Genomic DNA, 57,671 nt, shown 5'->3' with positions numbered 1-57,671 from the left:
TGTTTTATTGGATAAAGGAATTTTCAAAATCAGCGGAACATTATACATCAGAAAATCTGGAGTTGTTTTAAGAGGAAGTGGTAATACCGAAAAGGGAACTGTACTTTTAGGAACAGGATTAGAAAGAGAAGCTTTAATTAGAATTTTAGGTGAAAATGATAAAACCTATAAAGATTCATTTGAATTTGCGAATGCTTATACGCCACTTGGAACTCAGAAAATTCAATTAAAAAACACAGCAAAATTAAAAGTCGGAGACGAAATCGAAATCAGCAAACCTTTAACGGATAATTTCATTAAAGAAGTAAATATGCAGGATTTCGGTGGAGAAACTTCATGGATTGGCTGGAAAAAAGGAGATTGGACGACGACTTGGAATAGAGTTGTAACCAAAATAAACGGAAATGAAGTAACCGTAAACGCACCAATTACAATGTCTTTGGATGATGCTTTCGGAACTTCAAAAGTAACGGTTTATTCATGGGCAGGAAGAATTGAGCATATAGGAATTGAAAATATCTTAATAAAATCAACTTACAATCCTTCAAACTTAAAAGACGAAGAACACCGTTGGCAGGCAATCAGTATTGAAAACACCAGAAATGCTTGGGTAAAACAAGTTAATTTCAAACATTTTGCAGGCGGAGCTGTTACAGTTCTAAAAACAAGTCAGCAAGTTACGGTTGAAGACTGTATCGCTACAGAGCCGATTTCAGAAATTGCTTCATTCAGAAGACATACATTTTACACAGAAGGTCAGCAGAGTTTATTCCAACGCTGTTATTCAGAATTTGGATATCATGATTTCGCTGTGGGCGGATTTGGAACTACAGGTCCAAATGCGTTTGTTCAGTGCGAATCGCATATGCCATTCGAAAATAGTGGAGCAATCGGAAGCTGGGCAACCGGAGTTTTGTTTGACATTGCCAATATTGATGGAAAACCTTTAAGTTATAACAACAGAGAACAAGGTGGAAGAGGCGCAGGATGGACAGCAGCGAATTCTGTATTTTGGGAATCATCAGCTTCAAAAGTAGAATGTTATAGTCCGCCAACAGCACAAAACTGGGCTTTTGGAGTTTGGGGACAATTTGGAGGAAACGGACATTGGAAAAACGTAAACGAACATATCAGTCCAAGAAGTTTATTTTACACACAGTTAGAAGCCAGATTAGGAAAACTTCCGGTTCAGCCATTTATTTACGATTTAGGTTCAGAAGCTTCTTCAAGTCCGAGTGTAGAAGTGGCTGCGGAATTGACTAAAAACTCAGCAACGACAGCAAAAAGTTTACAAGAATTGATTGCAGAAGCTTCAAAAGCAAATCCAATTAATACAGATAGTAAAGGTTTAAAAAATGCAAACGATTTAAAAGTTGTTGCAAATAAAACAGAAAAACCGACTTCAAAAGTAATCGCAGAAAATGGTTGGTTAACTTTTGAAGGAAAAGTAATTGCAGGAAAACAAACCAACGTAGCTTGGTGGAGAGGCGATTTAAGTGATGATTTCGTAAATAAATCTACACCGCACATCACCCGTTTTGTGCCTGGAAGAACAGGAAACGGATTGACAGATAAAGTACAAGAAACGGTAGATTATTTAACTAAAAACAATATTATTGCTTTAGAACACAATTACGGTTTATGGTACGACAGACGAATGGACGATCACGAACGCGTTCGAAGAATCGATGACGATGTTTGGCCTCCGTTTTACGAACAGCCTTTTGCCAGAAGCGGACAAGATTTTGCTTGGGATCATTTGAGCAAATATGATTTAACAAAATTCAACGATTGGTACTGGAGCCGTTTAGCACAGTTTGCAACATTAGCAGAACCAAACGGACAATTGTTAATCAATCAGCAATATTTTCAGCATAATATTTTAGAAGCTGGAGCGCACTGGGCAAGTTCGCCTTGGCGTTCTGCAAACAATATTAACAGCACAGGTTTTCCGGAACCACCGCCTTATGCAGGAGACAAACGTATTTTCATGGCGGAGCAGTTTTACGATATTACGAATGCTCAAAGAAGAAAATTACACGAAGGTTTCATCAGAAAATCATTTGAAAACTTTCAGGAAAACAGCAACGTAATTCAGCTGACAAGTGCCGAATATACAGGTCCATTACATTTTATGGAGTTTTGGATTGATCAGGCACAAAAATGGAAAGATGAAACTGGAAAAAAAGGTTTGATTGGTTTAAGTGCTACCAAAGACGTTCAGGATGCTATTTTGAATGATACCAAAAGAGTAAAAACAGTTGATGTAATCGACATTCGTTATTGGTATTATAAAGAAGACGGCTCAGCGTACGCACCGCAAGGCGGAGTTAATTTGGCGCCAAGACAGCACGCCAGAAAACTAAAAACCGGAAAAGAAACCGACAATCAAGTTTATCGTGCCGTACGTGAATACAGAGAAAAATATCCTGAAAAAGTCATTTTATATTCAACAGACGGTTCTTCAAGATTCGGATGGTCAGCTTTAATGGCGGGGGCTTCATTGCCAAACATTCCGAAAATTGAACTTCCACAGTTTTATTCCGCTTTAAGCGAAATGAAATTAGTTGACGGAAATACGTTTTCAGACAATCTTTGGAAATTGGAAAATAAAGGGAAAAGTTATCTTTTTTACTTGAAAAACGACCAAGATGTCACAATCGATTTAGCAAACGAAAAAGGAACATTTGAAGTGTTTGCAATCAATGCTTCAACAGGAAATATAACTAAAAAAGCAAACATCAGCGGAGGAAAACAAGTGACAATTCCACAAGCGGAAATAAAAGAAAAAGTGCTTTTTGTAGTGAAGAAATAAAAGAAAGGTTTAGCCACGAATTACACGAATTTGCACGAATTTAATTTTAAATTAAATCTGCTCAATCTGCAAAATCTGCGAGATTAAATTTTTCACGCAGATTTTAAAAAGATTAAAGCAGATTCAACAGATTTTTAAATTTTGATCTGCGCAAATCTGCTTAAATCAGCTGAATCTGCGTGAAATAAAAAACACAAGCAGAATAAAAATTAGTGAAAATTAGTGTAATTCGTGGCTAACAAACCCAAAAAACATAAATTCAAAAACAACCAAAATGAATCTGAAAATTAAATCTTTATACGCTCTTTGTATAAGCTTTATGTTGACAGCACAAAGCGGATTTTCGCAATCTGCCAAAACAAAAGCATCTCTACCTGAAATCAAAGTATCTAAAAATCAGCATTATTTTGTTACCGAAAACGAAAAACCATTTTTCTGGCTAGGCGACACAGGCTGGCTGGCATTCGGAAAATTGGACAGGGCAGGAATTGAGAAATATTTCAAAGACAGAAAAGACAAAGGATTTAATGTAGTTCAGGTTATGGTTTTGCATAATATCAATGCGGTTAATGTTTATGGAGATGCAGCTTTAATCAACGAAGACGTTTCAAAACCTTTGATCACCGCAGGAAATGATTTCAAAGATGCAAAACAATATGATTATTGGGATCACGTAGATTACACTTTAGACGTAGCTCAGAAAAATGGAATTTACGTTGCAATGGTTCCAGTTTGGGGAACCAACGTTTCAAAAGGAAATAAAGTAAGCAAAGAACAGGCAACAGTTTACGCTAAATTCTTAGCTGACCGCTATAAAAACAGAACCAACGTAATCTGGTTAAACGGTGGAGACACACATGGAAATGAATTTCAGGATATCTGGAATGCTATCGGAAATACTTTAAAAAGCAATAATCCAAACCAGTTAGTGACTTTCCACCCGTTTGGAAGAACCGATTCTTCAGAGAATTTCCACAACGAAAAATGGTTAGATTTCAACATGTTCCAATCTGGGCACAGAAGATATGATCAGGATTCATCAAAAACGAATTTCAAAGAAGATAATTACAAATTTGTTCTAAGAGATTTCGAATTAAAACCAACAAAACCTACACTTGACGGAGAACCATCGTACGAAGGAATTCCACACGGTTTGCACGATACACTTCAGCCAAAATGGACAGCAAATGATGTTCGCCGTTACGGATATTGGTCGGTTTTATCAGGCGGTGCAGGTTATACATACGGACACAATGCTGTAATGCAAATGTTTAGAAAAGGCGATAAGCCAGCATACGGAAACAAAGAATTATGGACATCAGCCATCAATGCGCCAGGAGCAAAACAAATGGTTTATATTAAGAAATTAATGGAAGAAGTGCCATTTTTAGAAGGAGTTCCAGATGTTTCTTTAGTAGTAAATCAAGGCGAAAAATACGATTATATTCCAGCGATAAGAGGAGCAAAATACGCTTTATTATATACTTACAACGGAAGAATAATTGAAGCAAAACTAGGAAAAATTGCTGGAGATAAATTCGAAGCAACTTGGTACAATCCAAGAGATGGAAAGAAAATTAAAATCGGAACATTTGATAATAAAGGAACTCAGAATTTTCAACCTGCTGGTAAAAAAGAAGATGGCAATGACTGGGTTCTGATTTTGAAGTCTACTAAGTGATTAGTGAAAAGTAATAAGTAATTAGTGAAATGCTTTGATTCACAAAAATGAGAATAAAATATTTCACGCAGATTTAAAATGATTTAAGCAGATTCTGCAGATATTTTTAAAATATAAATCAGCGTTAATCTGCTAAAATCTGCCAGATCTGCGTGAAAGAAAAAACACTACTATGAAAAACATACTAATAATACTCTGCTTCATAACCGGATTAAACACCGCTTTCGCACAAGACGGCTGGCTAAACATCCTAAAAGAAGGCGGAAACAACAAAGGAATAAAATGCACACAAGCCATTCAGAATGCTATCGAAAAAGCATCTAAAAACGGCGGTGGAACCATCTTTTTTCCTGCGGGAGAATATTTAACTGGAGCTTTAACATTAAAAAGCAATATCACGATTCACTTAGATTCTGGAGCACTTTTAAAGTTTTCAGAGAACTTCGATGATTTTCTTCCTTATGTAGAAATGCGTTACGAAGGAATTGTAATGAAAAGTTTCCAACCTTTATTTTACGCCAAAGATGTAGAAAACATCACCATCACAGGAAGAGGCGTAATTGACGGACAAGGAAAAGCGTGGTGGAACGAAGTCTATCGAATTGAAACGGCAAAAGAACCACTTCCTCCAACTAAATACCAAACGATGTGGGAAGAGCAAAACAAAGGTCTTTATACAGAACCGTATTACAAAAGAACGGTTGACAAGAAATTCTTCAGACCATCTTTCTTTCAGGCTTATAACTGTAAAAACATTTTGATTGAAGGCGTTACGTTCAAAAATTCGCCTTTCTGGACTATTAATCCAGAATTTTGCGATAATGTGACCGTTACCGGAATCTCAATTTTCAATCCGCATTCACCAAATACAGACGGAATTAATCCTTCTTCTTGTACTAATGTTCATATTTCAAACTGCCATATCAGCGTTGGAGACGATTGCATCACGATTAAATCAGGAAGAGACGGTGACGGACGTAAATACGGAAAAGCAACAGAAAATGTAACCATCACAAACTGTACGATGTTAAGCGGTCACGGCGGAGTGGTTATCGGTAGCGAAATGTCGGGTGGAATCAAAAAAATCACGATTTCAAACTGTGTTTTCGACGGAACAGATCGCGGAATCCGTATCAAATCGGCTCGCGGAAGAGGTGGTGTTGTAGAAGATATTCGTGTCGATAATATTGTCATGAAAAACATCAAAGAAGAAGCCATCGTTTTGAGCCTTTTCTACGATAAAGGAACTACCGTTGAACCTGTTACAGAGAAAACGCCAATTTTCAGGAACATTCATATGAGCAATATTACGGCTTCAAACGTAAACAAAGCTGGGCAAATTCTGGGAATTACCGAAATGCCGATTCAAAACATCACTTTCTCCAACATCAATATGGATGGAAAAGAAGGTTTTACAGTAAACACGGCTACAGACGTAGAATTTCACGATGTAAAAGTGAATGCAACTGCAGGTTCGTCTTTCAAAATCTCAGATTCAAAAAATGTGATTTTAGACAATGTTGGATCTTCAACGGCCATAAAAGGAGTTCCGGTTATCAAATTAGATAATGTTTCAAATACGTTGATCAACAATAATTTTCCATTCAATCCAACCGATATTTTTATCGAAGCCAATGGAAAAGACACTAAAAATATTTTCCTAAAAAACAATGTGTTCAACAATGTAACAACAGCGGTAAAAAAGGGAAAAGATTTAGATAAAAAAGCAATTACAGAATAGTTTATTCCTGCAAGGTTTTCAAAACCTTGTAGGTATTTAATAATTATATTTAGAAGCAGAAACAATAGACATTTTTGGAAACATCGTCCCGCTTTCCGTTACAATCTTTTGTATCTCGTTAAAGAAACGAGATACAAAAGGATTTTCACTGCAATCGGGGCTAAAGAGAAAGATTAGGCTTTTTTGCAATCAGTAGGATTCTGAATTAAACATAAAATATACCTACAAGGTTTTGAAAACCTTGCAGGAGAAAAAAGAAGAAATGAAAAAAATATTCATCATACTAACCCTTTCGCTTTTTGCTGTGAGTTATTCGCAGAAAAAGAAAGATTTATATCTTTTTACGTCGTTTAGAGAACCTGCAACAGAAGGTTTATATTTGGCGTACAGCGAAGACGGTTACAATTGGAAAGGATTAGAAGGATCATTTTTAAAACCAGAAATTGGAGCCAGTAAAATTATGCGTGATCCGTCAATCACAAAAGGAGCAGACGGAACCTATCACATGGTTTGGACAACCGACTGGAAAGGCGGAAACGGTTTTGGCTACGCAAGTTCAAAAGATTTGATTCATTGGTCAGAACAGCAATACATTCCCGTAATGAAAAACGAACCAGAAGTCGTAAACGTTTGGGCACCGGAGATTTTTTATGATGATGTAAAAAAGGAATACATAATTATTTGGGCATCGACCATCCCGTTCCGATTTGAAAAAGGAGTTGAAGAAGAGAAAAACAACCACAGAATGTATTACGTAACGACAAAAGATTTCAAGACGTTTTCGGATACAAAATTATATTACGATCCAGGTTTCAGCGTAATTGATTGTGTGATTGTCAAAAAAGGAAAGAAAGATTATGTTTTGGTTTTAAAAGACAACACAAGACCCATGCGAAACATAAAAGTAGCTTTCGGAAAATCGCCTTTAGGGCCGTTTCAAAAAAGTTCAGCGCCTTTAACAGAATATTTATCTGAAGGTCCAACGGTAGTAAAAGTCGGTAAAAACTGGCTGTTATATTATGACAATTACGGTTCAAAAAATTATAAAGCGTTAAGCACAACAGATTTTGTTCATTTTGAAGATGTATCTTCCAAAATAAGCCTTCCCGAAGGACACAAACACGGAACGATTACAACAATCTCTGCCGACGTTTTAAAAGGATTAATTGAAAAGAAATAGTTAAAAAAATTTCACGCAGATTTAAAAATGATTTAAGCAGATCAAGCAGATTTTTTAATCTGCATAAATCAAAAAGATTAAAATTAAATCTGCATAAATCAGCTAAAATCTGCAGAATCTGCGTGAAACAAAAAAAATATAAAATGATTGCTTTCCAAAACATAAAAATCAACATCATCACAGCCACAATTATTTTGGCTTGTACCGCTGTAAATGCACAAAACGACACGGTGCGTTATGTTGGCAAAACACTTTCAAACATCGATTACCATCACGGACAGTTAAGTCCAGCGGTTGGAGTTCACGCTACGCAAATCATGCGTGCAAGCCGTGAACATCCTGAAAAAGCAGATGGTTTTGGATGGACGTACAATCACCAGCCGATGATGGCGTATTGGAATAATACTTTTTATCTGCATTATTTAAGCGATCCTTCGGGAGAACATATTCCGCCAAGTCAGACTTTATTAATGACTTCTAAAGACGGTGTAACGTGGACAAAACCAGAAGTGATTTTTCCAATTTACCGTATTCCAGACGGATGGAAAAAAGAAGGAGTTGAAGGCGTTGCCAAAAATCTCGATGCGATTATGCACCAGAGAATGGGCTTTTATACTTCAAAAGACAACCGACTTTTTGCTTTAGCGTATTATGGAATCGCAATGGATGAAAAAGATGATCCAAATGACGGAAAAGGAATTGGACGTGTGATTCGTGAAATAAAGAAAGACGGAAGTTTTGGCGAAATCTATTTCATCAGATACAATAAAACTTGGGATAAATCGAAATCGAAATTCCCATTTTATACCGCATCAAAAGACAAAGGTTTGAAAAAAGCCTGCGAAGAAATTTTATCAGAGCCGTTAGTTTTACAGCAATGGGTGGAAGAAGCGGATCGTGACGATGAATTGATTCCGTTGCAGAAACCATACAAAGCGTTTAGTTATTACCATTTGCCAAACGGAAATGTTGTTGGTTTATGGAAACATGCTTTAACATCTATTAGTAGAGATGGAGGAAAATCTTGGGATTATATGCCATTACGCGCGCCAGGATTTGTAAACAGCAATGCTAAAATCTGGGGACAAAAAACATCAGACAATCGTTATGCAACACTTTACAATCCGTCAGAATATCGTTGGCCTTTGGCAATTTCAACAAGCGACGACGGACTTAATTATAAAGATTTATTATTGGTTCACGGAGAAGTAAGTCCGATGCGATATGGCGGAAACTACAAATCTGCCGGTCCGCAGTACGTTCGTGGAATTACAGAAAAAAACGGAACTCCACCAGACGGAAAAATCTGGGTAGGTTACAGCATGAATAAAGAAGATATTTGGGTGGCGTCGATTCCGGTTCCAGTAACTTCGGTTGTGACAGAAAATGTAAATGACGTTTTCAATACTCTTCCAGACGGACAAGAATTGAAATTATGGAATACCTACAATCTTTCTTGGGCATCAACCAAAATCGAAAAGAAAGCCGATGGTAAAAAATGGTTAACGTTGAGAGATCAGGATTATTTTGATTATTCCCGTGCTGAAAGAGTGATTCCTTTCGCATCAAAAATGGAAGCGGTTTTCACCGTAAAACCAGAACAAAATAATCATGGGTTATTGCAAATTGAGTTTCAAAATAAACAAGGTTTACCTTCTGTAAGATTGATTTTTGATTCGGATGGAGAATTAAAGGTAAAAAATGGTGCGCGTTTGAGTTCGGTTACAAAATACGAAGCAAACAAAGCCTATACAATCACAGTTAAATTAGATGCTAAAAACCGTCAGTACACTATAAAAGTAAACGATGGAAAAGAATCAACAAAAATATTTTATGCGCCAACAGATGGTTTTGAGCGAATCATGTTCCGCACAGGAGAACAGAGACATTCGCCAGACCCGGACACAGCGCCAGACACAGACGATTACGACGACCTGCCTCAAACCGGAAAATTAATCCCAGAAGCGGTATTTAATATCGAATCGTTGATTACTAAAAAGTTGTAAAGAAAAATAGCCACGAATTCACGAATTATTTTTATAATCGATACGTAGTTTTTGTCATAAATTAATCGAATTATAATTTCGGTATAAATTAGAGAAATAAAACGCAAAGAATAATTAGAGAAAATTCGTGAATTCGTGGCGAAAAAAAATATACAAAGTGAAGTTTTTTAAAAGCATATTATTAGCCGTTTCCCTTCTAGTTACTTTAGTTTCTAAAGGACAAGTTCTCCCTGTACGCCTAACAACAGAAATGGCAGAAAATCCATTAGCAGTTGTGGAGAATCAGCCGAGATTGGGTTGGCAGTTGATTTCAAAAGAATCCGATGCCTCTCAGGTTGCCTATCTTATTTTAGTTGCTTCATCAGAGGAAAAACTAAATAATGACGATGGAGATGTTTGGAATTCAGGAAGAGTCAATTCAGATAAAAACCTGCATATTGTTTATAGCGGAAAACCATTAAAAAGCGAAACCAAATATTTCTGGAAAGTTAAAGTTTGGAATCAATCAGGAAAAGTTTCAAAATGGAGTAAAAATGCTTCGTTCAGAACGGCGCCGTTAGAATCCGATTTAAATCCAACTTGGATTGGTGCGATTACCAAAGCCGACAGTCATTTACCAGAAGGAAGAACGTATCATACAGCGACTTTCAACAGAGAAAAAAAGATGTCCTTTATCAATGCTTCCGATTCTTTGGCACGAAGAAGTATTATGCTTCGCAAACCTTTCGAAATTGAAAAAGTAGTTAAAGAAGCTGTAGTTTATATTTCAGGTTTAGGACATTATGAATTGACTATCAACGGTAAAAAAGTGGGTAACAGCCAATATGCTCCTTTATGGACCGATTACGATAAAACGGTTAACTACAATGTTTACGAATTAAGCGCAAAAGAATTTCAAAAAGGCGATAACGTAATTGGCGTTCTATTAGGAAACGGAATGTACAATACGCTTGCCGAGAGATATACCAAATTCTTCGTGAGTTTTGGTCCGCCGACATTATTCTTTAAAATGAAAATCAAGTATAATGACGGTTCAGAAGAAATTGTAAAATCTGATGGAAGCTGGAAATACAGTAAAAGTCCGATTACGTACAACAGCATTTTTGGAGGAGAAGATTACAATGCCAACTTAGAACAAAAAGACTGGAATCGTAAAGGATTCAAAGATAGAGAATGGAAAAAAGTAATCATTCAGGAAGCGCCAAAAGGAGTTTTAAGACCACAGACTGCACCGCCAGTTACGATTCAGAAACAATATGAAGTGAAAACCGTAAAAGAACTGAAACCAAATTTCTATGTTTTTGATATGGGACAAAATCTTTCGGGATTTCCAACCATCAAAGTCAAAGGAAAAAGAGGACAATCGATTCGAGTTTGGGTTGCTGAAGGTTTGAATGAAGAAGGAACAATTGCGCAGGGAAGATCTGGAAAACCGTATTATTACGATTACACTCTAAAGGGCGATGGAGTGGAAGAGTGGACACCAAAATTTAGTTTCTACGGTTACCAATATGTTCAGATTGAAAACATTAATTATAAAGAAGATAAAAATAAAGAGTTTCCAACTTTGGTTGAGTTGAAATCGAATTTCATTTACAATTCGGCTGGAGAAGCAGGAAGTTTTGTTTGTTCGAATGAGATTTTCAACAAAACACACGAACTGATTAATAACTCGATAAAAAGTAATTTCCAAAGCGTTTTTACCGATTGTCCACAACGTGAAAAGTTAGGTTGGTTGGAAGAAATTCAGCTGAATGGGCCAGGATTGATGTTCAATTATAATCTTCAAACTTTCCTTCCTGCAACGATGCAGAACATTTCCGATTCACAACGTGACAACGGCTTGATTCCGACAATTGTTCCAGAATATGTAATCTTTGGAGGAGATTTTACCGATTCTCCAGAATGGGGAGTTACGGGCGTAATTCTGCCTTGGATGTATTACGAATATTACGGAGATGCTTCATTATTAGAGAAATATTACCCTGTAATGAAAAGGTATGTCGATTATTTAGGAACGAAAGCAACAAACAATATCGTTTCTCACGGTTTAGGCGATTGGTATGATTACGGAACACATCCTGCGGGATATTCTAAAAATAGTCCGATTGCGCTTTCTGCCACTTCTCACTATTATTATGGAGCATATTTGACGGCAAAAGCAGGGAAATTATTAGGTAAAACAGAAGATTTTGAAAAGTACAATACATTAGCTTCAGACATTAAAACAGCTTTCAACAAGGAATTTTTCAACGAAGAAACCAAACAATACGGAACCAATAGTCAATTTAGTAATGCTGTTCCGATTTTTATGGATATTGTAGAACCGCAATATAAAGAAGCGGTAATGCAGAATCTTTTAGCCGATATCAAAGAAAAAGGAGATCGCTTGACAACGGGTGATGTTGGAAATCGTTATTTATTCCAGACTTTGGCACAAAATGGCGAAAACGAAACCATGTACAGAATGCATAATCATTACGATGCACCGGGTTATGGTTTTCAGATTAAATTTGGTTTGACCACTTTAACAGAACAATGGGATCCGAGAAAAGGAAATTCGTGGAATCACTTTATGTTAGGGCAAATCGAAGAATGGTTTTACCAAAGTTTAGCGGGAATCAAATCGGATCCTGAAAAACCAGGTTTCAAACATTTCTTTATTCAGCCAGAAGTGATGGGCGACATGACTTTCGCGAAAGCGGATTATCAATCGGTTTACGGAAAAATAGCTTCTTCTTGGGAAAAGAAAGACGGCAAGTTTATTTTGACAGTTCAGATTCCGGTAAATACAACAGCAACAGTAAAATTGCCAGTTGCTAAAAATTCAGAAATAAAAATTGATAGTAAAAAAGTTAGAGCTGGTTTTGATGAAAAAGCGCAAAAGCCAGTTTTAGAATTAGGATCGGGAATTTATACAATAGAATGCACAATATAATGGAACGCGGATGAAACAGATTTACTTCGTAAAGACGCGGATAAAAGCGGATTTTTCTTTTTTAAATAAATAAAAAAATCCGTGTAAATTAGCGTTTTCGCGATAGCGAATCAGTTTCATCAGCGTGCCAACACACAACAATATCAAAATGAAAAAAATAAAATACATCTTCTTAGTTTCCATTTTTGCTTTGACATTTGCCAATGCGCAAAGTACTTCAGATACTAATTTTAGAAAACCGGTATCAGAAACACTTAAAAAAATCGAAACTACATTTAACGTAACCATCAACGACGACAGAGGATTACTAAAAGGAAAAGAACTGGACTATGCCGACTGGAGAATTGAACCCGGAAATCTGCCACTTTCGCTGACTAATATTTTGGCACCGTTTGAATTGATGTATTTTAAACAATCCGATGGAACCTATATCATTCGCAAATATGAAAACCATAAAGTTTCAGTTGATAAAGGAAAAGAACGCTTATTTTATTTAGAAAGCCTTTACTCGACTAAAGAGCAATGGGAGAAACGCAAAGCAGAGTTAAAAGCTTGTATGATTGAATCATTTGGATTAGAAAAGGCACCCCCAATGCCAAAATCGAAACCAATTTTAACAGCAAAGAGAATTTACAAAGATTACAGTGTAGAAAATATTGCATTAGAAATTCTTCCAGGAGTTTACGCAACAGGATCGATTTACAAACCGTATCCGTTCAATAAAAAGTCGGCTGTAATTATTACACCAGACGGTCATTTCGGCGATGGAAGATATAGAAAAGATGAGCAGTACCGTTGCGCTATGATGGCTAAAATGGGCGCAATTGTAGTGGGTTACGATTTATTTGCTTGGGGCGAATCTTTATTGCAATTTCCAGAAGAAACACACAGAAACAGTATTGCATCGACAGTACAATTATTGACAGGAATTCGTTTACTGGATTATTTGTCAACCGTAAAAAATGCCGATATGTCAAGAGTTGGTGTTACTGGTGGTTCTGGCGGAGGATCGCACACAATGTTTTTATCGGCGATAGATGATAGAGTAAAAGTTTCGGCTCCGGTTGTGATGGTTTCGTCTCATTTCTCAGGCGGTTGCCCTTGCGAAAGCGGACGTGGTATTCACTTATGTGGAAACGGAACTAATAACGCTGAAATCTCAGCAATGATGGCGCCAAAACCGCAATTGATTGTTTCTGACGGAAAAGACTGGACATTGGCGGTTCCTGAACTGGAATTTCCTTTTATCCAAAGAACATATGAATTGTACGGAAAGAAAGATTTAGTAGAAAATGCGCATTTTGCTAAAGAAGGGCATGATTTCGGAATCTCAAAACGTATGGCTTTGTATCCGTTTATGGCGAAATATTTAAATTTAGATATGAATAAAATAAAGAACGAAAAAGGCGAAATCGACGAATCGACTTGTGTGATTGAACCAAAAGAAAAGTTGCTGGTTTTTGGAGATAAAGGTGAAAAACTGCCGAAAAATGCTTTGAAAGACATCAACAAATTATATGAAATGTTCGGAGAAAAAAATCTGAAAGTTTACGAGGTTAAAAAATAGATTTATAGCCACGAATTCACGAATTATTTTTATAGACGAAACGTAATTTTTACCTGAAATTACTCGAATTAATTTTTTCGGTAAAAATTAGAGAAATAAAACACAAAGAATAATTAGAGAAAATTCGTGAATTCGTGGCGAAAAAAAAATATACTATGAAGTTAAAAATTAAAATAACGGCAATCTGTCTTGGGATTTTTTCCTTAACAGCAACAGCTCAAAGCGATCTAAAATTATGGTACGATAAACCTGCATCCATCTGGAACGAAGCCTTGCCTTTAGGAAACGGACGTTTAGGAGCAATGGTCTTTGGTGATCCAGCGGTAGAACGTTTGCAATTGAACGAAGAAACTATTTGGGCAGGATCTCCAAACAGCAATGCACATTCCAAATCAATAAAAGCATTGCCAATTGTTCGTCAGTTAATTTTTGACGGAAAATTTGATGAAGCACAAGATTTAGCAACGCAAGATATCATGTCACAAACCAATGACGGAATGCCGTATCAGACTTTCGGAAGCGTTTATATTTCATTCAACGGACATCAAAAATATACCGATTATTACCGTGATTTAGATATCAGTAATGCAACGGCGAAAGTAAAATACAAAGTAAACGGCATTGAATTTACGAGAGAAATTCTAACCGCATTTTCAGATCAGGTCATTGTAGTAAAACTTACTGCGAGTCAGCCTGGACAAATAACTTGTAACGTTTTCATGAACAGTCCGATTGATAAAACAGTCGCTTCGACAGAAGGAAACCAGATTATACTTTCGGGAGTTGGAACTAACTTTGAAGGCGTAAAAGGAAAGGTAAAATTTCAAGGCCGATTAACCGCTAAAAATAAAGGCGGACAAATCGATGCCAGCAATGGCGTATTAAGTATCAATAAAGCCGATGAAGTGATTTTATACATTTCGATTGCAACCAATTTCAAAAACTATCAGGATATTTCGGGAGATGAAATTGCGAAAAGCAAAGAGTATTTAACGAAAGCAGAAACAAAAGATTTTGAAACCATAAAGAAAGCCCACGTTGATTATTACCAAAAATTCTTCAACAGAGTTGCCTTGGATTTAGGTTCGAATGAATTGACTAAGAAACCAACAAACGAAAGAATCAGAGATTTCTCGAAACAGTTTGATCCGCAGTTGGCTTCGCTATATTTTCAATTTGGACGTTATCTTTTAATTTCTAGTTCACAGCCGGGAGGACAACCAGCCAATCTACAAGGAATTTGGAACGATATGGTAACACCGCCTTGGGACAGTAAATACACGACAAACATCAATGCCGAAATGAACTATTGGCCGGCACAAGTAACCAATTTGCAGGAAATGCACGAACCTTTTGTGCAAATGGCAAAAGAATTGGCCGTGACAGGTGCAGAAACTGCGAGAATGATGTACAATGCTAGCGGATGGGTTTTACACCACAATACCGATATCTGGCGTGTAACCGCTCCGGTAGATTCAGCTGCGTCAGGAATGTGGCCGACTGGTGGTGCTTGGGTTTGTCAGGATTTATGGGAAAGATATTTATATACAGGCGATAAAAAATATTTAGCAGAAATTTATCCAATCATGAAAGGCGCTGCCGATTTCTTTTTAGATTTCATGATTGTGGATCCAAATACAGGATATTTGGTGGTTGTTCCGTCAAGTTCTCCTGAAAACACACATGCAGGCGGAACTGGAAAAGCGACAATTGCATCAGGAACTACAATGGACAATCAGCTGGTTTTTGATTTGTTTACGCATGTTATGGAAGCTTCGGCTTTGGTTGCTCCAGATGCTGTTTACGCGAAAAAAGTAAGCGATGCTTTGGCAAAAATGCCTCCAATGAAAGTGGGAAGACACAATCAGTTGCAAGAATGGCAAGACGATTGGGACAATCCGAAAGACAATCACAGACACGTTTCACATTTGTACGGATTGTATCCAAGTAATCAGATTTCGCCAATAAAAACACCTGAATTGTTTGAAGCGGCTAAACAATCGCTAATTTACAGAACAGACGAATCTACAGGTTGGTCGATGGGATGGAAAGTAAATTTATGGGCGAGATTATTAGACGGGAATCATGCGTATAAACTGATTCAGGATCAATTGCATTTGGTTACGGCAGATCAAAGAAAAGGCGGAGGAACATATCCGAATATGTTGGATGCGCATCAGCCATTTCAAATTGATGGTAACTTTGGATGTACTGCCGGTTTTGCCGAAATGCTGATGCAGAGTCAGGAAGATGCGATTCAGTTATTACCTGCTTTACCAACAGTTTGGAAAGACGGAAGCATAAAAGGTCTAGTAGCAAGAGGAGGTTTTGTAATTGATATGACTTGGAAAAACAATAAGGTTTCAACGCTTAAAATCTATTCGAAAATTGGAGGAAACTGTCGATTGAAAGTAGAAAATACGCTGAAAGGTTCTTCAATCAAAAAAGCAAAAGGGAAAAATTCAAATCCTTTGTTTTATGATGTAGAAGTAAAGAAACCGATTATTTCCAATGAAGCAAAATTACCTAAAGTACAATTACCGAATTACAATATTTACGATGTGAATATGAAAGCAGGGCAGACTTATACTTTTACAGGGAATTAAAAATATTTTAAAACCATATAAGTGATATAAGAAAATATAAATTTCAGGACGTTCCTGCAAGGTTTTCAAAACCTTGTAGGTATAAATGATTAAAGTTTGTGAATAAATAAGACACCTACAAGGTTTTGTAAACCTTGCAGGAGTAGTAAACCTTGAAAGAGTAGGAAAACGTGAAGGTCTCTTGCGTGAGTGATGGAAGTGGAGCTCTCCCGATTTTTCATCGGGAAGCGGGAACGGACAGCACGACCCGGAGGGGCACGCCCAAAATATTAAAATTAATTAGATAGAATGTTGACAAATCTTAAACATAAAATAATAACACTTTCAATAGCAATTGCATGTATAAACAGCAGTTGTAAATCGGGTGCAGACTATTCTCAAAAAAGAAAATCGGTTATTTTAAAAGAAAAAAACTTCAAACATTATGTTGATTATTTTAACACGATGGAAGATGAAAATTTGAAGTTTGCAATTCCAAATGACAGTGCTTGGGCATGGATGGAAAAGAATATTCCGTTGTTTGAATGTCCGCAGCAGAATTTTGAGGAAATTTATTATTTCAGATGGTGGAGCGTTCGTAAACATATTAAGAATACTCCCCAGGGATTTGCAATTACCGAGTTCTTGGTAGATCGTTCTTATGCTGATAAATACAACATGATCAGCTGTGCTTTGGGGCATCATATCAACGAATTCAGGTGGGTTCATGATCCGAAATATATTGAGCAGGATGTGAAACTTTGGTACCGAGGAAATGAAGGAAAACCAATGAACAAATTGTATAAATTCAGCAGTTGGACGGCGGATGCTTTATATAATCGTTATTTGGTAAATAAGGATGAAAAATTCTTATTGGATTTGTATCCAGACATGGTTACTGATTATGCTGTTTGGGAAAAAGATCGCCAGCGCAAAGATGGTTTATTTTGGCAACATGATGTAAAAGACGGAATGGAAGAATCCTTAAGTGGCGGACGAAAAGTGCAAAATGCAAGACCTACAATTAACAGTTATATGTACGGAAACGCTGTAGCGATTTCTAAAATGGCCGAAATGAAAGGCGATAAAGAAGCAGAAGCAAAGTTCAAAGCAAAAGCGGATGTTCTGCAAAAGTTAGTAGAAACAAAATTATGGAATCAAAAAAGCGAATTTTTTGAGACCTTTACAGAAAAAGATACTTTAGCTCAGGTTCGAGAAGCCATCGGATTTATTCCGTGGTATTTTAACTTGCCGGAGCAAAATAAAGGTTTTGAAAAAGCCTGGGAACAAATTAAAGATGAAAAAGGATTTTCGGCTCCGTTTGGTTTAACAACCGCAGAAAGAAGAAGTCCACGTTTTAGAACGCACGGAACAGGAACCTGCGAATGGGACGGTGCCATCTGGCCATTTGCAAGTTCGCAGACTTTAACCGCTTTGGCTAATGTTCTGAATAATTACAATCAGAATTATGTGGGTAAACCTGATTATTTCAAGCAGATGGAATTGTATGTTCAGTCGCAATATTACAGAGGAAGACCTTATTTGGGAGAATATCTGGCTGAAACAACGGGATATTGGTTAATGGGCGATAGAGAACGAAGCCGTTATTACAACCATTCGACTTTCAATGATTTAGTGATTACAGGTTTGGTTGGTTTACGTCCAAGAGCTGATGAAAAGATTGAAGTAAATCCGTTGATTCCACAAGAAAGATGGGATTGGTTTTGTCTGGATAATGTTTTGTATCACGGTAATATTATTACGATTCTTTGGGATAAAACGGGAGAAAAATATCATAAAGGAAAAGGTTTTAGAATCTTTAAAAACGGAAAAGAAATTGCGGTTTCTGAGAGATTGGAGAAGTTAGTTTCTGAATAAATTGAGAATCATTGAGCGGAATTTTTTCACGCAGATTTTAAACAGATTTAAGCAGATTAAAATAGATTTTTATTTTTTTGATCTCTAATTTGTTTAAAAATTTGATAATAAAAATCTGTGAACATCAGCTTAAATCTGCCAAATCTGCGTGAAATAAAAAACATCACAAAGACAACAAAATAAAATCATGAAAAAGTTTTTTTTACATCTAACACTAATCATTTCACTTTTCACAATTTCGGCGAAAGCCCAAAACAAAATCAGTGTAAGTGATTTAAAATGCGAAATGCTGACCAATCCAGAAGGAATTGATGTTTTACAGCCAAGATTAAGCTGGAAAATAAAAGCAGATATAAATGATGTAAAACAAACAGCGTATCAAATCACAGCTTCTTCAAGTTTAGAGAAATTAAATGCAGGAAACGGCGATTTATGGGAAAGCGGAAAAGTGCAAAGTGACGCTTCTGTAAATGTGATTTATAATGGAAAAAAATTAAAAGACAGACAGGACATTTATTGGAAGGTAACGGTTTTTACCAATAAAGGAGAAGTTCAAGCAAAAGAAACGGCACATTTTAGCATTGGGATTTTGACTTATGCGGATTGGAAATCGACACGCTGGATTGGTTATGAAAAATTGTCGAAAGATGATAGCATTTCGCAGTATTCAAAATTGTCAGCGCGTTATTTGCGAAAAGAAATCAACCTGAAAAAACAAGTCAAAAGCGCCAAAGTTTACATTATGGGCATGGGCTTGTACGAGTTGTACATCAACGGAAATAAAATTGGCGATCAGGTTTTAGCTCCAGTTCCTACGGACTATACCAAAAATATAAAATACAATGTTTTTGATGTGACTTCTCAATTGAAAGAAGGTAAAAATATGCTGGGAACGATTTTAGGAAACGGACGTTTTTTTGCCATGCGTCAAGATTACAAACCCTATAAAATCAAGTCATTTGGTATGCCGAAAATGGCTCTCCAATTATTTGTAGAATATACCGATGGAAGTAAAGACGTTATCCGCACAGACGATACTTGGAAACTAACAACCGACGGTCCGATTTTGGCTAACAACGAATACGACGGCGAAGAATACGATGCCCGTAAGGAAATGAAAGACTGGAGCACGACCAATTTTGACGATAAAAATTGGATAAACGCCAGATACGTTCAGGAACCAGGCGGATTCTACGAAGGACAGATGTCGGCGAATATGAAAGTAAAACGTGAAGTAAAACCGATTTCGATCAAACAGACACCAAAAGGAACTTATATCTTAGATATGGGGCAAAATATGGTGGGTTGGTTGCAATTGAAAGTAAAAGGAAATGCGGGAGACAAAATCACGATGAAATTTGCAGAATCGTTACAGCCAGATGGTTCGTTGTACATTGCCAATCTTCGTGATGCGAAAACAACAGATATTTATACTTTAAAAGGCGAAGGTGAAGAAGTTTGGGAACCTCGTTTTATTTTTCACGGATTTAGATTTGTGGAGATTTCAGGATTTACTACCAAACCAACTTTAGAGAATTTTGTTGGAAAAGTGGTTTATGATGATATTCAGACCACAGGAACTTTCGATTCTTCTAATCCGATAATGAATCAGATTTTTAAGAATGCTTGGTGGGGAATCAGCGGAAATTATAAAGGAATGCCAATCGATTGTCCGCAGAGAAACGAGCGCCAGCCTTGGTTGGGAGACAGAACAACTGGAGCTTACGGAGAAAGTTTCTTATTCGATAATCAAACTTTATATGCAAAATGGTTAGATGATATTAAAAATTCACAAACCATTGATGGTGGAATTCCAGATGTAGCACCAGCTTTCTGGCGTTATTACGGCGATAATGTGACTTGGCCGGGAACTTACATTACGGTTGCAGATATGCTGTATCAGCAGTTTGGAGATGCAAAAGTGGTGGAAAAACAATATCCGTACATGAAAAAATGGATGGATTATATGGAAGAAAACTATTTGGTTGATGATATTATGACCAAAGACAAATATGGTGATTGGTGCGTTCCGCCTGAGTCATTGGAATTAATTCGTTCAAAAGATCCTTCTCGTTTAACAGATGGGGAATTGATTTCGAGTGCGTTTTATTATCAGCTTTTAAATATCATGAAAAAATTTGCTGTAATCGCGAATGCTCAAAATGATATTAAACATTACGACGAATTGGCTTCAAGAATCAAAAAAGCATTCAACTCTAAATATTTCAACAAAGACAAAAACAATTACGCCAATAATACCGTAACAGCTAATTTACTGCCATTAACTTTCGGAATGGTTCCAGAAGAATTCAAACAAAAAGTTTTCGAAAATCTGGTACATGAAGTTGAAGTAACTAAAAACGGTCATGTCAGTACTGGCGTTATCGGAACACAGTTTTTAATGCGAACATTAACCAACTTCGGTCGTGGGGATTTGGCTTTCAAATTGGCATCTAATAAAACCTATCCAAGTTGGGGTTATATGGTCGAAAATGGAGCAACAACAATCTGGGAACTTTGGAACGGAAATACTGCAGATCCTGCTATGAATTCGCAAAACCACGTCATGCTTTTAGGCGATTTATTGATTTGGTACTACGAGAATATGGCAGGAATCAAGAGCAATCCAGAAACTCCGGGTTTCAAACAAATTATCATGAAACCTGATTTTGATGCTGGATTGACTTATGTAAATGCTTCCTACGAATCGGTTTATGGAACGATTAAAAGCGACTGGAAAAAAGATAAAAAAGCTTTGGTTTGGAATATTACGATTCCTGCGAATACAACGGCTATAGTGTATCTTCCTTCAAATGATGTTTCAGCTGTTTCAATTAATAAACAAAAGTTAGATAAAACTTCATATCCTCATTCAACAGAGAAAAATCAAATGTTGGTTACACTTTCGTCAGGGAATTATGCTATAAACGTTAAATAAGTTGCATTTTTAATAATTCGGGACAGTACAGGATACATTGTTAATTTTTTGGTGTTATTTTTACACTTATTAAATATTTTTACCTAAAAAAATGTTGGGTATGTATTTATAGTCAAAAAAAATAATTCATAATTTAATTAAGAATGAAGATATCAAAATTAGCATTTGTCTTGTTTGGACTTTTCCTTTTAGGAAGTTGTAAATCGGCTTTAGAGAAAAAGACCTGGAAAGAGGGAATTTTAGTAGATCAGTTTATTTATGATAAAGCACCTTATCCGTCTTGCCACGCCGTTACAATTGTCGAAGCTACAAATGGTGATTTAGTTGCCTCATGGTTTGGAGGAACGCACGAAAGACATCCTGACGTTTGTATTTATGTAGCTATCAAACCTAAAGGAAGCGATACTTGGAATGAAGGTGTAAAAGTTGCCGACGGTGTCATGAAAGATGGGCCAAGATTACCAACTTGGAACCCAGTTTTATACCAAATTCCGGGTGGCGATTTAATGTTATTCTACAAAATAGGTCCAAAACCATCAGAATGGTGGGGCGTAATCAGAACTTCATCTGATGGCGGGAAAACATGGTCTGAAGCACAAAAAATGCCAGACGGTTTCTTAGGACCAATCAAAAACAAACCAGTTTTATTAAGCAACGGAACTTTATTATGTCCGTCAAGCATCGAAGGCGATGGCTGGAGACTGCGTATGGAATCTACTCCGGATTTCGGAAAAACTTGGGTAATGGGCGACACACTTCCGAGAGGAAAACAAAAAATCAATGCGATTCAGCCAAGTATTTTATTTCACAAAGACGGAAGTATTCAGGCTATTGGAAGAACTAGAAACAGAGCAATCTTCAGCACTTTCTCAAAAGATAATGGGAAAACATGGTCGGCTGTTGAGTTAATCGGATTGCCAAACAATAACTCAGGAACTGATGCCGTAACACTTAAAGACGGCAGACATTTGTTGGTTTACAATCACGTTTTACCTCCAGGAAAAGAAGCAAAAGGTCCAAGAACTCCTTTGAATGTTTCGGTTTCAAAAGACGGAATTCATTGGAATGCTGCTTTGGTTTTAGAAGATTCAAAAATCAGTCAATATTCTTATCCCTCGATAATTCAAAGCTCTGACGGAATGGTACATATTGTATACACTTGGAGAAGAGAAAAACTGAAATATGTGAAAATCGATCCAAGAAAATTAGTGGCGCTTCCAATCAAAAATGAAATCTGGCCGGGAGAAGAAGGAAAAGTGGTAACGGCAGTAAAAGCGGAAGAAGAGTAAAATAAAGTTCGCCACGAATTCCACGAATTTTCACGAATTTTTTTTAATACTAATTCGTAAAAATTGATGCAATTCGTGGCAAAAAATATATAAGCATGAAATCTAAAAGGAATTTATTTATTGCATTGTTTGTTGTGATGTCAACAACATTCAACAGCTGTGCAACGGCTCAGTCTCCAAACAAAAAGCAAAAGTATAAAGTTGCAGTTTGTGACTGGATGATTTTAAAAAGACAAAAACTAGGCGCTTTTGGTTTGGCTTATGAAATAAAAGCAGACGGAATTGAGCTGGATATGGGAGGTTTAGGAAACCGTCCGACGTTTGACAGCAAACTAGGCGATCCTGTTGAAAGACAAAAATTCTTAGATAAATCGAAAGAAACTGGCGTTGGAATCAGTTCAATTGCAATGTCTGGATTTTATGCGCAATCTTTCGCTACAAGAGAAATCACACCCATGATTACAGACTGTATTCAGGCGATGAAAAACATGAAAGTAAAAGTGGCTTATCTTCCATTAGGAACGCAAACCGATTTGGTTAAGAATCCGGAATTGCGCCCAGAAGTAATTAAAAGACTGCAATGGGCAGGAAAAGAAGTCGGTAAAATAGGAGGAGTGATCGCGATCGAAACTTCTTTAAGCGCCACAGAAGAGAAAAAACTTTTAGAAGAAGTTGGTTCAAAATACATTAAAAGTTCTTTCAATTTTGCCAATGCTTTAGATAATAAAAGAGACATTTCATCAGAATTGAAAATCTTAGGAAAGAAATATTTAGCTCAGATTCATGCTTCGAATACCGATCAATTTTGGTTAGAAAATGACAAAGCGATTGATATGCCGAAAATCAAAGCAACATTAGATGAAATGAAATGGAGTGGATGGCTTATTGTAGAACGTTCTCGTGATGTAACTCAAGTTCACAATGTAAAAGCCAATTACGGAGCAAATGTGGCTTATTTGAAGAGGATTTTCCAAAATTAATTTCACGTTTTCCTGCAAGGTTTTCGAAACCTTGTAGGTATTTATAAAATAGATGCATAAACCTACAAGGTTTCGAAAACCTTGCAGGATGTTCAGCAGATACAAAAACAGCATACCATGAAATATTTACAATTACTTTTTTTATTTTTTTACGTTTCTTTCGCGACAGCGCAGAACATCACAGTTGTGAGTGATGCAAATTCGCCAAGAGCAAAATTTGGAGCAGAGAAATTATCTGAAACACTTACAGCAAAAGGTTTCAGCGTAACTTCTTCAGCTAAATTCAAAAAATCAAAAGATAAAGTAATTGTTATTGGAGAAAAAGGAACCGATTTCTGGAAACAGAATGCCAAAAGCGCTAAAATTGACGACAGCAAATTATCAAAAAAAGAAGGTTTCCAGATTAGAACTCAAAATAATGTCATTTATATCGAAGGAACAGATGCTTCAGGAACTTTGTATGGTGCATTAGAATTAACAGACAGAATTAAAAATTCAGGTCAGCTTCCTTCAGAAATTAATATTGATGATAGTCCGGAAATGGTTTTGAGAGGCGCTTGTATTGGAATGCAGAAACCAGTTTATCTTCCGGGACGTGACGTTTATGAATATCCATACACACCAGAAACTTTTCCTTGGTTTTATGATAAAGCACTTTGGATAAAATACTTGGATATGCTGGTAGAAAACCGCATGAACTCTTTGTATTTATGGAACGGACATCCGTTTGCTTCTTTAGTAAAACTGAAAGAATATCCGTTTGCTGTAGAAGTAAGCGACGAAGACTTCAAAAAGAATGAAGAAATCTATAAATTCTTGACGGTTGAAGCCAACAAACGTGGAATCTGGGTAATTCAGATGTTTTATAATATTATTGTTTCTAAGCCTTTTGCGGAGCACTTTAATATCAAAACACAGGATCGTTCAAGACCAATTACGCCTTTATTGTCAGATTATACGAGAAAATCTATTGCCGCTTTTATCGAAAAATATCCAAACGTTGGATTAATGGTTTGTTTGGGAGAAGCCATCAATACAGTTGATGACGACGTGGAATGGTTTACCAAAACCATTATTCCGGGTGTTCGCGACGGTTTACAGGCACTAGGAAAAACAGAAGAACCACCAATCATCCTTCGTTCTCACGACACAGACGGACCTTTAGTAATGGAAAAATCACTTCCATTATACAAAAACCTTTATACAGAAAGTAAATATACTGGTGAATCTTTAACGACTTATACGCCAGGCGGACCTTGGGGAGAAACACACAAACAGTTGAGTGCTCTTAAATCTATTCATATAGAGAATGTTCACATTTTGGCAAATCTAGAACCTTTCAGATACGGTTCACCAGATTTTATCCAGAAAACGGTAAAAGCTATGCACAGTGTTCACGGCGCAAATGCATTGCACTTATATCCACAGGCTTCTTATTGGGATTGGCCATATTCAGCAGATAAAACGAAATCGGGAGAACGTTTATTAGAAATGGATCGTGACTGGATTTGGTACAAAGCTTGGGCAAGATACGCTTGGGATAGTAAAAGAGATAGAAACGAAGAAGTGAAATTTTGGGATAAAGATTTGGCTTCAAAGTACGGAACAAGTCAAGAAGCAGCTGATAATATTTTAAAAGCTTACGAAGAAACTGGAGAAATTGCACCAAAAACATTAAGACGTTTCGGAATCACAGAAGGAAACCGTCAGACTTTGTTATTGGGAATGTTCGAAAGTCAGTTGGTCAATCCATCAAAATGGAGAGTTTATCCAGGATTCCACGAATCTTGCGGGCCAGCGGGTGAATTGCTTTTGGAATATGCTAAAAAAGAATGGAACAAAGAACCACATTCTGGCGAACTTCCAACACAGATTATTACAGAAATTACTGAGCACGGAAGATTGGCAGTTGAAGCGATTGATAAAGCCGAAGCCAGCGTAACCAAAGACAAAGAAGAATTTGCACGTCTTAAAAATGATATTCATGCTTATAAGGCTTTCGCCGATTTCTTCTCAGAAAAAGTAAAAGCAGCGTTATTGGTTTTAAGATACAGTTATTCAAATGATATTGCCGATTTAGACAAAGCAATGCCTCATTTAGAGAAAAGCATTGAGTATTATGAATTATTGGTAAACTTGACAAAAGACACGTATTATTATGCCAACAGTATGCAGACTGCTCAACGCCGAATTCCAATTGGCGGAGACGACGGAAACAACAAAACTTGGGCAGAATTATTACCGCACTATGAGCGTGAATTGGCTAATTTCAAAAGAAATTTAGAAAAGCTAAAATCGTCTAAAGACGGTAAAATAGAAACCAAAGAAGGAAAACCTTGGAAAACGGCAGAAGTAACTTTTATCGATGAAAAACCGGGAACTTATTTAGTTAAAACCGGAACAAAAGTTTATGGAACAGACATTTCTGAATTAACAAAAATAGCACCAGAGCTTCAAAACTTAAAAGGATTTACTTTCATAGAAAACGATCAGAACGAAAAAGGAACACATTTAAAGTTTAGAAATACAAAAGCGGTTAAATTAGTGGTGGGGTATTTCAATTCAGATCAAAAACGATTTTTATTACCGCCAAGTTTAGAAACAGATGCTGCAGGAAATGCTCACGGTCAAGCCGAAGTAATTCTGGCAAGCGCAATGAATCTAAAAGATTTGCCACGTGTAAATATTCATACGTATACTTTTCAGCCGGGCGAGAATAAATTAGATTTAGGAAAAGGAAAAGTTTTGATTTTAGGTTTTATCGACGCAGATCAAACCATAACACCACGTGATGTAGGATATATCGATGCAGGAGAAAAAGCAGCTATTGACTGGTTGTTTTATTAATCTGAGTTCCTGCAAGGTTTTCAAAACCTTGTAGGTATCTAAAGAGAACGTTAAAAAGTTAAACCTACGAGGTTTTGAAAACCTTGCAGGAAATAGAAAATATGAATAGAATAGTTTTTTTTATTTTTTGTTTTTTTTCAAGTCTTTGCTTTGTTTGGAGTCAGAGCAAAGATTCAGGGAAGTTTCGTAAAGAAATTTCGCTGAATTCGTCTTGGGAAACCGTAATCTTGGAAAATCTTCCCGCACAGGAAGAGAGGTTTGTAGACCATCCAGAAACTGATTCCAATTGGCAGAAGGTTAGTGTGCCTCACAATTGGGATCAGTATTATGGTTTCAGAAGAACAAAACATGGAAATTTACACGGTACTGCTTGGTACAAAAAAACACTGAAACTTGATAAAAAAGACAGTTCAAAACAGCATTTTCTTTATTTCGAAGGTGTTAGTTCGTACGCAACAGTTTGGGTAAATGGCAAAAAAGTTGGCGAACACAAAGGCGGAAGAACCACTTTTACTTTAGATATTACCAAAGCTGTTTCTTTCGATAAAGAAAATACCATTTTAGTAAAAGCATCACATCCATCATTTATTGCCGATTTACCTTGGGTTTGTGGTGGCTGTTCAGGAGAATGGGGATTTTCAGAAGGTTCTCAGCCAATGGGAATTTTCAGACCTGTTACTTTAGTTATAACAAACGATGTCAGAATTCAGCCTTTTGGAATTCATATCTGGAACGATAAATCGGTTTCTAAGCAAAAAGCGATCCTTCATACTACAACTGAAATCAGGAATTACGGTACATCAGCACGAAATTTGACAATCGAAAACATTCTTTTGGATGCTTCAGGAAAAAAAGTGGTTATTACAAAAAGCGATAACAAAATCAATTCGGGAGAAACGAAAGAAATAGCACAGACGCTTCCTGAAATTTTAAACCCAAAATTATGGTCGCCATCCAATCCGTATTTATATAAATTGGTTACTTCAGTTTACGAAAACGGAAAGAAAATTGATCAGTTAACAACGCCATACGGAATCCGTTGGGTAAGCTGGCCGGTAAGTCGTGACGGAAAAGACAATCGTTTTTTCATCAATGACGAACCTGTTTTTATAAATGGAGTTTGCGAATACGAACATTTGATTGGAAAAAGTCATTCGTTTTCAGACGAAATGATTCATTCTAGAATCGAACAAATCAAAGCTGGCGGATTTAATGCTTTTAGAGAAGCACATCAACCTCATAATTTATTATACCAAAAAGAACTGGATGAAAACGGAATTCTATTTTGGAGTCAGTTTTCGGCACATATTTGGTACGATACACCAGAATTCAAAGAGAACTTTAAAACCTTATTGCGAGAATGGATTAAAGAACGCAGAAACAGTCCGTCTGTAGTGATGTGGGGATTGCAGAACGAAAGCACAATTCCGAAAGAATTTGCCGAAGAATGCACTCAGATTATCCGTGAAATGGATCCGTTATCGGCTTCGCAAAGAATCGTAACGACTTGTAACGGCGGAGAAGGAACAGATTGGAACGTGGTTCAAAACTGGTCAGGAACGTATGGCGGAGATCCGTTAAAGTATCATTTAGAAATGACAACTCAGCTATTAAACGGAGAATACGGCGCGTGGCGTTCAGCCGATTTACATACCGAAGGCGAGTTTGACCAAAAAGGAACTTTAAGCGAAAATCGTTTTTCTCAGCTAATGGAAATTAAAGTTAGAGAAGCCGAATCGGTAAAAGATAAAATTGCGGGACAATTTAACTGGCTTTTTGCTTCGCACGAAAATCCGGGACGTGTACAAAACGGAGAAGGCTTTAGAGATATTGACAAAGTTGGGCCAGTAAATTACAAAGGTCTTTTTACGATTTGGGGCGAACCTTTGGATGCGTTTTATATGTATCGAGCGAATTATGTTTCGAACAAAACCAATCCGATGGTTTATATCGTTTCACATACGTGGCCAAGCCGTTGGGAAAAACCGGGAATTCAAAACGGAATCGATATTTATTCGAACTGTGACGAAGTGGAATTGTTTAATGACGTCAATAAAGTTTCACTTGGAAAACTAAAAAATCCGGGAATTGGACAGCATTTTCAGTTTAATAATGTCAATATTCAATACAATGTTTTGTATGCTGTTGGATACGTGAATGGTAAAGCGGTTGCTAAAGATTACATTGTTTTAAATAATCTGCCTAAAGCACCCAATTTTGAAGCTCTAGTTGCGGATAAAAACGATATTTTAAAACCAAATAAAAGTTACAATTACCTTTATAGAGTAAATTGCGGTGGCTCAGAATTGACAGATAATTCAGGAAATATTTGGTCAACAGACAGACATAAAAGCGGAGAAGATACTTGGGGTTCGTTATCATGGACAGATAATTTTGAAAAACTTCCGGACTTTTTTGCCAGTCAAAGAAAAACTTTCGATCCAATAAACGGGACAAAAGATTCAGAGTTATTTCAAAGTTTTAGATATGGAGTTGATAAACTTCGTTATGAATTTCCAGCTCCAGACGGAGAATATTTAGTTGAGCTTTATTTCACAGAACCTTGGTACGGAACAGGCGGCGGAATGGACTGCAAAGGCTGGCGTTTGTTTGATGTTGCCATTAATAATAATGTAGTTCTAAAAGATTTTGATATTTGGGCAGAAGCAGGTCATGACAATGCTTTAAAGAAAACATTTGTTGTAAAAAGTGTGAACGGAAAAATTGTGATTTCGTTTCCAAATGTAAAAGCTTCACAAGCGATAATTTCTGCGATTGCGATTGCTACGAAAGATAAAAATATTAAACCTGCTGAAGAATCGCAAAGCAATATTCAGAATGTGAATTTAGATGCTGAAGATTTTAAAATTGCGTCTTGGTTAGATATTAATTCGAAACAATATTTAAATTCACAAGTAAGTTTTACAGAATTACCTTCAGAAGTTTTTGGTGCAGATTATTTACAGTTTTCAGTTAATTCAAGAAATAAAGGTTCATTTACAGCAAAAGAAGAATCGACTGTTTATGTTTTAGTTGATAATAAAATAAAAACTTTAAACGGACTTTCCGATTATAAAAAAATAGAAGAAAAAGCGAAAAGCAGTAACGGAATTTTATTTGATGTTTTCACTAAAAAAGTAAAGAAAGGCGAGAAAGTTCTTTTTGATAATTCGGAAAATATAAACACGATTGCTTTAGTTCCAACGTACGATATGGGCGAGAAAGACGATTCAAGACAAGTCGTAATCATCGAAGCCGAAAAAACAAAAACAACTGGTGACGGAATCGAAAAAGGAAATTTCAAAAAAGCGGATTATGTTGAGTTCACTAAGAAAACAAACAACAGCATCGAGTTTGAAGTAAAACCAGGAGTTGCGGGAATTTATTTAATGCGTTTCCGTTTCATGAACAGAAATGAAACGCCATTAAAAGTGAAATTCAAAATGGAAGATGCGTACGGAATTTTAATGCGAAATGATACGATTGAATTTTTCCCTTCGCCAGAAAAATGGAAGATTTTGAATACAACGTCTGGAGGTTATATCAATGCAGGAACGTATAAAATTACATTAGAAGGTGATGATTTGAAAGGGCTTATGTTAGATAACTTCGAATTTCAGTAAATAAAAATAATCTCGCAAAGTCGCAGAGTCGCAAAGGAAATTAAACCATATAAGTAATTTAAGTTTTGTTTTAAATGAACTTAAATTACTTATATGGTTCATAAAAAAACTTTGCGCTTTTGCGACTTTGCGAGAGAAAAAATAAAAATATGGTTAAGAAAATTACACTTGCATTTGCAATCTTGCTTTCAGTTTCAATTTTTGCACAAAAGCAAGCGAGAATTGTAGAAGATTTCAACAAAAACTGGAACTTCAAATTAGGAGATTATCCGGAAGCTATAAATGCCAATTTCAATGCTTCAGATTGGAGAACACTTCAATTGCCACACGATTGGAGTATTGAAGGTGCTTTTGACAAAGATGCTAAAACCAAACAAGCGCAAGGATTTTTGCCAGCAGGAAAAGGCTGGTATCGTAAAACTTTTACTATTCCAGCGAGTTGGAAGAGCAAAACCATTTCAATTGAATTTGATGGTGTTTTTAAAAATAGTGAAGTTTTTATAAACGGAAAATCATTGGGAATTCGTCCAAACGGGTATATTTCGTTTGGCTACGATTTGTCTCCGTATTTAAATTTTGGACAAGCGAATATTATCGCCGTTAAAGTTGATAACGATGCTCAGCCGAACTCAAGATGGTATACTGGTTCTGGAATCTACAGAAATGTGAGATTGGTGACAAGTGAAAAATTACATGTTGGAAAGTGGGGAACTTTTGTAACTACGCCCGAAGTTTCAACAAAGAAATCAAAAGTGCATTTAGAAGTTACAATTGATAATGATAATGATACTGCCAGAGAATTTACATTGGTTACGTCTATTTTAGATGCTAAGAATAAAGAAGTAGCAAATAAGATTTCTATAGAGAAAATTAGCGCTAAAACATTTGAAACAAAGGTGCATAATCTGGATGTTTTAAAGGTGCAATTATGGAATACTGAAAATCCATATTTGTATAAAGTTGTTACAAAAATCTACGAAAAATCTGTTTTAGTAGATAATTATGAAACTCCACTCGGATTTAGATATTTTAATTTTGATTCGGAAAAAGGATTTTCATTAAATGGTATTCCAACTAAAATATACGGAGTTTGTTTGCATCATGATAACGGAGCTTTAGGAGCGGTAGAAAACATTCACGCCGTTAGAAGAAAACTGACTTTGATGAAAGAAATGGGAGTAAACGCCATCAGAATGTCTCACAATCCGCATTCTTTGGAAATGATGCAATTGTGCGACGAAATGGGATTTATTGTTCAGGACGAAGCTTTTGATGTTTGGAAAAAGAAAAAAGTAACCAACGATTACCACAAAGATTGGGATGCTTGGCATAAACAGGATTTAGTAGATTTTATCAAAAGAGACCGCAATCATCCGTCGGTTATGATGTGGAGTATCGGGAATGAAATTAGAGAACAATTTGATTCAACTGGAATTGCAATTACAAGAGAATTGTCTAAAATTGTAAAATCTTTAGACGTAACGCGTCCTGTAACTTCGGCTTTGACTGAAAATGTAATTGAGAAGAATTTTATTTACCAATCTGGAGCTTTAGATCTTTTAGGTTTCAATTATAAACATGAAGATTATAAAGATTTTCCAGCTAAATTTAAAGGACAGAAAATCTTAGCATCTGAAAGTGTTTCGGCTTTAGAAACTCGTGGACATTACGATCAGTCGGATGTTATTAAAGCGTGGCCTACAAAATATGGAGCTCCATTTGATGGAAATGCAGACTGGACGGTTTCTGCTTATGATCAGGTAAAATCGTATTGGGGAGCAACGCACGAAGAAAACTGGAAAACCATAAAAAGTCAGGATTTCATGGCAGGAACTTTTATTTGGACAGGATTTGATTATATTGGCGAACCTGATCCGTATCCGTATCCTGCGAGAAGTTCGTATTTCGGAATCGTCGATTTAGCCGGACTTCCAAAAGATGTATATTATATGTACCAAAGCGAATGGTCAAAGAAAACAGTCTTGCATATTTTACCGCATTGGAACTGGACAAAAGATCAGGAAATCAACGTTTGGGCGTATTACAATAATGCCGATGAAGTAGAATTATACTTAAATGGGAAGTCGCTTGGCAAAAAATCAAAACAAAATGATGATTTGCATATTGAATGGAAAGTGAAGTATGAGCCGGGAACTTTAAAAGCGGTTTCAAGAAAGAACGGAAAAGTAGTTCTAGAAAAGGAAATCGAAACTGCAGGACAAGCTTCCAAAATTGATTTAAAAGCAGATAAAACATCAATTAAAAACGATACTTACGATTTGGTTTACGTAACGGTTTCAATGTTGGACAAAGACGGAAACTTACTGCCAAATGCAATGGATTTAATTAATTTTGAAGTGACTGGCGGAGGAAAATTAGTGGGTGTTGATAATGGTTATCAGGCCAATTTAGAGTCGTTTAAATCGAATTCTTGTAAATTGTTTAACGGGAAATGTGTTGTGATTATTCAATCTAATGGGAAGAAAGACAATGTTCAGTTGAAAGCGAGTACTGGAAATGGAATTCCAATTTCTTCAATCAATATTAAAGTGAATTAAAAAATAGAAAGCTTAAAAAACTCCATTAGAAATAGTGGAGTTTTTTGTTTATTCAGATTTCTTCCATAACCCTCACACCACAGGACACTTACTTCCTAGAAATTCATTTATTTAGAATTTCTTAAAAAATAAATTAGATGGAAAGAGTTTTTGCAGAATATCTTATTGAAACCCCTTATGATGTAGAACAGGCTTCGGCGGTTTTGGCAGGCGAGCAGTCCTCGGGAACTTTTGTGTCAGTTCCAGGTGAAACCGAAGAATTGAAAAAACGTTTTGCAGCAAGGGTAGAAGATATTCAGTTATTGGATGTGTCAGATGAACCATCCATTCCGGGCGGCAGTATTCCTGGAAAAAAATATCAGAAAGCAAGAGTAAAAGTAAGCTGGTCGATAGAAAATTTCGGTTATAATCTCCCAGTATTAATCAGCACTTTACAAGGAAATCTATATGAAATCACGCAATTTACAGGTTTGAAACTAATGGATTTTGAAGTGCCAGAATCTTTTCAAAATTATTTCAAAGGACCTAAATTCGGAATCAAAGGATCTAAATTATCTTGTGGCGTAGCCGACAGGCCAATGATCGGAACTATTATAAAACCCAGCATTGGAATGAGCGTGGAGGAAACTGCGGCTTTGGTAAAATCATTAATTGATGCTGGAATCGATTTTATTAAAGATGATGAATTGATGGGATCTGCAGCTAATTCGCCTTTTGACGAAAGAGTAAAAGCGATTATGAAAGTCATCCGTGACAACGAACAAAAAACAGGAAAAAAAGTAATGTATGCCTTCAATATCAGCGATGAAATTGACGAAATGCAACGAAAATATGATTTGATTAAAAAGGAAGAAGGAAGCTGTGCGATGATCAGCATCAACAGTGTCGGGCTTTCTGGAACGAAGAAAATATGTGATCAGGGCGAACTCGTTATTCACGGTCACAGAAACGGCTGGGGAATGCTGAATCGTCATCCTTTGTTGGGAATTGAATTTCCGGCTTATCAAAAAATTCAGCGTTTGGCTGGAGTCGACCAACTTCACGTTAACGGAATTCAGAATAAATTTTGGGAATCGGATGATTCGGTGGTGACGTCCATAAAATCTTGTTTGAAACCGTTTTTAGGCGGATACGAAATCTTGCCTGTTGTCTCTTCGGGACAATGGGGCGGACAAGCGGTAGAAACTTACCGAAGAACCCAAACTACTGATTTGCTGTATATGGCAGGTGGCGGTATTTTAGCACATCCAATGGGGCCAAAAGCTGGAGTAAACGCATTACAGCAAGCCTGGACAGGAGCCGTTGATGGTTTGTCTGTGGAAGAAACTGCTTTAAAGTATCCTGAATTTGCCGCGTCAGTAAAGAAATTTTCTAAGTAATGGAAAACAATAAATTGCTATTGGCTTATTATGGCGATGATTTTACGGGTTCTACGGATGCCCTTGAATTTCTGACATTGGCCGGAGTGAAAACCATTCTCTTTCTTCGAAAACCGACTCAAAAGGACTTAGATCGTTTCCCAAAAATTCAAGCAATTGGTCTGGCTGGAAAAAGCCGATCAATGTCGCCTTCGGAAATGGAAGAAGAACTTTTTCCTGCTTTCCAAAACCTGAAAAGTTTTGAACCCGCACATTTTCATTATAAAGTCTGTTCTACTTTCGATTCGGCACCGCACGTTGGAAATATTGGAAAAGCAATTGAAATAGGAAGCGAGGTTTTCAATCAGAAAACAGTTTTGGTTTCGCCGTCAGCACCACATTTGGGAAGATTTTGTGTATTTGGAAATCTCTTTGCCCGAATGGGAACTATCGGAAACGGAGAAATTTACCGAATCGACCGTCATCCTTCTATGAGTAAACATCCTGTGACACCTGCTTTGGAAGGAGATTTGACGATTCATTTGGCAAAACAAACCGAGAAATCAATCAATCTTGTCAATTTAACCACAATTGAAAAAGGTTCTGAAAAAGTTCTGGAAGAAGTTGCTAATAACAAATCAGAAATCCTGTTTTTTGACGGATTTAATTTGGAACATCTGAAAACGATTGGAAGTGTTTTTAATGAATTGGCGACCGAAAAAACATTGTTTTCTGTTGGTTCATCTGGAATCGAAATGGCTTTGGGATTAGATTGGAAAGACAAAAAAGTTATAGAAAATCAAAAAACATTTGAATCAGCAGGAGAAATTTCTCCCATACTTGTTTTATCAGGAAGCTGTTCTCCAGTAACATCAGGTCAAATTGAATATGCTTTGCAAAATGGTTTTTTAGAAATCGCATTAGAAAGCAAAGCCGTTGCTATTCAAAATCAGGCTGAAATTATAAAGAATACCGTTGCTCAAATTGTTGACAATTTCAATCAGGGCAAAAGTACCATTTTACATACTAGCAAGGGTTTAAACGACCAACGTATTGCAGAAACCGAATTGTTTTTTAAATCACAAGGCTTTTCAGCAAATGAAATTCAGAAACAGTGCAGTTCAATTTACGGAAGTGTTTTGGGACAAATAACCAAAGAAGTATTAAAAGCTGTCAAAATAAAAAGAATCCTTTTTGCAGGAGGCGATACTTCGAGTTATGCTGCTTCGGAATTGGATATTCTGGCACTTGAAATGATTGCGCCAATAGCTCCTGGAGCTCCGCTTTGCAAGGCAGTTTCGGATAATGAATGGGTAAATGGAATAGAAATGAATTTTAAAGGCGGACAAGTGGGCACCGCCGATTATTTTATAAAAGTATTAAAAGGAGAAAAATTATGAGCGCAAAAGTGTTAGGTTTTGTACATACATCGGCAACATTGGTTCCGTTGTTTCAACAATTAAGCAATGAGTTTTTACAGGGAATTGAAACATTCAATATAGTGGATGACAGCTTGATAAAAGACGTAATCAAAAAAGGAAAATTAATGCCAAATACTGCTGCAAGAGTTGTAAGCCATGTTCAGGCTGCCGAAACTGCAGGGGCGGATGTGATTTTAGTAACTTGTTCCTCTATTGGAGTGGCGATCGAAACGGCTGCGACATTGGCAACAGTTCCAGTAATTCGTGTAGATCAGGCAATGGCAGATGAAGCAGTGCAGATCAGCAGCAAAATAGGTGTAATCGCTACTTTGCCAACGACTTTGGAACCAACTAGTGATTTGGTTAGAAGAAGAGCAGAATTGGCAGGTAAAAACGCAACAATTACTTCTAAATTATGTGAAGGCGCTTTTGAAGCTTTAATGAGCGGAGATTCCGCTAAACATGATGAAATGGTTGCTAAAGCGCTAAAAGAATTAATGAAAGAAGTAGATGTAATTGTTTTGGCGCAGGCTTCAATGGCACGTGTTGTCGATGGCTTAAGTGCCGAAGAAAAACTAGTGCCTATTTTGGCAAGTCCAGCTATTGCAATGAAAAAACTGGCTGAGCTTTATTTCTAAAAACAATAAACAGATTAATTTTTACCATATAAGGCATATAAGGTCATTTAAGCATTACGCAAAAAGAAAACTTATCTGAATCTTATATGCCTTATATGGTTTGGAAGAAATGAATAATAACATGTTTTAATAATTATTTGTATGCGTAAATATTTTGTTTGGGCTGTTCCAATATTCTTTATTGCGGCTGCTTTTGGCTGGTTACAGCAAATAGACATAATATGGAAGTTGGGCTTGCTGTTTGGTTTTTCAAGTATTGCTATTGGGGCAGGACATCTGAAAGTATTAAGCGGTTATCAATACACGTTTTGGATCATCACTGCCGTTTGTGCAGGATTGCTATATCCTGAATTTTTTCTACACGTAGGCAGTTTCGATATGCGCAATAAATGGCTTATTCTAATTATCATTCAAATGGTAATGTTCGGAATGGGAACACAGATGAGCATTGAAGATTTTACGGGTATTCGAAAATCAGGAAAAGGAGTTCTAATTGGTTTGTTGGGACATTTTACTATTATGCCGATTATGGGTTTTTTAATTGCCAAAACGTTTGGTTTTGAACCTGAAATTGCAGCAGGAATTATCTTGATTGGTTCTTGCAGCAGCGGATTGGCTTCGAATGTGATGACGTATATTGCCAAAGGAAATTTGGTTTTGTCAGTAACTGTAACGGCAATGTCTACTTTGGCTGCGCCAATAATGACCCCGTTTTTGATGAAAATATTTGCAGGTACTATGGTCGAAGTGCATTTCTTCAATATGATGATGGAAATTATTAAAATTGTCCTTGTGCCTTTGGCTGCTGCAATGATTCACGATATATTGAAAAACTATGGGAATCTGGCAAAAAAGAGAATTTATATTCTGACTATTCTGTCAGCTGCTTGGCTGGCGATTGTCCTTTTCTTCGGAAATTCATTTGCAATTGCTGAAGATAGTACAGCTTCGCATATTTTAGAAATAATCAATTTCACTTGTGGCGCTTTTATCGTTGGGACATTGTATCATTTATTGTATAAAGTATATCCAAAAATAGATGCGATTATGCCTTATTTCTCTATGTTCGGAATCATTTATTTTACATTGGTAACCACAGCAGCGGGAAGGGATAATTTAATTCAGATTGGTTTTTTACTTTTCTTAGCTTCAGTTTTGCACAACGGGGCGGGTTATTTTTTTGGTTATTGGCTTAGTAGGCTAAGCGGTCTGGACAAAAAGAGCAGTCAGACTATCGCTTTCGAAGTGGGGCTTCAAAATGGCGGAATGGCTTCTGGATTGGCAGGTTCAATGGGAAAACTGGCGACTTTAGGTTTGGCTTCGGCTGTATTTAGTCCGTGGATGAATGTTTCGGGCTCTTTATTGGCTAATTATTGGCGAAAGAAAGGAGAGGAAGAAGAAGTTATTTCTTGATTTCTTATTATTTTATAAAAGTAAAACTTCCGTTTAAAGCAATTTAAACGGAAGTTTGTAATTTAGAGGTATAATGAATTACGCTAATAATTTTTCATCATAAAAAAAACAGAAAAATGACACCAACTTTCTTCGCAGATCAATCAGAATTTAGAAAATGGCTTGAGAAAAATCATCAAAGCGAGAAAGAACTTTTAGTTGGTTTTTATAAAGTTACAAGCGGAAAACCTTCTATAACTTGGCCAGAATCTGTAGATCAAGCGCTTTGTTTTGGCTGGATAGATGGTGTTCGAAGATCTATTGATAAGGAAAGTTATACCATTCGTTTTACTCCAAGAAAACCTTCCAGTATTTGGAGCGCCATTAATATTCAGAAAATGGAAGATTTGACAAAAGCTGGATTAATGAAAGAAGCTGGTTTGAAAGCTTTTAGTTTTAGAACCGAAAATAAATCCAAAATATATTCTCACGAAAAAGAACCTGTTCCGCTTTTGGAAGCTTATGAAAAACAGTTTAAAAGCAATAAAACTGCTTGGGAATTTTTCGAGAAACAAGCTCCCTCATATAAAAAAGTAATGATTCATTGGATTATGAGTGCCAAGCAAGAAAAGACACAGCTTTCGAGACTTGAAAAAACTATTGTAGAAAGCGAAAAACAAAAAAGGGTATTGTAAAGATTATATAAAATTTATTATTTTAGTGTATTGATTTATAGAGCTATATGGAAATACAAAATACCACAAAAATAAAGGGGGAAATTTTGCTGGGTATTATTTTTTCTTTAGAATTATACGCTTTGCCAGTACAGTTTTATTTATTGCTTAAAGGTTCTGAATTTACTTTTTTCAGTGCAGCAGTTCGTTTTTTTAGTTTTTTTACTATTACCACAAACACTATAGTTTTCATTTGTACTGCCATGCTGTTATTTGGCGGAAAATGTGCAATGAATACTTTTTTTAGAAAATGCACTACAATTACTGCAATTACGGTTTATATCTTGATTGTTGGAATTGTTTTTAATCTGCTTCTTCGTCAAATTGTTGATTTAAAGGGACATCACCGTATTGTCAGTGAAATTTTTCACACCGTAGTGCCAGTATTATTTTTCTTTTATTGGCTGTTTTTTGTAAGTCCAGAAAAAATCTCCTTTAAAGTGATTTTATTTTGGCTGATTTACCCAATTATATACATGATTTATACGCTATTTCATGGTTTTATTTCTAATTTTTATCCTTATCCTTTTGTAGATGTTACAAAACTCGGACTGGAAACGGCGCTTATCAACGGTTTATTTGTTTTAATTGCTTTTGTGGTTTTATCTGTCATTTTAATTTTTGCTTCTAAAATAAGGTTAAACATTTCGAATTGATTTCTCAGATTTTAAGAATAATAAAAAATTCAGACCAAAAATGCATTCTATTCTTACTTTTTGCAGAGCTTTAAGGAATTCGATGATAATTATTTTGTAAAAATGATGTTTTGTTGATATTAAATTTATATTTGCGCAAATAAAGAAAATCCAAAATTAGCTCAGAACAAGAAAATATCAGAATTGATGAAGCGTATTACAAAGAACTGTTTTATTCTTTGTATCCACGACTTGTGAGTTATAGTTATACTTTTGTAAAAGACAATTTTCTTGCTGAAGAAGTGGTAGAAAACGTCATGTTACAACTTTGGGAAAATCGCATTAAGTTCGAAAAAATAATTGATGTTAAGTCGTATTTGTACACGATGGTTCGCAATGGTTCTTTATTAGTTTTAAAAAAAGAACAGAAAGTTGTCGAATTAGATCATAAACTTTCAGACGAAACAACAGAATTTGATTTTAATATTCTGGAAGAAGAATTATATGCGACTTTAATTGATGCTTTAAACTCATTGCCAGAAAAATGTAAAGAAGTTTTTGAACTTTCTTGTTTAGAAGGAATGAAATACAAAGATATTGCCGAACAGCTTAATATTTCCGTGAATACAGTGAAGTCTCAGCGCGCCCGTGCCATCGAATTGCTGAAGGAAAAACTTAAAAATCACTCCGAACTTTTATTTATTTTGCTTTTTCTTTAAAAAAAATCAAAAATCTTTCCACCCATTTTTGAAGTTTCGTACTCTTAGTTATATAACATTTACTTAAAGTGTTAATAACCGATACTTAATATCAAAAAATATGTCTCAAGGAAAGAAAGAAATTATAATCGCGGCTCTTATAAGAAAACAACTGCTTGTAGGAGAATTATCGATTGAAGAAAATGCTCTTTTGCAAGAATGGCTTTCTGTACCCGAAAATCAAGAATATTATCAGAAAGTTATTGATTTAGAAACTTTCAAGTCAAAAGAAAGATTCTATGAAACTGTAGATGCTGATGCGGCATTTCAGAGAATAAAAGACAAAATAGGTTTTGAAGATTCGCCTGTAATTTCACTTTTCAATTATAATAATATATTGAAATATGCCGCAGTACTTTTATTATTTGCAGGAATTGCTTCTGTTTTCTTTTACATGAATAATGATTCTATTTCTAAGAATCAGGAAGTTGTTGTAAAAAGTATTGAGCCAAGATACAATCATCCAACTTTAGTTTTAGCCGATGGAACTGTGGTTTCTTTAGAACCTAAAAAAGAAAAAATTGTTTCTAAAAATGGCGTAATCTCCAATGTAAATCAGGTTTTGGTTTATGATGCAAAAGCGCTTAACGGAAAAGTTTCGACGGGAGAAAATACGCTGATTGTTCCAATAGGAGGAATTTATGCAGTAAGTCTTTCAGACGGAACCAAAGTTTGGCTAAACTCCAAATCTACTTTAAAATATCCTGTTGAATTTAACGGGAATACGCGTAATGTGACTTTAGAAGGAGAAGCTTATTTTGAAGTTAGTAAAAATGCTCATAGTCCGTTTACAGTAAAAACAAAATCTGGTGAAGTTACTGTTTTAGGAACTCATTTTAATGTCAGCGCTTATGATGAAGACAGAAATTTTGAAGCCACACTGGCCGAAGGAAAAGTAAAAGTTTCTGGAATAAATAAAGAAAATCAATCTGTTACGCTGGTTCCTGGACAGCAGGCTCGTCTAAGAAATAATGCTTTAATTGTTGCTGAAGTTGATCCTTCTGCTTATACAGCATGGAAAGACGGTAAGTTTTATTTCGAGAATGAAAATCTAAAAAACATTTTGACCAAAATGGCAAGATGGTACAATTTTAATGTGAAGTTCGAACAAAAAGCATTAGAGCAGATTAAGTTCACGGGTATCGTTTTAAAAGACGAACCAATTGATCATTTCCTAGATATTATAAGTAAATCATCCAATGTTAAATATAAAATAACCAAAATAAACCAAACGTATGAAGTAACCGTAAGTAAGTAAAAAAAGAAAACCGGAAAATATTGCAGTATTTCCCGGCGAGTATTTGTTCAGTCGAAAAAAAGAGTTCGAAATCAATTAACCAACCAAAACATTTTAAAAGTATGAAAAAAAACCTATCCGCAAAAGATTGTGGGGTAAAATCCGCGCTTTGGGATAAATTTCTTGACCTAATGAAGAAATCCCTAATATTATCGATATTTCTTTTCAATATAGTCGCTTTTGCTTATTCGCAAAAAGTAACTATAAATGCAAGAAACCAATCTGTATCTGCCGTTTTAAAGACAATTACGAGAAAAACCAATGTTGAGTTTTTCTATAGCGATGACGTTTTTGATGCTCAGAGGAGAGTAGATATTTCTGTAAATAAAGCCGATGTTATGGCTGTTATTAAAGAATTAATAGGCGATAATTATAAAGCAGAATTTGTAAATAATAAGTTGATTGTTATTGCATTAAATCCAAAAGTAAAACCAATAACCGCTTCTACATTAGAAGAAAAAGTAAAAATAAAAGGTGTTGTAACCAATTCTAAAAAAGAATATTTAATTGGAGCAACAGTTTGGGTAAAAGGCACTAAGGACGGAGCCATTACCAATTTTGACGGTTCTTACGAAATCATGGCCAAAAAAGGCGATGTTCTTGTTTTTGAATATTTAGGATACAAAAAACTAGAAGTTACCGTTACAGACAGCTTGATTATTAATCCAGTTTTGTTAGAGGATGTTAGTAAATTGGATGAAGTAAAAGTAGTTTCTACAGGATATCAAAAAATTGACAGAGAGCGTTCCACGGGTTCTTTTGCTGTGATTACGGCTAAAGATTTAGAAAAAGTTCCAACTTCAAACCTTATCAATAGATTAGAGGGGCAGGTTGCGGGACTTCAGATCGATCTATTAGAATCTGATAACACATTTGTTTATGGAAATCTGTTAGGAAGTAACGCTGGAAAGACGAGTTATAATTTTGCTATTCGTGGAAAATCAACTTATGCTTCTAATCAAATGCCTTTAGTAGTATTGGATGGAACTCCAACAGAATTGGATATCAGAACGATTAATCCTAATGATATTGAAAAAGTTACGTTCTTGAAAGATGCTGCTGCCGCTTCTATTTATGGAGCTAGAGCTGCAAATGGAGTAATGGTAATTGATACTAAAAAAGGAAAAGCGGGAATGCCAAGTATCAATTTTTCTCAGAGTTATGGCTTTTCAAACAAACCTACTTTGTCAAAGTTACCTTTAATGAATGCTTCTCAAGTTTTAAATCTTGAACAAGAATTAGTAGACAAGAGAATGATTACAGATCCTGCGGGAGTTACAAGTTACCTTCCTGCATCGATTAGTCAGGGAATGGAATTAATGTTTCAAGAAAAAAGAGGACAAATTTCTGCAGCACAAAAAGAAGCTTCTCTAAATATTTTAAGAGGACGCAATACATATGATCAGTTAGAGAAATACTTGCTTCAAGCTTCTACAACTCAAAACTACGATTTATCGATAAGTGGCGGAGGACAAAATGATTATTCTTATTTAGTTTCGGGTTCCTATTCTAAAGAAGAAACACAAGCTGTTGGAACAGATGGTCAGCGTTTAACGTTATTGGCAAATCAAGATTTTAAATTATTCAATTACATAAAATTGAATACCAGTTTAAGAGGATCTATTTTTAAATATGATCAAAATGGGCTAGGACTTTCGCCATTAGCAAGATCAAGAGCAACATTTTTGCCTTATGATCAGATTGTCGATGATAATGGTAATTCTGTTGGATATTATCAGCATTTCTATAGCGGAGCAACTATTCCTTTAGAACAGAAAGGATATCTTCCTTGGAAATACAATTACATGGATGAGCTGAATAATATGAATAAAACAATAAACGAACAGAATTACGGAGCGGTAATTTCGGCTACAGTGCCATTACTAAAAGGTTTGGATGCTGTTGGAAATTATACCGTTGAACGTTCTTATTTCTCTAATGATAATAAGTATAATGAGGATACTTATTTTGTTCGTGATATGATTAATACAGCAACTTCAGTAAATAGTTTTGGAGATTTATCATACGGAATTCCAAGAGGTGGAATCTATCAAACAAATGACTATGGTAAAAATAGTTATACGCTTAGAGGACAATTAAATTACGATGGGATTATCGGTAATGATCATTTAATTAATGCAATGGGAGGTATCGAAGCGAGACAAGTTAAAGAAACTATCGACGGAGGTACTTTGTACGGATACAATTTTAAAACGCAAACTTCTGTTGATATTCCGGCGCAAAATTATACAGATGTAAATGGTTATATCGGTTACGCAAATTATAACAATACACTTAAAGAAAACCGCAGAAGATTCTTATCTTATTATGCTAATGCGGGTTATACTTTTAAAAATACCTATACCTTAACGGGAAGCGCTCGTTTAGACGATTATAACAATTTTGGTGTAGACAAAAAGTTAAGAAGAACACCGCTTTGGTCTACAGGGGCAAAATGGATTATCAAAAACGAATCTTTCTTAAAAGATGTAAATTTTGTAAATAGTTTGGCATTAAGAGCTAGTTATGGTTTTAATGGAAACATTAATATGGAAACTTTTCCTTTTACCAATATTACCTTAAACGACTCAGATTATTATTCACAACAGCCTTACGCTAGTATCAGTTCGCCTGCAAATCCAAATTTACGTTGGGAAAAAACGGGTATCTTAAACTTTGGTGTTGACTTTTCTATTTTAAACAGCAGATTAAATGGTACTATAGAATATTATACAAAAGATAGCCAAGATTTAATTGTAGAATTCCCAGTTTCTCCTTTCTACGGATTGGTAAATGATTATCTAACTCGTAATGCCGCAAACCTTAAAGGTAAAGGTGTCGATTTTAGTTTGAATGGTACGATTTTAAAATCTAAAGATTTCTCATGGAACTCAGCTTTAGTAATTTCTTATAACAGGACAGAGGTTTCTGATTCTCGTTTTGAAAACTACAGTAGTTACTTAAACGGAACAGGATCAACACCTCCAATTGCAGGATATCCTTTAAATAGCGTTTTTGCTTTTAGATCTGCAGGTTTAGATGCGAATGGAATGACACAAGTTTATGATAAGTCGGGTAATATTGTAAACTCTTTTACCTCTCTTAAAGATATTGAAGACATGAAATATATGGGAACTAATATTCCTTCATATTACGGAAGTTTCAGTCATACATTCAATTACAAAAAATTGTCGCTGTTTATTTTGGCAACTTACAAATTTGATTACGTAATGTTTAAACCAACATTTACAAGTTACGTAAGTCGCGGTACTTTTGGTTCTTACGATCTAAATGCAGATATCGACAAAAGATGGAGAGTTCCTGGCGATGAGGCAACAACAAATGTTCCTGGCGTTCAAGGAATGAGCGGTTACAGTTATAACAGATATGTTTTTAGTGACAGCCAAGTTATAGACGGAGATCATATTCGTTTTAGAGAACTTTCATTAAAATATGATTTATCAGATTTAATAAAAAGCAGAATTGTAAGAAATGCAGGAGTTACTTTTTCTGCTAGAAATCTTGGATTCTTTTGGAGAAAAAACAAAGACGGTATAGATCCAGATTTCCCTCCAGTTACAGGAGCAAATCTAAAAACGCCTCCAGTAGCCTTGTATTCAATTGGTTTTAATGTTAATTTTTAATTTTTGAAGATGAAAAAGTATTTAAAATATATAGTCTTAACTGCAATTGGAGCATTCATAACAAGTTGTGACAATTATGTAGATATTCAGACAGAAGGAAAATTAGTGCCAGAAGAAACACTAAATTACAGGTATTTGCTAAATAATACCAGAATGTTTGATTGCACATATGATTTAATAGATGCAGCTTCGGACGATGCTAATTTTGAAAATGAAACTCAGATTACGTCTTTAGAAGCTTCAACCTATTACCGTCCTTTTTTGAATACCTATAAATGGGCAGATCAGATGTTTTATGATGGTGAAAAGGATTACGACATGGAAAGTTTATACGACGGATTGTATTACACCAATGTTATTATTACTGAAGTAATGAAAAGTAAAAAAGGTACGGAAGCAGAGAAATTAGCTATAAAAGGTGAGGCTCAAGTACATCGTGCTTTTATTTACCTAACGTTGGTAAATACTTACGGAAAAGCATATGATGCATCAACTTCAAGTACAGATTTGGGAGTCCCAGTTTTTACTACTCCAACGGTTTCTCAAGATATTAAAAGAGCATCAGTTCAGGAAGTATATAACTTAATTATTGCAGATTTGAATGATGCAATTAATTCAGGTTTAAAACCAGTAAATTCAGGATTGAATGTGGCATTTCCTTCACAAGCATCTGCTTATGCACTTTTAGCTAGAACTTATTTGCTAATGCGCAATTATCCAGAGGCTAGAACAAATGCAGAAAAAGCGTTGGCTTTACAAAATAAATTAGTAAATCTTGCTGATTATGAGTTTAATTCATATCCAACAAAAAGATTTGATTCTGAAATTATATTGTCAAAATCTAGCAATAATTCGTATCAATATTCGCCAAGAGTTTTACAATTAAGCAATGAACTTCTTAATTTGTTTGATCCTAACGATTTACGTTACGTTATGTTTACAAGACCAACATCAGATTTTGATTTTTCCTTTGATAAAGGAAGAGCTTACGCTAAAGAAAGCCTAACAAACGAAGGAAGAAATGCAGGTCCAAGTGTACCAGAAATGATGCTGATAAAAGCGGAAGGCGAGGCAAGAGCAGGATCGGGAACTGCTGCAATGGCGACTATTAATAAATTAAGAGAAAGCCGTTTTAGAGCTGGAGAATATGTGGCTTTAACAGCAATAGATAATAAAGACGCTTTAATAAAAGTTTTAGCCGAAAGAAGAAGAGAATTAATGGCAACTGGCGGTTTCAGATGGTTTGATTTGAAAAGATTAAATAAAGAACCAGAGTTTACAAAAACAATTACACATAGTTTTAAAGGTCAGACGCTTACGTTGGCTCCAAATTCAGATCGTTATCAAATGCCTTTTGCGCCAATCTATTTTGATTACGCTCCAAACTTAGAACAAAACAAGTAAAAAGATATTCTAAAAACAGCACGTTCAAATTTCTTTGGACGTGCTAAAATCAAAAAGAAATAATGAAAATATTTAAACTAGCAGCACTTTTTTTTAGTGTTACTGTGGCTTCTTATGCCCAAAATGAATCCAAAAGATTTGCCGTTTCGCCAGAAGCGCCTAAATCTGGAGATGAAATTACCATTACTTACGACCCTTCTGGAAGTATTTTAAAAGACGCAAAACAAGTATCGGGAAGAATCTATACTCATGGAAGTTTCAAATGGAAAGTTGCCGATATTACTTTAAAACCAACAGCCGATAAAAAATGGCAGACTAAAGTAAAACTAGCCGATGATGCGGCATTAATTACCTGTGTTTTTATTTCAGATACGTTGATTGATAAAGGAGGAAAAGATACTTATTCTTGGATGATTCCACCCACTAAAAGCAGTTATTCAGGTTGGGGATTATTAAGAAATGAGTCATTTGCAGATCAGCATCCAAATTTTCTTGATCCAGTTTCAACCATTAATGACACAATTAGTTTGATGTGGATTAAGTATGAATTACAGTATCATCCGGAAAGCCGTATTGATGTTTTTTACGAAGGTTTAAGACTAACCAAAAATGTGAAGCCTATCGATATGACAAAACCGATTAAAAATGAATTGAAGTTTGTAATCGGAAATAACCTGAATAATTTGCAGCAATATAAAGTTCAAAAAGCATTAGATCTTTTAGAACAGCCAGCAAATAAAGCTTTTACAGATTCTGTTCAGAAAGTAATGCTTACTAAATATCCAAACGGAGTTTGGGCTCGTGATATCGAAATCAAGAAGATTTTTACAGAGAATGACTTTGCTAAAAAAGTAAAAGCATACGAAGACTTTGAGAAAAAATTTCCGCAAAGCAATTTTCAAGATGTACTTACAGATACAGAAGCTTTGTATTACGATAAAATGTTCAAAAGCATTGCTTATGGATATATCGTAAACAATAAAGATTACAACTACGCAATTAATAGTGTAAAAAAGGTTTCATACACTAATTTAATAGATTATGCTTGGCATTTAGTGGGAATTCCGTTTGACAGAGATCAAGAAGGAAGCGAGAAAACTAACTTAGAAATCTTAAAAAAATACGCAGACGCAATTATTCCAGAAATGGAAAGTAGAGAAGCCCATCTTCCAAAAGATAAAGTAGGTGAAATGTCTTTGTCTCAATGGCAGGAATTGGCATTACAATATGGTGCGAGAGAATATTTTACGTATGCTAAACTTTTGGAGATTTTCAAAAACTACGATTTAGAAAGAAAATATCTGGATAAAGTTAAACCATTAATGGCTTACAAAAATGCAAGCTACAATGAAGTTTATGTTAGAATGCTTTTGAGAGAAGGAAAAACAGCCGAAGCAAAAGCTTTTATGGAACTTTCTGCTAAACAAAACCAGATTACACCTGCTACAATTGCTTCGTTAAAAGATTTGTATTTGAAAGAAGGTAAAAAAGAAGCTGATTTTGATGCATACTTACATTCTTTAAAAGCGGACAATAATGAAGAGCATAAAAAGAAATTAATCTCAGAATTAATCAATCTTCCAATCGCTGGATTTGAAATGGAAAGCAGCCGAGGCGGAAAAGCAAAACTAGCAGATCAAAAAGGTAAAATTGTGGTTTTAGATTTCTGGGCAACTTGGTGCGGACCTTGTAAAAATGCAATGCCAGGAATGAACATGGCGGTAAACAAATACAAAGCCGATGATAATGTGAAATTCTATTTTGTAGATACACAGGAATATATCAAAGATTTTAAAGCACAGACCCAAGCTTTCATTAAAGAAAAAGGATATGATTTCACCATTCTTTACGATGGTAAAAATCCTAAAACCGGTAAATATGATGAGACTTACGAAAAGTACGCAAAAGCATTTCATTTCTCTGGAATTCCGCAAAAAATGATTATCGATCAAAACGGAAAATTAAGATGGCAATCAACAGGTTATTTTGGAAGTCCAAGCGAATTGGCTGACGAGATTTCGATTATCATTGAATATTTAAAAGCTGAGAAAAAATAATTTAGTTAAAGGTTATAAAAATGAAAATTGTTAATTTTTTATATCTCAGTATTTTAGTATTGTGCTGTCAGATTGGTTTTTCGCAAACCATCTGGCAAGGCCAATACCATTCGTACCGAATTGTGGTAAAAGGCGATTTTGAAAGCGCTAAAGATTCTCTTTTATTAAGTCTTCCGGAATTGCAATATGAGTCAATTAAGGTTGGAGTTCGTAAAAACAAGGATAGTATTTCCTTTAAAAATGAAATGTATAATTTCTCTTTTAAAGGAAAATACAATTCCGATAAAACTGCAGTTGAAGGAGTTTTTAATCACTATTCAATTCCAAATGCAGCAGTTATTTTGAAAAAGCAAAGTGAAATAACACCTTTGTTTTTTGCACAGCATCCGCAGAAACCTTATCCGTATCAGGTAATCGATATGACTTTCCTCGGAAAAAATACTAAACTGACTTACGGAGCTACCTTGACAATTCCGAATAATAAAAAGAAATATCCTTTAGCGATTTTAGTTTCAGGAACGGGACAACACGATCGAAATTATACTTTTATGGGAAGAGAATCTTTCACAGTTCTAGCTGATTATTTGGCAAAAAACGGAATCGCTTCTTTACGTGTAGACGACCGTGGATATGGAAAAACAACTGGTGATTTTGAAAATGCTACAACAGGAGATTTTGCCAATGATGTTGAGGAACAAATTGCCTATTTAAAAAGTGATAAAAATATCGATCCATCTTACATCGGATTAATTGGGCATAGCGAAGGAGGAATGATTGCCTCAATTGTAAGTTCGAGAAATAAAGATGTAAAATTTATGATCAGCCTTTCAGGCGTTGGCGTAAGCGGATTAGAAATGCTGAATCTTCAAAACACAGCCATTTTAAAAAGCTATAAATTCTCAGATAAAGTCGTAGCCAAACAGATGGAAATGTACAACATCATGTTCAACGTGGTTTACAATACCAAAGACAATGAATCGGCAAAACCGGCAATGGAAGTAAAATTGAAAGAATGGATGCAGCAACAAGACACCACAACTTTGAAAGAAGTGCAAATGTGGGACGGACGTGACCAGACTTTCTTATATCGTTACGGAAAAGATGCCGATAGAAAATGGTATCGCTACACCATTCATTACAAACCAGAAAACTTTCTGCCAAAGATTACAGTGCCAGTATTTATAGCAAATGGAGACAAAGATATTCAAGTTCCTGCTGTTGAAAATATTGAGTCTTTCAAAAAATATTTGGGAACTAAAGATTTAACTACAAAGATTTATCCGGGTTTAAATCATATGTATCAGCATTGTAAAACTTGTACGCAGAACGAAGCTAAAGAGATTGATGAAGTTTTTGCCCCAGAAGTTTTGGATGATATTGCAAAGTGGATTTTGGCTCGATATAAAAAGTGACTTAAAATTTTTAAACACATAGAAACATAGGTTTTTCTTTCTTATTAAAAGATAATAAAAGAGAAACTAGTTTCTCAACACATAGCTTTGTCAACTTTGTTAACTTTGTCAAAGTTCAAAACTTTGACAAAGTTTAAAGATCTATATCTATGTTTATTTAAATAAATGAAATGCCTTTTATAGACAATCTAAGTCCTATGATTCTATGTGTTTAAAACAACATTTAGATAAAAAAATACAATAAGTATATTTCTCTAACATCATGAAAAAATTATTCTTTTTTATTGCAATATTCTTTGCGATAAGCAATCTTACTGCCCAAATTTACGATCCCGTTTCGTTTACTACTTCAGTAAAAGAAATAGGAGAGAACAAATACACTTTGTCTATCATTGCCAAGATTGACAAGGGCTGGCACGTATATTCCCAGAATGTGCCACAGGGCGGACCAGCACCAACGAGTTTTACATTTCAGTATTCAAAAAACTATAAAAAAATTGGAGCAGTTGTAGAACCAAAAGGACATGAAGTAGACGATCCTGTTTTTAATATGCGAATTAAATACTTTGCAGATAAAGCCATTTTTACGCAAAATATTGAAAGAAAAACAAGCGATGCTTTTACCATCGATGCTGTAATATTTTTTATGGTTTGTAATGATAACAGCTGTCTGCCACCAGGAGAAAAAGAAGTAAAATTTACCTTCAAAAAATCAGACACGCCAGTTGATAACGAAGAAACAGCAAGTACAGCAACAGAAGAAAAAAATACAGATTTGCCTGCAAAAGACGAATCAATTACTAAACAGGATACCAGAAACAACACGACAAATTCTGTTAGCATTGCTGGCAAAGACACTCCTGAAATTTCAAATAATTCGACAAAAACTTCTACAGAAAAAACAGCCCCTGAAGAAAGTTTATGGACATTATTTTTCTTCAGCTTTTTAGGAGGTCTTGCGGCTTTGTTTACTCCTTGCGTATTCCCGATGATTCCAATGACGGTTAGTTTCTTTACCAAACAAAGTAAAACCAAAGCTGCCGGAATAAGAAATGCCATGATTTACGGTGTTTTTATTATCGTAATTTATGTGATTTTAGGCAGTCTGGTAACAGCAATTTTTGGAGCCGACGCGTTAAATGCTTTGGCAACCAATGTCGTTTTCAATATTGTATTTTTCCTGCTTTTATTGGTTTTTGCCTTGTCATTTTTAGGCGCTTTCGAAATAGTATTGCCAAGTTCATGGCTAACTAAAATCGATCAGAAATCGGAAATGGGTGGGGCTTTTGGAATTTTCTTTATGGCATTGGCTTTGGCCGTTGTTTCGTTTTCTTGTACAGGACCAATTGTTGGAACATTATTGGTTCAGGCAGCAAGTCAGGCAGGAATTGCGCCAATTGTCGGTATGTTAGGATTTTCATTAGCAATTGCGTTGCCATTTACATTATTTGCCGCTTTTCCAGGTTGGATGAATTCGCTTCCAAAATCAGGCGGTTGGTTGAATTCAGTTAAAGTGGTTTTAGGCTTTTTAGAATTGGCTTTAGCCTTTAAATTCTTAAGCAATGCCGATTTAGTTTTACAATTACATTTATTAGAAAGAGAAGTATTCCTAGCCATTTGGATTGCCATATTCTCTGTTTTAGCTTTTTATTTATTTGGAAAAATCCAGTTGTCGCATGATTCACCTTCGACTCATATATCTGTGGGAAGATTGAGTTTAGGAATTATCGTGCTGTCATTTGTGGTGTATATGATTCCGGGACTTTGGGGAGCTCCGTTGCAATACATCAGTGGATTTCCGCCGGCAAAGCAATACAGTGAATCACCAAATGGCTTCGGAAATGCAGTAACCCAAAGTACAGAAAAATCAAATCTTCCTGAGGGCGCAGAAAGCGGTCCAAATGGAATTCCGACTTTTCATAATTATGATGAAGGTTTAGCTTACGCGAAAAAAGTAAACAAACCCATAATGATTGATTTTACTGGATATGCCTGCGTAAACTGCCGTAAAATGGAAGAACGTGTTTGGCCAGATCCAAAAGTTTTGAATGTTCTAAATAATGATGTGGTTCTAATTTCACTGTATGTTGATGATAAAAGACCTTTACCAAAAGAAGAACAAGTGGTTTCTAAAATTACAGGTAAAGTCCTAAAATATACTGGACAGAAATGGAGCGAACTTCAGATTCTGAAATACAAAACCAATGCACAGCCGTATTACGTTTTAATGGATCATAACGAAAAAGATTTGAACAAACCATCGGCGTATAATCCAGATATAAATGCATATTATGAGTGGCTTCAGGAAGGAGTCCGGAATTTTAAAAAATAATTTGGAACACGGATGAAACGGATTTACTTCGTAAACTTTAAAATTTAAAAATCTGCGTAAATCCGCGTTTTCGCGATAGCGAATCCGTTAAATCCGCGTGCCAATCAACCCAAAAATAAAAAGTATCAAATGAAAATCTTTCAATCAAAATATTGGCTTTTTGTCCTTTTAATCGGATTTAAAAGCGTGGCTCAATTTTCGACTACAGTTCCGTTGAGCAAAGATGTCGTTTCGGGAAAATTAAAAAACGGAATGAAATATTATATCCTGCATAATGAATTTCCAAAAGATCGCGTGTGTTTTTATTTCGCTCAAAATGTTGGAGCAATTTTAGAAAATGATGATCAAAACGGATTAGCGCATTTTCTGGAACACATGGCCTTTAACGGAACGCAAAACTTTGAAGGAAAAGGCATTATTGATATGCTGGAGAAAAAAGGGGTTCGTTTTGGTGCCGATATTAATGCTTATACCGCGCAAGATCAGACTGTTTATAATTTGAGTAATGTTCCTGCAACAGATTCAAAATTAGTTGATTCTTGTCTTTTGGCACTGCACGATTGGTCAGGTTTTCTTTTGCTGAAAGATGCAGAAATTGATGCTGAAAGAGGTGTAATTAGAGAAGAATGGCGTACCAGACGTGATTCTGACTTTAGACTTCGTTTAGAAACCGATAAAACATTGTACAAAGGTTCTAAATATGCAAAACGTGACGTAATTGGAGATTTGAATATCATTAATAATTTTGATTATCAGGTTCTTAGAGATTATTATAAAAAATGGTATCGTCCAGATTTACAAGCCGTTATTGTGGTTGGTGATATTGATGTAAAAGAAATAGAAAAGAAAATCATAGCCACTTTTTCTTCTATAGAAATGCCTAAAAATCCAACAGAACGCTATTATGTTTCAATTCCGAAAAATAAAGGAATGGAATATGTTTTGGCAAAAGACAAAGAAGCACAGGAAACTTCAATTGTACTTTACTATAAAAAAGACTATGATAAAGTAAAAAATAAAGAAACGATCAGAAGAGATTTGGTAAATAATTTATGTACCGATATGATCAATAGACGTTATCAGGAATTCATTCAAAACAATGAAACTGCTGTACTTAAAATGGCAACTGGACCTTCAGAAGTATCGAGATTGACCAATTCGTACAGTTTGTATGTTGTGCCTAAAAACAATAAAACTGCAGAAGGTTTCAAAGAAATGATGATCGAAACTGAAAGAGCGATTCGTTACGGATTTACACAGAAAGAATTAGACCGAAACAAAGAAAGCGTTTTGAGTTATTATGAAAATTTGCTTCAGAATAAAGACAAAATTGATAATGATACTTTCTCTGAGCAATTAGTTGAATATTTTCTGAAAGCAGTTCCGTTTGAAAGCATCGAAACGGAGTATGAAAACATCAAAACAAGATTGGCTTCGATTTCGCTTGCAGAAATTAATCAGGCTGTTAAAAAGCTTCAGACAACCGACAATATTGTGATGACGGTTACTGGTCCTGATAAAAGTGATGTAGTATATCCGACAAAAGAAGATTATCTTAAAATTATGGCTGAGGTAAAGAAAATGCCTCTTGAAAAATACAAAGAAACCGATACTAATCAGCCTTTGATTATAGCAGAATTAAAAGGTTCAAAAGTCACAAAAGAAACGTCGATTGAAAGAGTCAAAGGAGCGAAAAGTTATGTTTTAGGAAATGGAGCTAAAATCGTTTTATATCCAACAACATTGGCTAAAGACGAAGTTTTATTTTCTGCTTATAGTTTAGGAGGAAGTTCCTTAATTAAAACAGAAGATATTCCGTCTTCACAGATTGCGGTGAGTTTGGTAGAAAGTTCTGGTTTAGGCGTATTCAAAAGCACTGATTTAAAAGACAAATTAAACGGTAAAATTGCAAATGTCAAACCGTACATCTCAGAATTAACAGAAGGTTTCCAGGGTTCAAGCAACCAGAAAGATTTTGAAACTTTATTGCAATTGGTGTATCTGTATTTTGAACAGCCGAGATTTGATAAAGATTCGTACGCAAGAATGTTAACGGGTTTTAGCAATTCTTTAGAAAATGCGGCGAATACGAATCCGAAAGTTTTTCAGGATACTATTTCGCAATTAAATTACAACCATAACAAACGAGTTCCTTTATTGAATGAAGAGTTTTTGAAAAGATTAAGTTTCGAAAAAGCTTCAGAAATTTATAAAGAAAGAATTCAGAACGCAGCCGATTTTACTTTTGTATTTACGGGAAATCTTCCAGAAAATGCGATTGCATTACTTGAAAAATATATTGGAAGTATAACATCAGATGCAAACAAAAAAGAAAATTATGTTGACAATCATTTAGATCCGGCACCAGGAATTGCAAAGCAGTTATTGGTTCGCGAAATGAATGTTCCAAAAGCAAGCGTTTACATTCGATTTGTAAAACAATTTCCGTACAACTACAAAAATGTATTTACAATGCATATTTTATCTGAATTGCTGTCTAAAAAGTATTTGGATTTAATTAGAGAAGAAGAAGGCGGAAGTTATGGTGTTCACGTTTCCAATTCAGTAAGTCGTCTGCCGTCTGATGAATATTCAATGACAATTAATTTTGACAGTGATCCTGCAAAAGAAGAAAAATTAACGAAGATTGTTTACGAGCAAATTGCGTTAATGCAGCAAAAAGAGGTTAAAGAAGAAGACATTCAATCGGTAAAAAATACGGTTTTAAAAGCCAGAGCAGAAAAAGTCCTAACAAACGGTTTCTGGCTGAGCAGTTTAAACAATATGATTTTACATAACGAAACTTTTAAAGATGACGTCATTTACAAGAAAACCTTAAACGAAATCACAGCGGCCGATTTAAAAGCTTTCGCTAAAGAATTCTTTGCAAAACCAAGCACAGTTGAAGTAATCATGAAATCGAAACCGCAAGTTGCAGGTCCAGAATATTAGAATACATTGGTTTTTCATTGATTTATTAGAAGTATTTTGAATTAGTAAGCTTATACAACTAACTTGAAAAACCTACAGAGAGCTGTCGTAATTGACAGCTCTTTTTTTGTTTTAAAATTGGTTATATATTCCGTAGGATATTTCGTCGGTAGAAAATTACGGCGTTTTCATTATTTTTCGTTCCGTAGGAACGTTTGGTTCTGCATTATTTTTAACAATGAGAGATTTCAAACGTTCCTACGGAACGTAAATAAATGGGGAATCATTTTTTTTCTACCGACGAGATGTTCCTACGGAACATTTAAAAGCATAAATGCTTTTAAACCTGCTGTTGGTCGAAATTCTGTACTTTCAAACATCAATTTGTAGTACATTTATGTTTTATAGACTATTTTAAAGCAGATCAGAAATGAAAAACATTTACCTTTCCTTATGTCTTTTTGGTGTAATAATGAGCAGCTCAGCACAAGAATTTGCTAATGCGCCAAAACCTTTTGGACCAGTTCCGACGCAAAAACAAATCGATTGGCAGGAAATGGAATTTTATGCTTTTGTGCACTTTTCATTAAATACATTTACCAATAAAGAATGGGGTTTTGGAGACGAATCGCCGGAACTTTTTAATCCGTCGCAATTAGATGTTCGCCAATGGGCGCGAGTTGTAAAAGAGGCTGGGATGAAAGGAATTATTTTGGTTGCCAAGCATCATGATGGTTTCTGTCTTTGGCCTTCGGCATATACGGAACGTTCTGTAAAGAATTCACCTTGGGAAAATGGAAAAGGAGATTTGGTAAAAGAATTGGCTGCTGCTTGTAAAGAATACGATTTAAAATTAGGATTGTATCTTTCGCCTTGGGACAGAAATCATCCGCAATACGGAAAACCTGAATATATTACGTATTTCAGAAATCAGCTAAAAGAATTATTGACGAATTACGGAGATGTTTTCGAAATGTGGTTTGATGGTGCCAATGGAGGAGACGGTTATTACGGCGGTGCAAACGAAACTCGAAAAATCAATTCGCTTACTTATTATAATTGGGACGAAACTTATAAATTAATTTATAGTATAGCACCAAAAACGTTGGTTTGGGGAGTTGGCCCGTCTGAAGCAAGATGGATTGGAAATGAAGAAGGACGTGCCGGAAAAACCAATTGGTCTTTATTACGCCAAAAAGATGAATTGGCAGGAAAAGTACATTATTCTGAATTCATGTCTGGACACGAAGATGGAGAAAAATGGGTTCCTGGAGAAGCCGATGTTTCGATCAGACCGGGATGGTTTTATCATTCAGTTGAAGACGATAAAGTGCGTTCGCTTGACGAAATGGTGGATATTTATTACGAATCGATTGGCCGAAATGCTACTTTGTTATTAAATCTTCCTGTTGATAAACGTGGTTTGGTTCACGAAAATGACGAAACAAGATTGAAAGAATTGGTTGCGACAATTAAAGCTGATTTCAACAAAGAATTATTAGCAGGAACTCAAGTTCAAGCTTCGAACATTCGTGCAAACGATGCTAATTTCGGACCTCAAAATGTGAGTGACGGAAATAAAAATACCTATTGGGCAACTGATGATAAAGTAAAAGAAGCTACGATTGAATTTACGTTTAAAAAACCAACAGCAATCAATAGAGTTTTACTTCAGGAATATATTAAACTGGGACAGCGTGTAAAATCATTTTCTATAGAAGCAAAAATTGATGGACAATGGAAAACAATTGCCAATGAAACTACAATTGGTTACAAAAGAATTTTGCGTTTAGATCGCGTTACGGCTTCTGCACTTCGAGTTAATATTTTGGATGCAAAAGCTGGATTTGTAATTAATACTATCGAAGCGTATAATGCACCTACTTTTGTAAAAGAACCGCAGATTCTTAGAGATAAAAATGGTTTGGTTACGATTAAATCAGAAGATGGAAACGCTGTTTATTATTCGCTTGACGGAAAAACTCCTTCTGAAAAAAGTACTTTGTACAAAGCACCATTTACTTATAACAAAGCGGTAGAAATTAAAGCTATTGCTAGAAATACAAAAGAGAAAATCAACAGCGCGGTTAAAACAGCAAAATATGGTGTTTCTAAAGAAAAATGGAAAGTCACTTCGGTTTCAAGTGGCGACGATAAATCGGTTGAAAAAATTATAGATGGAGATGCTAATACTGCTTGGGCATTTGGAAACAATGAAAACAAATTGCCTCAAACTGTGGTTATAGATATGGGAGAATTAACTACAATTAAAGGTTTTACCTATACTCCGCAACAGGTAGGAAGTAATTTAAGTTTGATTTCTAATTATGAATTGTATACAAGTGTTGACAGTTTTTACTGGGACAAACAATCGGAAGGAGAATTCTCGAATATTAAACATAACCCAATTGAACAAATTAAGAGTTTTGCTCCTGTAAAAGCAAGATTTTTGAAATTTGTTGCGACAGCTGCTGTAGGAAATAACCAAACTGTATCAATTGCCGAAATTGGAGTTGTTGAATAAATCATTCCGTAGGAATGTTTCGTCGGTAGTAGAATGAAATATGCGTTATGGTTATACGTTCCGTAGGAACGTTTGAATAATAAAAACGATTTTTCCAATTTTATGGAATCAGGTGTTCCTACGGAACACAATGCAAAACAATATCTTTTTCTACCGATGAGATATTCCTATGGAATATTTAAACATAATTCGTGTTTTCGCAAAACGAATCTTTTTTATCAATTTACTATTTAATCAAAGAGTTATCAATCTTATTTTGCTTTCTGCCGAAGCGCAATCGTTATTAGTCGAAATTTTAATTTAAACGTATAATTTAATTCTACTTTTATCTTGCATTAATTAAATCAGCGAGAGAGATGATTAAAGAAGATATAGGTTTTAGAGAAGCAGGAAAATTTGAAGAAACTCGTTTTGAGAAAATTCACAATGTTATTTTCGAATCGTCGCAGGAAGCTTCTTTATTAGTCGCTCGAGAAATCGCTAATTTAATTCAGAGAAAAAATGAGCT

General features: G+C 35.5%; 31 protein-coding genes (2 of these 31 running past the window's edge). All 31 read left to right on the top strand.

Annotated elements, in window-relative coordinates:
• Window positions 1-2,815 carry the 3' portion of a DUF6298 domain-containing protein gene (locus HNP35_RS11260; protein WP_317618012.1) on the top strand. Its footprint begins 338 nt before the window's first position, so only the last 2,815 of its 3,153 coding nucleotides appear in the window; its start codon lies beyond the left edge, outside the window; the stop codon is at window positions 2,813-2,815.
• A 274-nt stretch (window positions 2,816-3,089) separates the two neighbouring features.
• Window positions 3,090-4,496: a glycoside hydrolase family 140 protein gene (locus HNP35_RS11255; RefSeq protein WP_184161643.1), complete on the top strand. Its 1,407-nt coding sequence runs from the start codon at window positions 3,090-3,092 to the stop codon at window positions 4,494-4,496.
• Between the two features lie 172 nt (window positions 4,497-4,668).
• Entirely contained in the window at window positions 4,669-6,237 is a 1,569-nt protein-coding gene (locus HNP35_RS11250; protein WP_184161640.1) for a glycoside hydrolase family 28 protein, read from the top strand.
• Between the two features lie 262 nt (window positions 6,238-6,499).
• Complete coding sequence (locus HNP35_RS11245; RefSeq protein WP_184161637.1) at window positions 6,500-7,417, top strand: glycoside hydrolase family 43 protein; 918 nt, start codon at window positions 6,500-6,502, stop codon at window positions 7,415-7,417.
• Window positions 7,418-7,560: 143 nt separating this feature from the next.
• Window positions 7,561-9,423 carry a six-hairpin glycosidase gene (locus HNP35_RS11240; protein WP_184161635.1) on the top strand — a complete coding sequence of 621 codons (1,863 nt, stop codon included), beginning with the start codon at window positions 7,561-7,563 and terminating at the stop codon, window positions 9,421-9,423.
• Between the two features lie 157 nt (window positions 9,424-9,580).
• A complete protein-coding gene (locus tag HNP35_RS11235; RefSeq protein ID WP_184161632.1) occupies window positions 9,581-12,361 on the top strand; it encodes a glycoside hydrolase family 78 protein in 2,781 nt (926 codons plus the stop codon).
• 148 nt (window positions 12,362-12,509) lie between these two features.
• Window positions 12,510-13,928: an acetylxylan esterase gene (locus HNP35_RS11230; protein ID WP_184161629.1), complete on the top strand. Its 1,419-nt coding sequence runs from the start codon at window positions 12,510-12,512 to the stop codon at window positions 13,926-13,928.
• 155 nt (window positions 13,929-14,083) lie between these two features.
• Window positions 14,084-16,534 (top strand): glycoside hydrolase family 95 protein, encoded by a 2,451-nt coding sequence (locus HNP35_RS11225; RefSeq protein ID WP_184161626.1) that lies wholly within the window; start codon window positions 14,084-14,086, stop codon window positions 16,532-16,534.
• A gap of 288 nt (window positions 16,535-16,822) precedes the next feature.
• The gene (locus HNP35_RS11220) at window positions 16,823-18,391 is read left to right on the top strand and encodes an MGH1-like glycoside hydrolase domain-containing protein (protein ID WP_184161623.1); all 1,569 of its coding nucleotides are present in this window, start codon (window positions 16,823-16,825) and stop codon (window positions 18,389-18,391) included.
• A gap of 187 nt (window positions 18,392-18,578) precedes the next feature.
• Entirely contained in the window at window positions 18,579-21,329 is a 2,751-nt protein-coding gene (locus tag HNP35_RS11215; RefSeq protein WP_184161620.1) for a glycoside hydrolase family 78 protein, read from the top strand.
• Between the two features lie 143 nt (window positions 21,330-21,472).
• Window positions 21,473-22,618: a sialidase family protein gene (locus HNP35_RS11210; protein ID WP_184161617.1), complete on the top strand. Its 1,146-nt coding sequence runs from the start codon at window positions 21,473-21,475 to the stop codon at window positions 22,616-22,618.
• 95 nt (window positions 22,619-22,713) lie between these two features.
• Window positions 22,714-23,598, top strand: coding sequence for a sugar phosphate isomerase/epimerase family protein (locus HNP35_RS11205; RefSeq protein ID WP_184161614.1), 885 nt, complete (start codon window positions 22,714-22,716; stop codon window positions 23,596-23,598).
• 117 nt (window positions 23,599-23,715) lie between these two features.
• Window positions 23,716-26,445 (top strand): alpha-d-galacturonidase, encoded by a 2,730-nt coding sequence (locus HNP35_RS11200; protein WP_184161611.1) that lies wholly within the window; start codon window positions 23,716-23,718, stop codon window positions 26,443-26,445.
• A gap of 101 nt (window positions 26,446-26,546) precedes the next feature.
• On the top strand, window positions 26,547-30,068 hold the full coding sequence (locus HNP35_RS11195) for a malectin domain-containing carbohydrate-binding protein (protein WP_184161606.1): 3,522 nt from the start codon (window positions 26,547-26,549) through the stop codon (window positions 30,066-30,068).
• A gap of 149 nt (window positions 30,069-30,217) precedes the next feature.
• A complete protein-coding gene (locus HNP35_RS11190; protein ID WP_184161603.1) occupies window positions 30,218-32,626 on the top strand; it encodes a sugar-binding domain-containing protein in 2,409 nt (802 codons plus the stop codon).
• Window positions 32,627-32,763: 137 nt separating this feature from the next.
• Window positions 32,764-34,005, top strand: coding sequence for a ribulose-bisphosphate carboxylase large subunit family protein (locus HNP35_RS11185; protein ID WP_184161600.1), 1,242 nt, complete (start codon window positions 32,764-32,766; stop codon window positions 34,003-34,005).
• A complete protein-coding gene (locus tag HNP35_RS11180; RefSeq protein ID WP_184161597.1) occupies window positions 34,005-35,384 on the top strand; it encodes a four-carbon acid sugar kinase family protein in 1,380 nt (459 codons plus the stop codon). Before HNP35_RS11185 ends, HNP35_RS11180 begins: the two co-directional genes overlap by 1 nt.
• Complete coding sequence (locus tag HNP35_RS11175) at window positions 35,381-36,043, top strand: aspartate/glutamate racemase family protein (protein ID WP_184161595.1); 663 nt, start codon at window positions 35,381-35,383, stop codon at window positions 36,041-36,043. The genes HNP35_RS11180 and HNP35_RS11175 overlap by 4 nt, the downstream gene beginning before the upstream one ends.
• Before the next feature lie 141 nt (window positions 36,044-36,184).
• The gene (locus HNP35_RS11170; RefSeq protein WP_221433444.1) at window positions 36,185-37,456 is read left to right on the top strand and encodes a bile acid:sodium symporter family protein; all 1,272 of its coding nucleotides are present in this window, start codon (window positions 36,185-36,187) and stop codon (window positions 37,454-37,456) included.
• 116 nt (window positions 37,457-37,572) lie between these two features.
• Complete coding sequence (locus tag HNP35_RS11165) at window positions 37,573-38,130, top strand: YdeI/OmpD-associated family protein (protein ID WP_184161590.1); 558 nt, start codon at window positions 37,573-37,575, stop codon at window positions 38,128-38,130.
• Window positions 38,131-38,177: 47 nt separating this feature from the next.
• Window positions 38,178-38,825, top strand: coding sequence for a Pr6Pr family membrane protein (locus HNP35_RS11160; protein ID WP_184161587.1), 648 nt, complete (start codon window positions 38,178-38,180; stop codon window positions 38,823-38,825).
• Window positions 38,826-38,980: 155 nt separating this feature from the next.
• On the top strand, window positions 38,981-39,523 hold the full coding sequence (locus HNP35_RS11155) for an RNA polymerase sigma-70 factor (RefSeq protein WP_317618014.1): 543 nt from the start codon (window positions 38,981-38,983) through the stop codon (window positions 39,521-39,523).
• Between the two features lie 100 nt (window positions 39,524-39,623).
• Entirely contained in the window at window positions 39,624-40,820 is a 1,197-nt protein-coding gene (locus HNP35_RS11150; RefSeq protein WP_184161580.1) for a FecR family protein, read from the top strand.
• A 101-nt stretch (window positions 40,821-40,921) separates the two neighbouring features.
• Complete coding sequence (locus HNP35_RS11145) at window positions 40,922-44,503, top strand: SusC/RagA family TonB-linked outer membrane protein (protein ID WP_184161577.1); 3,582 nt, start codon at window positions 40,922-40,924, stop codon at window positions 44,501-44,503.
• A gap of 9 nt (window positions 44,504-44,512) precedes the next feature.
• Window positions 44,513-45,907, top strand: coding sequence for a RagB/SusD family nutrient uptake outer membrane protein (locus tag HNP35_RS11140; RefSeq protein WP_184161573.1), 1,395 nt, complete (start codon window positions 44,513-44,515; stop codon window positions 45,905-45,907).
• A gap of 62 nt (window positions 45,908-45,969) precedes the next feature.
• On the top strand, window positions 45,970-47,964 hold the full coding sequence (locus HNP35_RS11135; RefSeq protein ID WP_184161570.1) for a TlpA family protein disulfide reductase: 1,995 nt from the start codon (window positions 45,970-45,972) through the stop codon (window positions 47,962-47,964).
• Window positions 47,965-47,984: 20 nt separating this feature from the next.
• A complete protein-coding gene (locus HNP35_RS11130) occupies window positions 47,985-49,376 on the top strand; it encodes an alpha/beta hydrolase family protein (RefSeq protein ID WP_184161567.1) in 1,392 nt (463 codons plus the stop codon).
• A 262-nt stretch (window positions 49,377-49,638) separates the two neighbouring features.
• Window positions 49,639-51,708, top strand: a complete 2,070-nt coding sequence (locus tag HNP35_RS11125; protein ID WP_184161564.1) for a protein-disulfide reductase DsbD family protein — start codon at window positions 49,639-49,641, stop codon at window positions 51,706-51,708.
• 129 nt (window positions 51,709-51,837) lie between these two features.
• Entirely contained in the window at window positions 51,838-54,660 is a 2,823-nt protein-coding gene (locus HNP35_RS11120; RefSeq protein WP_184161561.1) for a M16 family metallopeptidase, read from the top strand.
• Between the two features lie 409 nt (window positions 54,661-55,069).
• Window positions 55,070-57,163, top strand: a complete 2,094-nt coding sequence (locus HNP35_RS11115) for an alpha-L-fucosidase (protein WP_184161558.1) — start codon at window positions 55,070-55,072, stop codon at window positions 57,161-57,163.
• Window positions 57,164-57,519: 356 nt separating this feature from the next.
• On the top strand, window positions 57,520-57,671 hold the 5' end (the start) of the coding sequence (gene nagB / locus HNP35_RS11110; RefSeq protein WP_184161555.1) for a glucosamine-6-phosphate deaminase. It continues 1,762 nt past the right edge of the window; only the first 152 of its 1,914 coding nucleotides appear in the window; it begins with the start codon at window positions 57,520-57,522; the stop codon falls past the right edge of the window.

It is taken from the genome of Flavobacterium notoginsengisoli, from assembly GCF_014207905.1.
Lineage (GTDB): Bacteria > Bacteroidota > Bacteroidia > Flavobacteriales > Flavobacteriaceae > Flavobacterium > Flavobacterium notoginsengisoli_A.
This window is presented reverse-complemented; position numbering and strand designations above follow the sequence as displayed.

Coding starts and splice junctions, on each gene's coding strand:
- HNP35_RS11250 (WP_184161640.1), top strand. CDS start 4,669: ATGAAAAACATACTAATAATACTCTGCTTCATAACCGGATTAAACACC.
- HNP35_RS11240 (WP_184161635.1), top strand. CDS start 7,561: ATGATTGCTTTCCAAAACATAAAAATCAACATCATCACAGCCACAATT.
- HNP35_RS11115 (WP_184161558.1), top strand. CDS start 55,070: ATGAAAAACATTTACCTTTCCTTATGTCTTTTTGGTGTAATAATGAGC.
- HNP35_RS11145 (WP_184161577.1), top strand. CDS start 40,922: ATGAAAAAAAACCTATCCGCAAAAGATTGTGGGGTAAAATCCGCGCTT.
- HNP35_RS11245 (WP_184161637.1), top strand. CDS start 6,500: ATGAAAAAAATATTCATCATACTAACCCTTTCGCTTTTTGCTGTGAGT.
- HNP35_RS11230 (WP_184161629.1), top strand. CDS start 12,510: ATGAAAAAAATAAAATACATCTTCTTAGTTTCCATTTTTGCTTTGACA.
- HNP35_RS11125 (WP_184161564.1), top strand. CDS start 49,639: ATGAAAAAATTATTCTTTTTTATTGCAATATTCTTTGCGATAAGCAAT.
- HNP35_RS11215 (WP_184161620.1), top strand. CDS start 18,579: ATGAAAAAGTTTTTTTTACATCTAACACTAATCATTTCACTTTTCACA.
- HNP35_RS11165 (WP_184161590.1), top strand. CDS start 37,573: ATGACACCAACTTTCTTCGCAGATCAATCAGAATTTAGAAAATGGCTT.
- HNP35_RS11190 (WP_184161603.1), top strand. CDS start 30,218: ATGGTTAAGAAAATTACACTTGCATTTGCAATCTTGCTTTCAGTTTCA.
- HNP35_RS11135 (WP_184161570.1), top strand. CDS start 45,970: ATGAAAATATTTAAACTAGCAGCACTTTTTTTTAGTGTTACTGTGGCT.
- HNP35_RS11195 (WP_184161606.1), top strand. CDS start 26,547: ATGAATAGAATAGTTTTTTTTATTTTTTGTTTTTTTTCAAGTCTTTGC.
- HNP35_RS11130 (WP_184161567.1), top strand. CDS start 47,985: ATGAAAATTGTTAATTTTTTATATCTCAGTATTTTAGTATTGTGCTGT.
- HNP35_RS11255 (WP_184161643.1), top strand. CDS start 3,090: ATGAATCTGAAAATTAAATCTTTATACGCTCTTTGTATAAGCTTTATG.
- HNP35_RS11180 (WP_184161597.1), top strand. CDS start 34,005: ATGGAAAACAATAAATTGCTATTGGCTTATTATGGCGATGATTTTACG.
- HNP35_RS11120 (WP_184161561.1), top strand. CDS start 51,838: ATGAAAATCTTTCAATCAAAATATTGGCTTTTTGTCCTTTTAATCGGA.
- HNP35_RS11175 (WP_184161595.1), top strand. CDS start 35,381: ATGAGCGCAAAAGTGTTAGGTTTTGTACATACATCGGCAACATTGGTT.
- HNP35_RS11200 (WP_184161611.1), top strand. CDS start 23,716: ATGAAATATTTACAATTACTTTTTTTATTTTTTTACGTTTCTTTCGCG.
- HNP35_RS11225 (WP_184161626.1), top strand. CDS start 14,084: ATGAAGTTAAAAATTAAAATAACGGCAATCTGTCTTGGGATTTTTTCC.
- HNP35_RS11160 (WP_184161587.1), top strand. CDS start 38,178: ATGGAAATACAAAATACCACAAAAATAAAGGGGGAAATTTTGCTGGGT.
- HNP35_RS11140 (WP_184161573.1), top strand. CDS start 44,513: ATGAAAAAGTATTTAAAATATATAGTCTTAACTGCAATTGGAGCATTC.
- HNP35_RS11150 (WP_184161580.1), top strand. CDS start 39,624: ATGTCTCAAGGAAAGAAAGAAATTATAATCGCGGCTCTTATAAGAAAA.
- HNP35_RS11220 (WP_184161623.1), top strand. CDS start 16,823: ATGTTGACAAATCTTAAACATAAAATAATAACACTTTCAATAGCAATT.
- HNP35_RS11210 (WP_184161617.1), top strand. CDS start 21,473: ATGAAGATATCAAAATTAGCATTTGTCTTGTTTGGACTTTTCCTTTTA.
- HNP35_RS11205 (WP_184161614.1), top strand. CDS start 22,714: ATGAAATCTAAAAGGAATTTATTTATTGCATTGTTTGTTGTGATGTCA.
- HNP35_RS11170 (WP_221433444.1), top strand. CDS start 36,185: ATGCGTAAATATTTTGTTTGGGCTGTTCCAATATTCTTTATTGCGGCT.
- HNP35_RS11185 (WP_184161600.1), top strand. CDS start 32,764: ATGGAAAGAGTTTTTGCAGAATATCTTATTGAAACCCCTTATGATGTA.